This window comes from Meiothermus sp., from assembly GCF_025056915.1.
In the GTDB taxonomy this organism is placed as follows: Bacteria; Deinococcota; Deinococci; order Deinococcales; family Thermaceae; genus Meiothermus.
On record NZ_JANWVH010000012.1, the window covers coordinates 508 to 47,460 of the forward strand.

Consider the following 46,953-nt stretch of genomic DNA (forward strand, 5'->3'; position numbering starts at 1 on the left):
TGCGCCCACTGGCCGAAGTCCAGCGGCTACTGGCCACTGGAGGGGGCGCGGCCTCCGACCTGTGGCTCTCGCTTCTGAGCGGGGCCCTGGGGGTGCCGGTGGTGCGGGTCTCGGGCGACGAGGGGGCCGCCCGGGGGGCCGGAATCCTGGCCCTGGTGGGGGCGGGGGTGTACGGGGGCCTCGAGCAGGCCCTGCAGGCCACCCAGCCGGCAGAGCTAGACGCCCCACCCGCACAAGCGGAAATCCGCGCCCTCCAGCCCGGTTACCGGCAGGCGGTGGAGCTGATGCTCGAGCGCCTCTTGCAACGCTGAAAGTCTCCAGCACCTTGCCTGGCGACTCTGGGCCACCGGCCCCTTGCTCGATTCAAGGGTTTTGCCCTGTTGTACGGAGCGATGCGGCCTATCGTGCCCTTCACAGCGGTGGCCGCCTATCCAGGCCGCTACTGTTCTGTCCAGGACAAAGCTTTCTTATAGTCGAATGGCTCTAAATATGTGAAGAGCGCTCTAAAGCTGCGCGGTATCGCCCCAGTTTTGCAGCAGCTTTTGATAGGCCCGTTCCTGGTAGCGTGAGAGGGTAAAAGCGGGCGCATAACCCGGCAGTGCGGCCCCGGTCACGTGGGCTGCCAGCAGTTCCCCGGCGGCGCAGGCGGCCATCACCCCAAAGCCCGACAAGGCCCCCACCAGATAGGCCCCCTTGACCGGCAGCGGGCCGATGAGCGGGCGGTTTTCCTGGGTTTTGAGGTAGTAGCCCCCGTCCACCCAGGGCTTGGGCGCTCTCTCGAGGTAGCCTTGCAGACCCGGAACCATCACCGACAAAGCGCGCAGGGCAAGCTCGGGGTTGAGAGGGTCGGGGGGCAGGGGGAAAGTGGGGTCAACCGGCTTCGTGTGGTGGTTGTAAAGCACAATCAGGGTGGGGCTATTCCCCGCCCCGTCGGGTCGGCCATGCGCTCCAGAAGGCAGTTTTTGCAGAAGCCAGCCAGCACCCTCCTCGGCCAGCATCTCGCGCTCTTCCGGGCTCCAGGGCAGTTCTATCTCGTCCATCCAGATGAGCAGGGGGGCCTCGCGGGGAACCACCGCCAGGGTCTCGCTAAAGCTCATCTTGAGGTGCTGCTCGGCAAAGACCGGAAGCTCCACCCCCAGCATCTGGCCGACCCGCTTTTGCATGGGCCCGGCAGCGTTGACGAAGACAGAGGTCTCGATGCTCTGGGTAGAGCCGTCGCTTTGTCTTACCTCAACCGAGCGAACCGCACCGCCCAGCGTTTCCACCCCCACCACCTCCCCGCGCACCAGCCGAGCCCCCTGTTCGCGGGCTTTTTCCAGCAGATACATTCCCAGTTGCTGGGCCGAGAGCCAGCCCGCCCGCCGCACGTGCAGCACCGCCCGGGTGCCGGGGTTCAGGTAGGGGAAGTGCTGCCGGATCAGGGCCAGGTCGGTCAGCAAGTCGGCCCCGTCCGGCACGCCCTCAAAGCCCTCGGGCGGGGAGGGGGCGTAGTGGGTGTTGCCGCTGTGAACGCGCAGCGCACCCGCGCCCTGGTGGGCTGCTTGCTGGGCGGTCTCGATGAGCTGAGGAATTTTGGCCGGGTCGGCGGTGGCGTAGAGGTAGCCCCGGCGGTTCAGGCGGATGCGGTTGGAGGATTCGCGGGCGATGGCCTCGAGCAGCTCGATGCTGCGGTTCATGAAGGCAATCATGTGGCCGTCCGGCCCCGGCCACCAGTTGCGGTAGGCCTCGGTGGACTTGTCGGAGGTGAGCGAAAGCGGGTCGCCCTGCTCCACAATCACCACCTGCTTCAGGCCCTTTTTGGTGAGGTGATAGGCCGCCGCCACCCCGGCGATTCCAGCGCCGCAGATGACGGCCTCAGCGTGGGGTGGCATAGGTGTATACAGTATACACTAGACCTCCTGCAAAAGTAGGCAACGTGCTGTAGAGCGCTCTTCACATATTATGAGCCATTTGGGTTCGAGAAAGCCTGGTTCTGAACAGAACAGTGGCCGCCTGGATGGGCCAGATCTGTGAAGAGCGCGATGAGCAGCTTCGGCAAGCACCATTGACATCCTTACACAACAGATTGTATTGTTTCGGGCAGAAACCACAATATGTGGTTTCCCCACTGGTGTCAGGGGAAGCGCGGTGCAATTCCGCCGCTGTCGCGCAACGGTAAAAGCCCGAATGCCTGCCCAGGAGGGTCTCCTAGTCCTCGCGCAAGGGACGGAAAGGTGGCTTACGTGAATCATTCCCATACAACCTAGCGTTGGATAGCGGCCAGTGCAGCAGGCGTGCTGTTTGGGCTTTTGCGCCGTGACCTATTCAAGAACCGCGGCAGAGATGTCTTTTGTGCATCCGGGGTGGTCAAGCTGTGTTGATTGTTTATGCTTCTAAAACCGGCAACGTGCAACGCTTTGTGAAGCGGCTGGCTCTGCCTTCTTTGCGCTTGCAGACAGGCGAGGAGCAGGTTTCGGAAGCCTGCGTGCTCCTGACCTACACCACCGGCTTTGGGCAGGTGCCTCCTGAGGTGGAGCGCTTCGCCGCTAGGAACTGGCCCTTTTTAAGGGGGGTGGCCGCGAGTGGCAACCGCAACTGGGGCCAAAACTTCGCCCGCGCAGCCGACTTGCTTGCCGAGCGCTACGCGCTGCCTGTACTACTCAAGTTTGAACTTGCGGGCACCGAGAGCGACCGCAAGGGGTTTATGGAGGTGGTCGCCCAGTTAGAAGGAGGCAGAGGTGCTTTATTTAGAGCTCAATAGCGCCATCTTACAGAAGAGAAACGGCTTTTTTCAGCTCGAGAAAGACCTCGAGGCGGTGCGGGCCTTTGAGGAGGAAGTAGGCAAAAAGCTGCGGCCCTTCCCCGGCCCCATCGAGCGCCTGAGGGCGCTGGTAGAGGAGGGCTACTACGAGAACTTTTTCGAGCGCTACCGCGAGGAAGACCTGCTCGAGCTCTCCGACCTGGCCTACAGCTATGGCTTCCGCTTCGCCAGCTTCATGGCCATCTCCAAGTTCTACAAAGACTACGCCCTCAAGTCCGACGACAAGAAAGAGTACCTCGAGCGCTACGAGGACCGGGTGCTGGCGGTGGCCCTGCACCTGGCCCAGGGCAGCGTGGAGAAGGCCCGGGCCTACGTGCGGGCCCTGATGGAGCAGCGCTACCAGCCCGCCACTCCCACCTTCCTGAACGCCGGGCGGGCCCGGCGGGGGGAGCTGGTGAGCTGCTTTTTGCTGGAGCTCGACGACTCGCTCAACTCCATCGGCTACAACCTGAACGCGGCCATGCAGCTCTCCAAGATTGGCGGGGGGGTGGCCCTCAACCTCTCCAAGCTGCGGGCCCGGGGGGAGCCCATCAAGGGCGTGGCCCATGCGGCCAAGGGCGTGGTGCCGGTGATGAAGCTGCTCGAGGACGCCTTCAACTACGCCGACCAGATGGGCCAGCGCAAGGGGGCCGGAGCGGTTTACCTGAACATCTTCCACTGGGATGTGGAGGAGTTTTTAGACACCAAGAAGATCAACGCCGACGAGAAAAGCCGCATCCAGACCCTCTCCTTGGGCCTGATCGTGCCGCACAAGTTCTTCGAGCTGGCCGAGCGGGGGGAGGATTTCTACGTTTTCGCCCCCTACTCGGTCTACCAGGCCTTCGGCGAGCACCTAGACGACATGGATCTCGACCGGCGCTACGAGGAGCTCGTGGCCCACCCCGCGGTGAAGAAGCGGCCCCTCCCGGCCCGGGCCATGCTCACCCGCATCGCCCAGACCCAGTTCGAATCGGGCTATCCCTACATCGTCTACAAGAGCAACGCCAACCGGGCCCACCCCCTCAAGGGGCTGGGGCAGATCAAGATGTCGAACCTCTGCACCGAGATTTTCCAGCTCCAGACCCCCTCCCAGATTGGCGACTACGGCGAGCCCGACCAGATTGGCTACGACATCAGCTGCAACCTAGGCTCCTTGAACATCGTGAACGTGATGGCTTCGGGGAACCTGCAGGAAAGTGTGCACACCGCCATGGACATGCTGACCGCGGTGAGCGACCTCTCCAGCATCAAAAACGTTCCCGGGGTGGCGCGGGCCAACCGGGCCTTTCACTCGGTGGGCCTGGGGGCCATGAACCTGCACGGCTTTCTGGCCAAGAACCAGCTCCGCTACGAGTCGGCGGAGGCCCGCGACTTCGCCCGCAGCTTCTTCGCCGCGGTGAACTTTTACTCCCTCGAGCGCTCCATGGCCATCGCCCGCGAGCGCGGGGTTCGCTTCGAGGGCTTCGAGCACTCCGACTACGCCACCGGCGAGTACTTCGCCCGCTACCTAGAGGAAGACTTCCGCCCCCGCACCGAGGCCGTGCGGCGGCTCTTCGCCCACCTGCCCCTGCCCGGCCCCGCGGAGTGGGCCCGGCTCAAAGCCGAGGTGGAGCGCCACGGCCTCTACCACGCCTACCGCCTGGCCATCGCCCCCACCGCCAGCATCAGCTACATCCAAAACGCCACCCCCTCCATCGCGCCCATTGTAGAGGTGGTGGAGACCCGCACCTACGGCAACGCCACCACCTACTACCCGGTGCCCTTCCTCTCCGAGGAGACCTACTGGTACTACAAGTCGGCCTACCACACCAACATGTACCGCCTGATTGACCTGGTGGCCGAGATTCAGCCCCACGTGGACCAGGGCATCAGCACCGTGCTTTACGTCACCAGCGAGACCAGCACCCGCGAGCTGGCCCGGCTTTACGTCTACGCCGAGCGCAAGGGCCTCAAAAGCCTCTACTACACCCGCACCAAGAACCTCTCGGTGGAGGAGTGCCTGAGCTGTGCGGTCTGAAGGAGCCAAGATGGAAGCAACCCAAACCCACCCCGCCTTTGAAGCGGTCAACTGGAACCGGCCCGAGGACGACTACACCAAGATGTTCTGGGACCAGAACGTGCGGCAGTTCTGGGTGGACGAGGAAATCCCCTTAGCCGACGACAAGCTCTCCTGGATGACCCTGAGCAAGGCCGAGCAGCGGGCCTACGAGGCGGTGCTGGCCGGGCTCACGCTCTTAGACACGGTGCAGGGCAGCGTGGGGATGCCCCAGATTGCCCAGCGGGTGCCGGGCCTGCAGGTCAAGGCGGTGCTCGCCTTTATGGGGGCCATGGAGCACATGCACGCCAAGAGCTATAGCTCCATCTTCTCCACCCTCTGCACCTCGGAGCGGATTGGCGAGCTCTTTGACTGGGTCAGGGCCCAGCCCGAGCTGCAGGCCAAGCTGGCCCTAATCCACGGGGCCTACACCAGCATCCAGGACAGGCGGAGCCTCTACCGGGCCATGGCCGCCAGCGTGCTGCTGGAGTCCTACCTCTTCTACTCGGGCTTCTTCTACCCGCTTTACCTGGCCGGGCAGGGGCGGCTGGTGAGCTCGGGGGAGATCATCAGCCTGATTATCCGCGACGAGGCCATCCACGGGGTGTACGTGGGCCTTCTGGCCCAGGAGCTGCTGAGCGGGATGAAGGAGCGGGAGCAGCGGGAGGCCCAAAGCGAGGTGCACCGGCTTTTGGAGGCGCTTTCGCCCCTCGAGGACCGCTACAGCGAGGCCCTCTACGCCCCCATCGGCTTAGAGGAAGCGGTGTGCACCTTCTCCCGCTACAACGCCGACAAGGCCCTGATGAACCTGGGGCTGGAGCCCTACTTCGGGGTGGGGGCCGAGGCAGTCAACCCGGTGGTGCTGGCCGGGCTGCGCACCGAGACCAAAAACCACGACTTCTTCTCCACCAAAGGCAACGGCTACATCAAGGCCACCCGGGTGGAGCCACTTACCGACCTGGACTTCTACTTCCCCGAGGCCGAGGAAGACCTGAAGCCCGTGGTCAAGCGGGATGGGCGCAGCGTGCCCTTCGACGAGCTGCGCATCGTGCGGGCGGTGGAGAAAGCCGCGCGGGCGGTGGGGGTGGATCTGGAGCCTGCCCGCCTGGAACGGCATATTCTTTCGCCTGTCAAGCGCCGGGCCCGGCAGAAAAGCCTGGCGGTGGAAGAGATTCAAGACCGGGTGGAAGAGGGCCTGATGGAGACCTACCCCCAGGTGGCCAAGGCCTACATCCTCTACCGCGAGGAGCGGGCCAAGCTGCGCCGGAGCCGGGCATGAGAAAAACCCGCACCGTGCACCTGGTGCGCCCGGGCGACTGCAACCACTACGGTAGCCTCTTCGGCGGCACGGCCATGGCCTGGATGGACGAGGCCGCCTTTGTGGCCGCCACCCGGCACGCCCGGGCCAAGGTGGTCACGGTGCATGCCGACGCCCTGGACTTTCGCCACCCGGTGCCCCAGGGCGCCATCGTGGAGCTGGTGGCCTGGGTTCGCGAGGTGGGACGGAGCTCCATGCGCCTCGAGGTGGAGATGTGGGTGGAGCGGGTGGACAGCCCCGAGCGCACCCTGGCCTGCCGCGCGGGGTTCGTGATGGTGGCCTTGGGGCCAGATGGACGGGCCATTCCGGTATCGGCCCCGGTAGAAGGCCCCGATGCAGAGCCCTGAATACAGGCCAGAAAGTCGAGAAAATCCGGCCTTGAAATGGGCCGCCACGAAATCGGCCATCTGCTCGAAGAGGTTCTCCGAACGCGGCGGCTGCCCAAAGAGGTGCATTAGAGCGCTCTTCACATATTTAAGAAAGCTTTGTCCTGGACAGAACAGTGGCGGCCCGGATAGGCGGCCATGTCTGTGAAGGGCGCGATAGCACCTCCGGGTTCTCAAAGAGCCCGTGGAGGTAAAGCCCCAGCACGCTTCCCTGCTGCATGTACAGGTGGCCGCTCTCCCCGTGACGAATCTCGTAGCCCTGGATGGCCAGACCCTCCAGGGCCTACCAGTACCCGCCCAGCCCTTCCAGGCAGGCCTGGCTCAGCCGCTGCACCCTGTCGGGGCCAAAGGCTGTGGGCACGCTGGTGAGGGCCTCGAGCGCTTCAGGGCCGGGGAAAAGCAGCCGGGCATCGCCCCGGAACTTGTTCAGCACGTCTGTATGGGTGGGCCAAGGCCCCGGCCAGGGTGGTCATGGGCCAGCCCAAACTGGGCAAGGGGGTCTTGCGGGCCCCGTGCAGGAACTTCCACCACCGGAAGCGGAGGGTCGCCGCCCACAAGAGCAGGGCGGTGAAGCGGGCCGGGAGCAGCTTCAGCAAGTGGTCGGTGCGCGCCGCCCACCTGCCCACCCTTGGAGCAGGCAGCCATTTTTTGCTAACCTGATGCTGTCCTTAAATGGAGGCAGTCTATGAGCAGGGCCATGGGGTTGGTTTTTCTATTGCTTTTGGGTTTTGCAGAGGAAGGACGACAGGGCGGCCTGGTCTACACAGTTCCCTCGGGCTGGCAGCAGGTGCGGCAGGGGGCCTACACCCTGCTTTTGCCACCCGACTTTAGTGAGGAGCGAAAGCTAGCCATTGTAATCACCGAAGGCACGGTGCTCAAGGGCGATTTTCAGACGACCTTCGAGCAAGTCCTGCGTGAGGCCCTGGCCAGCAACGAGGAACTGGTGCGCTCGAGCCCCCTGCAAAAGGAGCGCACGACGGAGGGCCTTGAAGTGCTTATGAAGCTGTTGGAGGTGCGGGAAAAGGGTGGGGGCAACCCTACAGTGCGGCTTTATATGGCCCTCAAGGCCGGCAACCGGATGGAGGTGCTGGTCATCATGGCCAGCCAGGCCCAGTTGTTCCGTGAGTACGAGGGTGCCATTGCTACCTTCACCGACTCCTTGCGGCTTTCTAACCCTTCCTCCGCACCTCAGGCCACCACCCTACCCCCCTCCTCCACCCCCATCGAGGGCCTCTATGTCGCCAACATTCTGCGTATGCGAGCCAACACCTATGGCCCTGGTTACACCTACACAAGCTTCAACGCCTTCTGGCTTTTTCTGTCGGGCGGACGACTCTACTTTGGCTTACCCCCAGGCGACCCGACCCGACTTGACTACGAGAAGGCCCGGCGCGAGGAGCCTGAGAGGGTGGGAAGCTACCGGATGGTGGGCAATCAGGTGCAGTTCACCTTTAGGGGAACTGCGGTGGCCTTCACCCGCGGGGCAGCCACAGTTCGGCTGGGCGCACTGTGGCCCGGCCAGACCGGGCCCACCGTCTTCCGGCGGGTGGAAAGCTGCGATGGCTGCAGGCTCAATGGGGTTTACGTTCGCAGGAGCTTCACCGACCTCACCAGTCCATTAGGCTCAGGAAATGTGAGCGGGGAGGTGCGCTTTCGCTTCGGCCCGGACGGGCGCTTTGAGGTGCAGGGCTTCACTGGATTCGCCGTGGTGGGGGAGGCGGCGGGGGTGGCGGGCAGCCAGCGCACCGGAGGGCAAGGCAGCTACCGCATCCAAAACAACAGGCTCGAGCTGACCTACAGCGACGGTCGCCGCGAACAGGCTTTTTTCTTCCGCTTTCCTGGCGAGGAAGAGGACGTGATCTCCATCAACGGCTTCAATTACCTGCGCCAGCGATAGCCTGCATCCTGCTGTGGCAGCACTCCCATGTGACCGGAGCCCAGTTCTGGCGTACTTCATCAGCGACCTCAGACCCTCCTGCCATCCAAGCCGCACCGATGGCCGGGTTGGTATCGGGCCGGGGGATTGGCGGTGGCAGTGGGTGCAACACCGCTTTAGGGTACAGTACAGCTATATCGCGCCCTTCACAGACGTGGCTGCCCACGAAAACGAGAATGCCTCTGGGCCGAGACGCATGTTTTCGAGTTTCCAGGGGGCCACTGTTCTGTTCAGAACCAGGCTTTCTCGAACTCGAATGGCCCATAATGTGTGAAGAGCGCTCTAACCTGGCCTGTAATTATGATTATAGCGTATACATTCCATCCTGGCCAAAAGCCCTGCTACTGTTGCCCCTTATAGATAAGCCTGCCCTGTACGACCGTCTGCGGGATGCGAAGTGGACTGGTTCGCCCCCTTGAGTAAAAAACCCCCCGTCGCGGGGGGTGTTCGAGGCAGAAGTGGCGCGTTTTTTACTTGACAAACAGCATCTCGCGGTAGGAGGGCAGGGGCCAGTACTTGTCGGCCAAGATGCGCTCCAGCGCGTCGGCGGCCTTGCGCACCTCGGCCATGGCGGGCAGCACATTGTCGCGCATGTGGTGGGCTTTTTCGTGTACCTCGTCCCCGCCCAGTTCGGCGTTTTGCGCTTTGAGCTTCTCGAGGGCATCGGAGAGGGCGTCGGTGGCCTCCACAACCTGCTCGATGGTGCGCTCGGCTGCACGCGACTTAACCTCAATCTCGGAGAGCTCGGCCAGGTAGCTCAAGGCCCCCGGCAGAATCTGGGTCTGGGCGATCCACTCGGTGGTCTCGCCCTCGATGTTGACCTGCTTGAAGTAGATGTCGTACATGATTTCCTGGCGGGCGTGAATCTCGCGTTCGTTGAGCACCCCCAGGCGGCTGAAGAGCTTTACGTTTTTCTCGTCGGTGAAGTGTTCGATGGCATCAATGGCGGTCCGCAGGTTCAGCAGCCCGCGCTTGGCGGCTTCTTTGTGCCAGGCCGCCGAGTAGCCGTCGCCGTTGAAGACGATGCGCTTGTGCTTGGCGTAGGTTTCTTTGATGGTCTCTAGGGCGGCCTGCTCAAAGCCCATCTTCTTCTTCATCTTGGACTCCACCGCGTCCATCAGGGCGTCAATGGCATCGGCCACGATGGTGTTGAGCACGGTGATGGGGAAGGAGATGCTCTGGCTGCTGCCCACCGCACGGAACTCGAACTTGTTGCCGGTGAAAGCGAAGGGCGAGGTGCGGTTGCGGTCGCCGGCGTGTTTGGGTAAAGGGGGCAGCACCGGGGTGCCAAGCTGGAGAATCCCTGCTTTCTTGCCCGAGCCCCCCTTGCCGCTGGCCAGCCGCTCGAAGATGTCGGTAAGCTGGTCGCCCAGGAAGATGGAGATGATGGCCGGCGGGGCTTCGTTGGCCCCCAGGCGGTGGTCGTTGGAGGCCGAGGCCACGCTGATGCGCAGCAGATCCTGGTGCATGTCCACCGCCTTGATGACGGCAGCGCAGAAGAACAGGAATTGCAGGTTGTCGTGGGGGGTGTCGCCGGGCTCGAGCAGGTTGATGCCGGTGTCGGTGCCCATGCTCCAGTTGCAGTGCTTGCCCGAGCCGTTGATGCCCGCAAAGGGCTTCTCGTGCAGGAGCGCCACCATGCCATAGCGCCGCGCGGTGTTTTTGAGTACCTGCATGATGAGCTGCTGGTGATCGGCGGCGATGTTGGAGGGCTCGAAGATGGGGGCAATCTCGTACTGGCCGGGGGCCACCTCGTTGTGGCGGGTCTTGACCGGAATTCCCAACGCATAGAGCTGGTTCTCTACATCGGTCATGAAGGAAAGCACCCGGTCGGGAATGGAACCGAAGTAGTGGTCCTCAAGTTCCTGGCCGCGCGGCGGCTTGGCCCCGAAGAGGGTGCGCCCGGTCATGACCAGGTCGGGGCGGCGGTAGTAGAACTCCTCGTCAATCAGGAAGTACTCCTGCTCGGCTCCCAGGGTCGAGGACACCTTGTTGGCCTCCACGCCAAAGTATTTGAGGGCCCGCTGGGCGCTTTTGTTGAGGGCCTCAATCGAGCGCAGCAGGGGGGTTTTGAGGTCGAGGGCCTCCCCGGTCCAGCTGGCAAAAGCGGTGGGGATGCAAAGCGTGGCCCCGTTGGCATGGCGCATGATGAAGGCGGGTGAGGTGGGGTCCCAGGCGGTGTAGCCCCGTGCCTCGAAGGTGGCCCTGAGCCCACCCGAAGGGAACGAAGAAGCATCTGGCTCGGCCTGGATGAGCTCCTTGCCCGTGAAAGAGGCAATCACCTTGCCTTCGGAGATGGGGGTATAGAAGCTGTCGTGCTTCTCGGCGGTATAGCCGGTCAGGGGGTGGAACCAGTGGGTGTAGTGGGTTGCGCCTTTTTCCAGGGCCCACTTTTTCATGGCCAGGGCGATGGTATCGGCAATGCTGGGGTCGAGCGGGGTGCCCTTTTCGATGGTGGCCTGGAGCGATTTCCAGACCGGCTTGGACACCAGCTCGCGCAGCTCGTCTATGTCGAGCACATCGCTTGCGAAGACCTCTCCAGCGATGTCGCTGGAAACCTTGCGCACGTCCTTGAACCGCCAGTTGCGGGCCGCCGAGATGACATCAAAATCGTGGTTCACATGGCCTCCATAGGGCGGAGCCGGGTCGTCGGATGCCACTTAGATGCATATTGCATCTAATGAAGCTGGCTTTGGACGTTCTTCCGAGCTGCCGCTCGCGCTAACACTTTACCATATGTTGCGAAAAATCAACACTTCATTCCTGAAAAAAATATCAGGTGTTACAGAATTTATGTACATTTTTCACTTCGCATCTCCAGTTGCCGCCATCGAATGGAGGGCCTTGACTTATCGACACTATACATATATGCTTATTGCATATAAGAGGCCGGGTTGAGGAGCAAGCCAGGCATGAACCGACGCAACAGCGAAGAACAGCGCTTCCTGGACAACTACGACGCCACTGCCTTTGAACGACCCTCGGTCACGGTGGATGTGGTTATCCTGACCCTGCGCGAAGGGCATCTGGAGGCCCTGCTGGTCAAGCGCAAGGAGCATCCTTTCCTCAACTACTGGAGCCTGCCGGGCGGTTTTGTGCAACTGCACGAGTCGCTGGACGAGGCCGCGGCGCGGGTGCTGCGACAAAAAGCCGGGTTGGAGGGGGTGGTGGGCCTCGAGCGGGAAGGCGCCCTGCATCCCCCCATCTACCTCGAGCAGCTCTACACCTTTGGCCACCCCCAGCGCGACCCTCGGATGCGCGTGATCAGCGTGGCCTATTACGCCCTGGTCGAGGCCAGCCACATCCGCGAGGTGGGCGAGGAAACCGCCCTTTTCAAGCTGCGGGTGCCCCCCGGCGCCGACAGCGTGGAGATTTTCGACCACAAGCACAAGAAGTACTCGCTGGCCTTCGACCACGCCGAGATTCTGGCGGTGGCCGTGCGGCGCATCCGGGGGAAGCTCGGCTACACCCCCATTGGCTTCGAGCTGCTGCCCGAGCGCTTTACCCTGCGCCAGCTGCAAAACGTCCACGAGACCATCCTGCAAACCAAGCTCAACAAAGACTCCTTCCGGCGCAAGATGCTGGCCTCGGGGATGCTCGAGCCCACCGGCGAACTCGAGCGCGGGGTGGGTTTCAGGCCTGCCGAGCTGTACCGCTTCCGGAGAGAAGCATGAAAACGGCTGTATTTATCGGGCGCTTTCAGCCGCCGCACCAGGCCCACCTGCAGACCATCACCCGCGCCCTGGCCCGCTTTGAACGGCTGGTGGTGGTGCTGGGCAGCGCGCGCTGCTACCCCACCCCCAAAAACCCCTTCAGCGCGGAGGAGCGCGAGGCCATGATCCGGGCCAGTCTGGGAGACGGGGCGGCGCGGCTTCACTTTGTAGCCATTCCAGACGACTTCTACGACGACCCCCGCTGGTTCCGCACGGTGCGGGCGGCGGTGCAGGCCATCACCGGCCCAGAGGCCCACATCTGCATCACCGGCCACGACAAGGACGAGAGCAGCTACTACCTGCATGGCTTTGGCGACTGGCCCTTTGAGCCGAGCGGGGTGGTCAGCCCCCTCAACGCCACCGATGTGCGCAACAGCTATTTTGCTGGGAAGCCCGACTGGAGGCCCCTGGTGCCCGAGGCCGTGCGGCAGTTCATGGAACAGTTTGCCACCACCGCCCTGTTTGCCCGCTTGCAGGCCGAGTGGAAAACCCTTCAGTACTACCGCTCGCTCGAGCGACGCTACCCTTACCCCATCATCCACGTTGCCACCGATGCCATGGTGCTGGCCCAGGCCCACGTACTTCTGGTCGAGCGGGCTGGGGCGCTCAGCAAGGGGGCCTGGGCCCTGCCGGGGGGCTATGTGGAGCCCCAGGAGACCCTGCTCGAGGCCGCCCTGCGCGAGCTTTTCGAAGAGACCGGCCTGAGGCTAGAGCCCAGTCAGCTGACAGCCAGCAAAGCCTTCGACTACCCAGGCCGCAGCCTGCGCGGCAGGGTCATCAGCCACGGCCACTTTTTCGACCTGGGCAACGCCCCACCCCCCCCAGTGCAGGGCCAGGACGATGCAGCCCGGGCCTTCTGGCTGCCCCTGGACGAACTGCCCAACCACCAAGCCTGCTTCTTCGAGGATCACTACCTGGAAATTCGCTGGTTCCTGGAGCACCATCGCCAAGAGCTTGCAGCCAAGACCTACAGCGCCCTATAAGCCTGTCCAAAGGAGAGGTAAAGATGAAACCCCTCAACCCCCATAACCTGATTCTCAACACCGACAGCTACAAGGCCAGCCACTTTGCCCAGTTTCCCAAGGGCATGACCTTCGCAAGCTGGTACATCGAGAGCCGGGGCGGCGACTCCAACTTCGTTCGCTTCTTTGGCCTGCAAGCCTTCCTGATAGAGTATCTTTCCAAAGGGGTCAGCCTGGCCGATGTGGAGGAGGCCCAGGCCGTCTTTAGCGCCCACGGGTTGCCCTTTCCCTACGAGGGCTGGCGCTACGTTGCCCAGGAGCTGGGGGGGCGGTTGCCGGTGCGCATCCGGGCCGTGCCGGAGGGGATGGTGGTGCCCGTTCACAACCCTTTGGTCATCATCGAGAGCACCGACCCCAAGGTGCCCTGGCTGCCCGGCTGGCTCGAGACCGCCCTGCTGCGGGCAGTCTGGTACCCCACCACGGTCTGCACCATCTCCTGGGAAATCCGGCAGATTATCCGGGCCGCGCTGGAAAAAACCGCCGACGACCCCGAAGCCGAGCTGCCCTTCAAGCTGCACGATTTCGGTGCACGGGGGGTGAGCAGCCTGGAGAGCGCCGGCCTGGGCGGGATGGCCCACCTGGTCAACTTCCAGGGCACCGACACCGTGACTGCTTTGGTGTATGCCCGCAACTACTACGGGGCCGAGATGGCTGGCTACTCGATTCCGGCCATGGAACACTCCACCGTGACCAGCTTTGGGCCTGCCGGCGAGGCCCAGGCCTACCGGCAGATGATCGAGACCTTCGGCCAGCCGGGGGCCCTTTTTGCCATGGTGATTGACTCCTACAACCGCGAGCACGCCGTGAGCCAGATTATTGGTGAGGAGCTCAGAGACCTGATTGTGGCCTCGGGCGCGACCCCGGTGATTCGCCCCGACTCCGGCGACCCGCCCTTCGTGGTGCTGCGGACGGTGCAGACCCTGGAAGCCAGGTTCGGCGCGACGACCAACAAGAAGGGCTACAAGGTGCTGAACGGGGTGCGGGTCATCCAGGGCGACGGCATCAACGCTGCCAGCATCCGCAAGATTCTCTTCCTGCTCGAGCAGTGGGGTTACAGCGCCTCCAATGTGGCTTTTGGCATGGGCGGGGCTCTCTTGCAACACCCCCACCGCGACACCCAGAAGTTCGCCCAGAAGCTGCACTTGGTCACGGTGGAGGGCCAGACCTACGGGGTGAGCAAGAGCCCGGTGGACGACCCCAGCAAGCTCTCCAAGAAGGGGCGGCTCGAGGTGATTCGCGACGAGCGGGGCATCCGCACCATCGAACTACCGGCAGAAGCGCCGGCGGCACACCCACAGAGCATCCTGCACACCGTTTTCGAGAACGGCCAGATTACCCGGCGCTACACCTTCGAAGAGGTGCGGCGCAACGCCTAGAGGAAGGGGCTGCCGGGGCCTTCCCAGCCAAGCCCGAAGGCGCGGGCCCAGCTCGCCGCCAGGTCGGCGAAGGTCGCGCGGGTGCCCAGGTCTTTACCGGCCATCCCCGGCCCCACCACCAGGAGCATCCCGTACTCGCGGGTGTGGTCGGTGCCCCGGTAGGTGGGGTCGTTGCCGTGGTCGGAAACGATAAAGAGGTAGTCCTCGGGGCCCAGGGCTTCCACAAAATCGGGCAGCCGGGCATCGAAGGCGGCCAGGGCCTCGGCGTAGCCTGCGGGGTCGCGGCGGTGTCCGTACCTGGCGTCGAAGTCCACCAGGTTGGTGAAGACCAGGCCGGCGAAGGGCTCGCGCATCAGCTCCAGGGTGCGCTCCATGCCCAGGGCATTGCTGCCGGCCTTGACCTCGCGGGTGAAGCCCCGGTGGGCGTAGATGTCGGGAATCTTACCCACCCCCACCACCTCCAGGCCGCTGGCCTTTAGGGCGTCCAGAACGTTGGGCGGAGGTTCTAAGGCAAAGTCCCGGCGCAGGTCCTCGCGGCGGTAGAAGTGCCCCGGCTCGCCCTCAAAGGGGCGGGCAATCACCCGGGCGCAGGCCAGCGGCCCCACCAGCAGCTCGCGGGCGGTTCGACACCAGTCGTAGAGGGTTTCCAGCGGCACCTTTCCGATGTGCGCCGCCACCTGAAAAACCGAGTCCGCCGAGGTGTAGACGATGGGAAAACCGGTGCGCAGGTGTTCGTCGCCAAAGTCGCGGATGGCCTCGGTGCCGGAGTAGGGCTGGTTGAGCAGGTAGCCCTCGACCCCTATGCGCTGGCAGAAGGCGGCCAGGAAATCCGCCGGAAAACCCTGGGGAAAAACCTGGAAGGGGTGCTCGAGGCGAATCCCCACAAACTCCCAGTGGCCGGTGGAGGTGTCCTTGCCGGGGTTGACCTCAACCATGCGGCCAAAGCCCCCCAAAGGCGCTGTGACCTTGGGCAGGGTGTGTACCCCTGGCACGTGGCCCAGCCCCAGCGAGGCCAGGTGGGGCAGCTTCAGGCCGGTCTTGAGCACGGTATGGTCGAGGGTATCGGCCCCCTCATCGCCAAACCGGGCAGCGTCGGGCAGGTAACCCAGCCCCACCGAGTCCAGCACGATGGTGGTGATCTTCATGCCCCAAGCATACTGGAGCCCAGGAGAAACGCGAGCTGCGAGCGTACTGGCTGGGTTGAAGTCGGCACGCTTCAGTCCTAGGCCCCGCAACATCAAGAAGCCTCCACAGACCTTTCATCTCCCTCAGGGTGTGCTCTGTTTTGCTGGAAGCATGACCAGATGGTGGGGCTTGGGCCTCATGCTGGCCGCCTTGGCGCTGGCCCAAACCGGGCTTACCCCGGCCACCGGCGGCAGCTTCCGGCTTGAGGTGCGTGGACTGAACCTGGGCCGGTTGCCCGCCAAGCCTCAGATTCGGGTAATGGGGGAGGTGTTCAAAGACTCGGCTCGCGTGAGCCTGCACTTTTTTGCCGACCCCAACTCCAATCCACCCCCCTATGCGCCGCGCATTCTTTCGCTTGATCTCAAAGGGCCTCTGAAACAAGGGCAGACCTACCGGATTGGCGACCCTTTGCACGCCCAGGTGCAGGGCACCCTGAGCTATGTGGACGACCGCAACCCCAACAACCGCCAAAGCTGGGGCGGCAGCGGGAACGTGACCATCACCGCCCTGACCCCCACCCGCCTGACCCTAGAGGGGAAGAACATCCAGATGACCAGCCCCCAACATGGCAGCTTCGTGATGAGCTTTCTGATTACGGTGGATCGCCTGCTTCGCTGAAACCGGCATTCCTCGGGCGAGCGAAGGAAGCAAGCGCAGATGCCTCCAATGGCGAATCCACCTCGTGGATTGGGCGATAAGCTCTACGGCGCAAAACTTGCACATCCAATCGACAAATGACCCGCTAAGATAGGTAGCTTGAGGTGGCCCATGGCGGCAACATCACCGGTGCGCGTTCGCAAAGGTTCGATTCGACATCAACTGGTGCAGCTTTTTGGCACTCTGCTCAAGCCGCTTTACTGGTGGTATGAGAAACGGGTCGAGGCCGAGGTTCGCCAGGGCCACGCGCCCAGGCACCTGGGCCTGATTCTGGATGGCAACCGCCGTTTTGCCCGAGAGCTGGGCCTCGAGGGCCACCAGGGCCACGAATTCGGGGTACAGAAAGCCTACGAGGTGCTGGAGTGGTGCCTGGAGCTGAAAATTCCCACCGTGACCATCTGGGTCTTTTCCACCGATAACTTCAATCGCAGCCAGACCGAGGTGGAAACCCTGATGCGCCTCTTTGTTCAGGAGGCCAAACGCATGGCCCAAGACCCCCGCATCCACGCCAACGAGGTGCGGGTCAAGGTGATTGGGCGGCACGACCGCTTTCCACCCAAGGTACTCGAGGCCCTGGAGGAGCTGGAAAAAGCCACCGAGCACCATAGCGGGATGCTCCTCAACATTGCCATGGGCTATGGCGGGCGGGAAGAGATTGTGGATGCGGTTAAGCAGCTCTTGCTCGAGGCCGCCAAAACCGGCAAGTCGCCGGAGGAGCTGGCCGCCGAGCTGGACATGGAACACATCTCCGAGCGGCTCTACACCGCTGGCGTCCCCGACCCCGACTTCATCATTCGTACCTCGGGCGAGATCCGGCTCTCGGGCTTTTTGCTCTGGCAGGCTGCCTACAGCGAGTATTACTTCTTCGATGCCTTCTGGCCTGCCTTCCGCAAGGTGGACTTCCTGAGGGCGGTGCGCGACTACCAGAAGCGCGAGCGGCGCTTTGGGAAGTGACCAGCCGTCCCCAGCCCTCAACGGGCCAGCACCACCAGCAAAGCCAGCAACCCACCCGGCAGTAGCCCCAGCGCCACGTAAAGGCCCAGTCCCCTGGCTCCAAACGACAGCGCGGTTTTGAACACGGTGTTGCTCAGAGCGGCGGTCAGGATGGCAATGGACGCCACCTGCAAGAGCAGCTCTCCATTGCCCGCAAGTCGCGCCAGCGAGAGCGAGATGGCGTCCACATCGGCCACGCCCGAAAGGGCGCTGACCACATAAACCCCCGCATTCCCGAAGACCTCGAGGCCCCCTCGGGTCAAGAGCTTGACCAGCGCATAGACCCCGGCAAAGAGCAGAGCGCTCTGGAGCTGTAGGGGGTTTTGCACCGGCACGCTTTCCGACACCCCCCGATCCCGCCGGGCCAGCCAGGCCGCCATCAGCAATCCCCAGAGCAGCCACACCAGCATGGGGAGCCAGAGCACCTGCAAGAGGGCCGGGGCGGTGGCGCTCCACACCAGAATCCGGCCCAGCATCATCTGCGAAGACAACACGGCCCCACCGGCCCAGAGCAGGTTCTGGCTGGGGTTGGCTCGGCTTTGGGCCACCATCGAAAGGGTGACGGCGGTAGAAGAGACCAGGCCGCCCAGCAAGGCCGCTGCCCACAAGCCTTTGGAACCCAGCAAGCGCAAGGCCAGGTAACCCACGAAGTTGACCCCCGCCACCAGCAGAACCACCTGCCAGATTTCGCGGGGGTTCCAGACCCCATAGGGGCCGTAGTTGGCATCGGGCAGCAGCGGGTAGACCACCCCCAGCAGCAAGGCCAGCAAAACCGCCGCCTCGACCTCACTCCGCTGGATGCCCCCTGCAAAAGCGTGCAGCTCGTCGTGAAAGGCCAGAAACCCCAGCAACAAGGCCCCTGCAAACAGGGCCGGCAGCACCGTGCCCAGCCCGCACAGCACCCCCAGCACATACACGGTCAGGGCGGCCACCTGGCTGGTGGCATCGCGGCTGTTTTTGAGGGAGTACACCGCCAGCCCGGCCACCGCCAACAGCCCCGCCGCCGGCAGCCACAGGTTTGGCCCCAGGGCGCTGACCCCCCCCAGCAAGCCCAGCAGGGTGAAGGTACGCACCCCCCCGATGGCCGAGCCCTGGCGCTCCACTTTGGCCCGCTCGCGCTCGAGGCCCACCGCAAACCCAATCAGGGTGGCGGCCAGCAAATGCCACAGCAACACCTGCACTTTTTTACACTACTACTTTTGCCGGAGGACAAGGCCCCCCAGCGGTGGCTTGCATCAAGCAGCTGGATTCTCCAGAGGAAGCACCGCCCGCACCGTAGTGCCTGCTCCGGGGCAGCTTTCGATCCAGCAGCGACCCCCCAAGCGCTCGAGGCGCTCCCGCATGGAAACCAGGCCCAGATGGCCCGGATACGCCCGCTGGCTATCAAAACCCACCCCATCGTCGCGAACCTCGAGCCGCACCGTACCGTTTTCCTGATGCAAGCCCAGGTGCACCTTGCGGGCTTTGGCATGTTTGACGATGTTGTGGAGGGCTTCCTGGGCCACGCGGTAGAGGGCTTCCTTGGCTTCCAGGCCCAAAGCGGGCTCGGGGCCGAGGTCGGCCTCGAGGGAGAGGCCGTGCCGCGCCCGCAGGGCCGCCGCTTGCTTGGAGAGGGCCGCGACCAGCCCTTCTTGCCGTAAGGACTCCGGGCGCAATTCAAAAATCAGGGCCCGCATCTCGGCCATGGCCCCCTCGGCCAGGTTCAGCACAAAGTCCAGAGCAGCCGGGGCCTGTTCGGGGTTGCGGGCCAGCTGGGTTTTGGCGGTGCGTACCCCCAGCACGATGCCGTAGATGGCCTGTGAAACCGAGTCGTGGAGGTTGCGGGCCAGCTTCTGCCGCTCCTCGAGGGCCGCCTGGCCCTGGGCCTGGGCGTAGAGGCGGGCGTTGCGAATGGCCACGGCGGCCCGCCGGGCCAGCGAGGTAAAGGCCCGCTGCTCGTCGGGGCCCAGGCTGTGGGGGCGTAAGTTATTCACGCTGAAAACCCCAAACACCTCGCCATCGAGGCGTATTGGGATGTGCATAAAGGCCCGGATGCCCTCGGGGTCGGTCACGTGGCGGGCTACCCGTTCATCCTGATGGGTGTCCTGAACCACCACCGTCTCGCCACTCTGGGCCGCGTAGGCCAGCAGGCCGTGCCCGGCATACTCGTTCATGACCCGCACAAAGGGCGAGGTAAACCCCCGCTGGGCGCGGGTGATGAGGTGCTGGTGGGTCTCGTCCCAGATCAGGATGCAGCTCTTGTCGGCCCCCAGCAGATCCACACACACATCTGCCAGCGCCTGCAAGACCTCATCGAGCTCGAGCGAGGCATAAAGCTTTTCGTCGGCCTGGTAGAGCGCTTCCAGGCGACGCAGGGTCTGGCGGGTCTCGGTGAGGTCGTGGGCAATGGCCGCTCCGTACATCTGGCCCTCAATCTCCAGGTACAAGAAGGAGTAGCGCACGTACCGCCAGCTTCCATCCTTTCGAACCAGGGCTATCTCGAAGATGCCGGGCGGGTCAATGCGGTTCTGCCGGATGCGCTCGGCCACCCACTCGCGGTAGGGCGGCGCAATCCAGTCCAGGATGTCCCTGGCTTGCAGCTCCTCGAGGCTATATCCCAGCAAGTCCTGGGCCGCCCGGTTGGCGTACTCCAGCCTGCCTTGTACCGAGGCGATCAGGATGGCGTCGCGGGTGGCCTCCAGAAACCCCGCCAGGGCCTTGGAGTCGAGCCGGTGCAAAAAGTCACTCAAGCCCGATCAGCCCCTCCCGCATGGCGAACAGGGCGGCCTGGGTGCGCGAGGACAGCCCCAGTTTGGAGAGCAGGTTGGAAACGTGGGTCTTGACGGTCAGCTCGGACAAGTTGAGTTGCTGGGCGATGCGCTTGTTGGACAGCCCGCGCGCTACCAACCGCAGGATTTCGGTCTCCCTGGGGGTCAGGGCTTCGCGCATTTCAGCGGTGCGCACCTCTTTAGCCAGCCGTTTGGCCGCCTCCGGGTGCAGCCGCACCTCACCCCGGCCTGCCGCATGAATGGCCTCCACCAGCTCCTCGGGGTGGGCATCTTTGAGCAGATAGCCACTGGCGCCCGCGTGAATGGCCTCGGTCACCAGGCGTTCGTCCAGCGCGCTGGTCAGGGCAATCACCTCCACTTCGGGAAAGCGTGCTTTAATCTGGCGGGTTGCACTCAACCCGTCCATCACCGGCATCAGCAAGTCCATCAGCACCACGTCGGGGTGCAGTGCGGCCACCTTCTCCAGGGCTTCCTGGCCGTTTTCGGCCTCGCCCACCACATGAAGCCCCTCATCGGTGGCCAGAAACATCCGCAACCCCTGGCGCACCACCCTGTGGTCATCCACCAGCAAAACCCCCAGGCTTTCCCTCGAGCCGGGATGAGGCATGATTTCAGGGTACAACGAGGCTGTCAGGCTCACCAGAGAGCTGGGCTTTTTGTGGAAGGAGCCCCGTCATGCCCCGCCTGCTCGCCTGTTTGAAGTCTCGCGGCAAGGGCCTTGGGGCTGTTCTGCTTCCTTGGGCAAAGGAGCGTGGCGATCGCAGGCGGTTGGGGGCGAGGGGGTTGACTGGATTAAGGGCTTAAAGCGCACTTCAGAGCCGTGGTCGCCCATACAGGCCACTGCCCTGTTCGGCACGAACTCGAACGGCTCCCCCTGTCTGAAAAGCGCTTTGGCCGCAAAAGCCTGCGATGGCTTTAGACCCTTGCCCAAGAACCCCAGCCGACGGATAAGATGGCCACTGTGCAAGGCGGCATGCTCAACACTCAGATTTCCATCCTGGGCCCAGCTCGCCATCCGAACCCCCTGCAAAGCCAGCGGGATGTGTTCGTGGAGGATGGGAGCCGGGTGCTGCTGGCTTCCATGCTGGACGAGCTGCAAAGCCCCCCCGCCACGTTCGAGCTGGCCGGCCCCCGCCGCCAGATTTTCTTCAACCCTACCGAAATTGCCTGCGGCATCGTGACCTGTGGCGGGCTTTGCCCCGGCCTGAACGATGTGATTCGTTCGGTGGTGATGACCCTCAGCTACAGCTACGGGGTGAAGCGCATCTATGGGTTCCGCTATGGCTATGCCGGGCTGGCCGCCAGCCAGGGCATCGAGCCCCTGCTCCTGACCCCCGAGCTGGTACAGGACATCCACGACGACGGCGGCACCCTGCTGGGTTCCTCCAGAGGCCCCCAGGAACCCGCCGACATGATCGAGCGCTTGCAGCAACTGGGGGTGCACATCCTGTTTGCGGTGGGCGGCGATGGAACCCTGCGCGGGGCCTCGGCCCTGGTTCAGGAGATCCAGAAGCGAAACCTGGCCATCAGCGTGATTGGCATCCCCAAAACCATAGACAACGACATCGAGTGGATTGAGCGCAGCTTTGGCGTGGCCACTGCCGTCGAGGAGGCCACCAGGGCCTTGGAGGCCGCCCACGCCGAGGCCCGGGGAGCCTACAACGGCATTGGGCTGGTCAAGCTGATGGGTCGCCACAGCGGCTTTATCACCGCCCACGCCACCCTGGCCAACGCCGACGTGAATTTCTGTCTGGTGCCCGAGGTGCCCTTTAGCCTGGAGGGCTTCCTGGCGGCTTTGGAAGAGCGCCTCCTGACCCGCCACCACGCGGTCATCGCCCTGGCCGAAGGGGCCGGTCAGGACTTGATCGAAGGCGAAGTGACCAGGGACGCTTCGGGCAACGTCAAACTCAAGGACATCGGGCTTTTCCTGAAGGAGGCCATCGGGCGTCACTTTGACCGGAAGGGCCTGGAAACCACCATCAAATACATTGACCCCAGCTACATCATTCGCAGCGTACCGGCCAACGCGGTGGACTCGGAGTACTGTCTGGCCCTGGGACAACACGCGGTTCACGCGGGCATGAGCGGGCGCACCGACATGATGGTCGGTTACTGGAACCAGCACTTCACCCATGTGCCCATCGCCCTGGCCACGCAAAAGCGCAAGCAGATTGACCCCCAGAGCGAACTCTGGCAGCAGGTGCTGGGGGCGACCGGGCAGCCCAGAGGGATGTGATTGGAAGCAAGGTGGGGGCTGGGGATCAGGGCCTCGAGGCCAGGTTCAAAATCACCACCCCCACAATAATCAGCGCTATGCCCAGGGCAATGGCGCTGTTCATGGGCTCCTTGAGCATCAACCAGCCCAGCACCGCAATCAGGGCCGTGCCCAGCCCCGACCAGACCGCATAGGCGGTGTTGAGGGGAAGGGTCTTGAGGGTCAGGCTGAGAAAATAGAAGGCCAGCCCGTAGCCCAGCACCACCACCACCGAGGGCAGCAGCCTGGTAAAGCCCTGCGAGGCTTTGAGGGCGGTTGAGCCAATCACCTCCGAGATAATCGCCAGCAAAAGCAGCCACCAGCCGTTCATCCACTTCCTCCCCAGGGGCCAGCCTATGGGCCCAGCCACAGCCTATCCGATGCGGGTCAGGGCTTGTCGGCCCGCTACCGGCGCCGCAACCTTGCAACAGCCGGTGTCAGCCTTCTGTGTACAATACACTCTAATGATTCGCATCCTGCTCGCCGACGACCACGCCCTCTTTCGACAGGGTCTCAAGAGCCTTCTGGAGGCCGAGCCCGACTTCAAGGTGATGGGCGAGGCCAAGGATGGGCGCGAGGCCCTGCGCCATGCCCTCGAGGCCCACCCCGACATCATCCTGATGGACATTCAGATGCCCGGCCTCGACGGGGTGCAGGCCACCCAGGAAATCCTCAAGGAGTGGCCCCAGGCCAAAGTGATTATGCTGACCATGTACCGCCAGGACGGCTACGTGTTCGAGGCGGTCAAGGCCGGAGCGCGGGGCTATATGCTCAAAGATGCCGACGCCAAGGAACTGCTGGAGGCCATCCGGCGGGTGTACCAGGGCGAGGTTCTGCTCGATGCCGAGATGGCCGAGCAGATCATCCAGGACTTCAAGGCCAAGCAGGAGACCACGCCCAAAGCGCACACCGAGCTCTCGGAGCGGGAGGTGCAAATTTTACGCCTGGTGGCCCAGGGCTATACCAACCTCGAGATTGCCACCGAACTTTCGCTCTCCGAAAAAACCGTGCGCAACCGCCTGTCCGACATCTTCCAGAAACTGCACCTGAACAACCGCACCCAAGCCGCCCTGTACGCCCTGCGCGAGGGTCTGGCGGAAAAGGGCGATGAGCAGGTGTAGCCGAAATCCCTAGCCCGGTGGTTGGAGGCTGCCGGAGGCCCGGCGCTGCCCACGACACCGGCTTCCTAGCCTGCGGCATCGGACCTTCGATGGCCCCCTTGCATCTGGTGCGTTGAGGGTAACGCTCCCACTGCACCCCGAGCACCAAGCCTGTATCATCAAAACCCGATGAGCGAACCTGCGACCAAGGCCACCCTCGACCCTGTGCTGCTGCTGGGGGAGATTGCCGAAATTGGCGGCGACCAAGCCCGCGGGGCCTGGGTCGCCCGACGGCTACGCGCCCAGGGGCTGGAGCCCCAGACCGACGAACAAGGCAATGTGTGGGCCGGGCAGGGTTCCACGCTGGTGGTGGCCCATCTGGACACCGTGCTGACCCCAACCACCCTGCGACGGGAGCAAAACCGCTGGTATGGCCCGGCGGTGGGCGACAACTCGTCGGGGGTGGCGGTCTTGATGGCCCTGGCCGATGAACTGGTGGCCCTGGGCTGTACGGTGGCGTTTAGTGTGGGCGAGGAGGGGCTGGGCAACCTGCGGGGGGCCCGGCAGCTGGTCAAGCACCGGCGGCCCCAGCAGATGATTGCGGTGGACGGCTACCTGCCCGGCGTGGTGAGCCGCTCGGCGGGTTCCTACCGGATGCGGGCCCGCCTGAGCGGGCCGGGCGGCCATGCCTGGGGCGACCGCGAGGCCCCCTCGCCGGTGCCCGCCCTGGGGCAAGCCCTGGCCCAGATGTATGCCCTCGAGCGCCCCAGCCAGACCAGCCTGAACGTGGGCCGGCTGTGGGGCGGCGAGGCCATCAACGCCATTCCGCAGGAGGTGGGCTTCGAACTCGACCTGCGGGCCCTGGATGCCTCGGTGTTGACCCAGAAATCCGCCCAGGTCAAGGAAATTTTGATGGAGGCGGCCCGACGCTTCAATGTCCGGCTGGAGTTGGAGGTGCTGGGCGAGCGTCCGGCGGGCAGCACGGCCACCCCGGCCATGCTGGAGGCGGCCCGAAACGCCCTGGCCGAGGTGGGCCTCGAGGCCCAGTTCACCGCTGGCTCCACCGATGCCTCGGCGGGGGTGGAGGCGGGCATCCCGGCCATCACCCTGAGCGTTTACCGGGGCGGCGGGGCCCACACCCCCGAGGAATGGGTCGAGCCCGAGTCGCTGCGCCTGGGCGTCCGCGCCCTGCGTAGCTTCGTGCGGCAGCTCGCCAAAACATAACGGTTTTGTAACGACGGCCCTGCTACCCTTGGGCCCATACGGGGGTGGCTATGCCGAGAACCAAAACCTATCTGTTGCAACTCTGGCACGACTCGTCCGGCCTGTGGGCGGTACTCAAGGACGAGGCGCTGGGACAGCTCTACCAGTTTGAGAGCCTCGAGGCTCTCACCGAGTTCCTGTCGAAGCTCGAGGACGGGCCGCCCCCCGAGCCGCCCGAAGAAGCCAGGCACCTTGTGCCGGGCCTGGAGTAGCCAGACCACCCTTTATCGCGCCCTTCACAGACGTGGCCGCCTGGATAGGCGGCCACTGTTCTGTCCAGGACAACGCTTTCTCGAAGTCGAAGGGCTCGCAGGGAGGAAGGAAAAAGGACATAAGCCCGGCTTTCCGGCAAACAGAGGGGCCGGCGGCCCAATCTGCGATAGGATGGTGCGGTGCGTGTAGGTGTTATAGATGGCTGGCTTTCCGAACGCTACCTGCCCTTCTGGGAGCCTTACCTGCGGGCGCTGGAGGTAGAGGTTGTTCATCCAGCCGAGACCTTGCTCGAACTGCCCTTTCCGGAGCCGATTGGCCGCTTGCTGAGCCAGGTTTACAGCCTTAAAAACCAGGGCGTAGACTACCTGCTGCTGCCCGATGTGCAACTGGGCCAGGAGGCCCAAAAGGGCAATCCCTCGCCCTGGCTGGTGAGTCTGGATGCAACCCTCGAAGAGCTGGTGCCGGGGCGGCCCCCGGCGCTGGTGGTTCCTGCCGAGTGCTCGCCGGAGGTGGCCGGTCTGGCGGCCCAGATTGGCCAGAACCTGACCCGCAACCCCATGCTGGCCCGGCGGGCCCTGGAGCGCACCAAGCGCCTGCTCAGCCCCTCGTTTACCGCTCCAAAACAGGCCGGAACCCGCCTGGTTGGGCTGGTGGCCCAGCCCATGCTGCTTTCCGATGCAGCCTGGCTTCAAAAGCTTCGGGCCGGGCTGGCCGAGCACGGGTTGAGCCTCTTCCTGGCCGACAAAGCCCCGGCTGAGCTGCGGCAGGAAGGGGCCTACCTGGAGCTTGGCCTGGAGCTTCCCACCGACCTCGAGGTCGCCGGTATGCACCGCTACCTCTCGAGGCTGGGGAAGGTCAGGGGGCTGTTGTACGTGCATCATGCCGACTACCTGCCCCTGCCCGCCCCGCTCCGCCGGCTGCTCCGGAAAGCCCCGCCCCCCAAACCCTGGCGCAGCACAGGTCTGGAGGCTTCTTGGGGGCAGGTCGCCGCTCTGCTTGCGCAAGACCTCTGACCTCGAGCCCCCTCCAAACTTGTAAAAGCTCACGCTTCCAAACCCTCGGGAGGAATAGAGTGGTGCAGATGGACTCCAGTCAAACAGTTGAGCCCCCCCTCAGAACTGACCAGTCAGTTTTTGGCCCCCTCAAAGCCCTGATGCCCTACCTGCGGCGCTACGGCCCGCAGTACCTCTGGGGCATGCTGGCCGGTATTGCCTCGGTGGGGGTGGCGGCCCTGTCGCCTTACTTCCTGCGCCATGCCATAGACGCCATCCGGGCTGGCGAGGCCTACCTGGTCTGGGTCTGGGCCATTGTGGGCGCGGCGGTGGCCTCGGCCATTTTTTCCTGGGCCAACCGGCAGCTCCTGGTGGTGGCCAGTCGCTACATCGAGCACGACCTGCGCATGGATTTGTTCTGGAAAGCCCTGTCGCTGGACCACTATTTTTACAGCAAGAATCGCATCGGCGACCTGATGAACAAGTTCACCACCGACCTGGGGGCGGTGCGCGAGATGCTGGGGGGCGGGATCAACATGGGCAGCCGCCTGCTGATGTTTGTGGTGTTTGCGGTGGTGTCCATGTATCTGGTCAGCGTGCCGCTGGCCCTGGCTTTGTCGGTGGTCTTCCCGGTCATTTTTGTCATCATGTACTACGTTCTGCGCCTGATTGACCTGCGCTACCGCGAAAGCCAGGAATCCTTCGACCGGATTTCCACCCGCGCCCAGGAAAACTTTTCCGGCATTCGGGTCGTCAAGGGTTTTGCCCTGGAGGAGCGCGAGCTGAAAGCTTTTCAGGCCCTCAATAAAGACTACATCGCCAAGAGCCTGGCCCTGACCCGGGTAGACGGCCCGGTGCGGGCCCTGATGGGGCTTTTGATGGGCTTCGCGGCCCTGATTGTGCTGTGGATGGGTGGTGGAATGGTCATCCGGGGTGAGATGACCGCCGGGCAGTTTGTGCAGTTCAACGCCTACCTGATGATGCTGGGCTGGCCCATCGTGGGTTTGGGCTGGACCCTGACCATCTTTCAGCGGGGTTCTACCAGCTACAAGCGCCTCGAGGAGTTCTGGCACGAGCCTGCCCGGATTACCGACCCGCCCCTCCAAGGGGAGAAACGGGTCGCCGATGGTTTCGTCCTGGGGGGGGAGGTCAAGTTTGAGGCGGTGGGCCTCGAGCTTGGGGGGCGCAAGGTGCTGGATGGCATCACCCTGACCATCCCCGAGGGCACCACCCTGGGCATCACCGGGCGCACCGGCAGTGGCAAAAGCCTTCTGGTAAGCCTGATTCCCCGCCTGCTGGACCCCACCGAAGGCGGGGTGCGCGTTGGGGGCTACGACGTGAAGGACCTGCCCCTGGCCACCCTGCGGCAGGCTGTCGGTATGGTGCCGCAGGAGCCATTTCTCTTCTCCGATACGCTGGCCGAGAACATCTGCTTTGGGCTGCCGGAGGTGAACCTCGAGCGGGCCGAGTGGGCCGCCCGCCTGGCCGGGGTGCACGACGACATCATGAGCTTTCCCAAAGGCTACCAGACCTCGCTGGGCGAACGCGGCGTCACCCTTTCGGGGGGGCAGCGCCAGCGGGTCGCCCTGGCCCGGGCCCTGGCGCTCAGGCCGCCCATCCTCATTCTCGACGACGCCATGAGCGCTGTGGACACCGAAACCGAGTCACGGATTCTTTCCGGCCTGAAAAGCGTGCTGGGCCAGCAGACCACCCTCCTGATCGGCCACCGCACCTCGACCCTGCAGTACGCCGACTGGATTGTGGTGCTGGAGCATGGCAGGATTGCCGAAGAGGGCACCCACGAGATGCTGCTGGCCACGGGAGGTATTTATGCCGAGCTGGATCGCATTCAACGCTTGCAAGCCGAGGTGGATTAGCGCTCCACAAAGCCATCAGCCGTAAGCAACCATCCATCCGCAGCGGAGCCTTATGCACGAAGAAGAAGCCTTCAAGAAGAGTTTTGATGCCCGGCTGGCCCGGCGCATTCTGGTCTATGTGCGGCCCTACTGGAAGCAGGTGGGGCTGGCCTTGCTGGCCCTGGTGGTCAGTACCCTCACCGCCGCCTCGACCCCGCTTTTCCTCAAGTACGCCATTGACAACGCCATCGTGCCGCGCGAGGCGCTCCCCCTGGCCCAGCGCTACGAGACCCTGCTCCTCATCTGCGCGCTGTTTCTGGCGGTGCGCGCGGTGGACTTCATTGCCAACTACGCCCAGACCTACTTGATTAGCTGGGTGGGGCAGCACATCCTCTACGACCTGCGCTCGGAAATCTTCGCCAAGCTCCAGCGCCTGCACCTCGGCTACTACGACCGCAACCCGGTGGGGCGCCTGATGACCCGCATCACTTCCGACGTGGATGCCATCAACCAGTTCATCACCGGCGGGCTGGTGGGCCTCATCGCCGACTTTGCCCTGATTTTGGGCCTGATGACCTTCATGCTGGTGCTGGACTGGCGGCTGGCCCTGGTGGCTTTTGCCATCATGCCGGTTTTTCTGGCCGTGACCACCTGGATTCGCAACGGAATGCGCGAGGCCTACCGGGCCATGCGCCTGCGGCTGGCCAAGGTGAATGCCTCGCTTCAGGAAAACCTGGCCGGGGTTCAGACCACCCAGCTTTTCGTGCGAGAACCCAAAAACCAGGCCCAGTTCAACCTGCTCTCGAGCGACCTGCGCCGGGCCTGGGTGGACATCATCAAGTGGTTTGCCCTGTTTTTCCCCTTAGTGGGCTTTATGGGCGAAATCACGGTGGCCCTGGTGCTGTGGTACGGGGGTGGGCAGGTGATTCAACAAGCCCTGACCCTGGGCCTGCTGGTGGCCTTCACCGATTACGTGCGCCAGCTTTTTCAGCCCCTGCAAGACCTCTCCGACAAGTTCAACATCTTCCAGGCGGCCATGGCCTCGGCGGAGCGCATTTTTGGCCTCCTGGACACCGAAGAGGAAGTGGCCGACCAGCCCGGCGCCCTGCCGGTCAAGCGCTTCCAGGGCCAGATTGACTTTGAAAACGTCTGGTTCGCCTACGGCAAGCGTGGGGAGGCCAAACCCGATGGAACGGCAGGCGTGAAAGCAGAGGGGAAGGGGCCCGGCGTGGCGGGTTCTGGCCCCTCGGAGCCTGAAGGCGACTGGGACTGGGTGCTGCGGGGGGTAAGCTTCAGGGTACGGCCTGGCGAGAAGATTGCCCTGGTGGGGGCCACCGGCGCGGGCAAGACCAGCGTGATTAGCCTGATTGCCCGTTTCTACGACGTGCAGCAGGGGGCCGTCCGGATAGATGGGGTGGATGTGCGCGACTACGCCCAGCGCGATTTGCGCCGGGCCATTGGCATCGTGCTGCAAGACCCGTTCCTGTTTAGCGGCACCATTGAGTCGAATCTGCGGCTGGGAGACGATGGCATCCCCTCCGAACGCATCCGCGAGGTCTGCGCCTTCGTGGGCGCCGATGCGTTTATCGAGCGGCTGCCCCAGGGCTACCAGACCGTGTTGCACGAGCGGGGGGGCGGCCTTTCTACCGGGCAGAAGCAACTGCTGGCCCTGGCCCGGGCCATCCTGCACAACCCCGACATTTTGCTGATTCTGGACGAGGCCACCGCCAATGTGGACTCCGAGACCGAGCAGAAGATTCAGGCGGCCCTGGAGCGGGTGATGGAGGGGCGCACCTCCATCGTGATTGCCCACCGCCTCTCCACCATTCGCCACGTGGACCGAATTCTGGTCTTCCGCAAGGGCAAGCTGCTGGAGCAGGGCAGCCACGAGGAGCTTTTGCAAAAGGGCGGCTACTACGCCAAGCTGTACGAGCTTCAATACGTGCACGGAAGCGGCGACTGAGGGCTACAAATCCCCGCTGACAAGCGCACAACGCTTTAGCGCGCGAGGCGAGTTGGTTCACTTGTACAAATGGTGGAGCGCCAGAGCGGCTCTCCGGCGGCATCAGAGGTGCCACGACCAGGGTATCCTGTTTTCATGCGCTTCGGCGCGCGGGGCGAGTGGTATGTGGTGGGGCAGTTTGGCCTGCTGGGCCTGCTGGGGCTGGCCCTGTGGCTTACGCCTGCCTCGAGCCCGCCCTGGCTGGGGGGGCTGGGGCGGGGGCTGGCCTGGGTGGGCCTGGGCCTTTTGCTGCTGGCGGCCTGGCAGCTCGGGCGCAACCTGACCGCAATGCCCCAGCCCAGGCCGGGGGGGTATCTGGTACGGGAGGGGCTTTACCGACTGGTGCGCCATCCCATCTACTGCGGGCTGCTGCTGTGGGCCATCGGGAGCAGCTTAGCCCACCTCAACCCCTGGACGCTGTTCCTGAGCGGGTTGCTCTTTGCCTTGCTGGACCGCAAGGCCGCGCTCGAGGAGCGTTTCTTGGCCAGCCGTTACCCCGAGTACAAAGACTACCAGCGCCGGGTCAAAAAGCTGATTCCCTGGGTTTATTAGGGCCCGGCTGGGTCGTGGCCCTCGAGCCAGGCCCACAGGTGCTCGTCGGTAAAGTCGGCGATGTGCAGGAAGGCCCCGGCCAGGGCTTCGGGCCGGTGCCCGGTGGTAAGGGCCACCGTGCGGAGGCCGGCCCCCACCGCGGCCCGCACCCCCGAGGGGGAGTCCTCGAAGGCCAGGGCCGCCTCCGGGCCGAGGCCCAGTTGGGCCAGCGCCGTGCGGTAGGGCAGCGGGTCGGGCTTCCCGGCGGGCAGTTCCTCGGAGAGCACCACCAGGTCGAACTCCAGCCCAAGCCGCTCGAGCATGAAGCGGGCATTCGCCCTCGGCGCATTGCTGACCAGCGCCCTTCGCAAACCCCGGCTTTGAGCCCAGACCCACAGCTTTCGCAGCCCCGGCAACGGCTTTACCCCGGCGGCCAGCTCGCGGAAACGGGCCTCTTTTTGCGCTAAAAACAGCTCGCCCTCGGCCTCGGAGAGCCAGGGCAGCACCCGCCGCACAATCTCGGGGTTGAGGCCCCCGCTGATCTGGGTCTGGTAGAAATGGTGGTCGGCCCGGAGGCCATGCTGCGCCAGGCCCTCGAGCCAGGCCTGTTCGTGCAGGCGGTCGGTGTCGGCCAGGGTGCCGTCCAGGTCAAATAGAAGGGCTTTGAGCCTCACTTTTTCTCCAAAGCAGGTAGGTCGTGCCGGCCATCCAGCCCGCCACCAGAAGCATACCCAGGGCCAGGGCCTCCCGGGGCACCAGGGCAAAGGCCGCCGGAATCAGGTTGCCCCCTACCGCCGCCGCGTAGAACAAAAAGGCCAGTCCGGCGTAGCCGATGTGCCGTTCGGTGAAAGCGTAGAGGGTGGGAAAGGTGGGGGCCACCAGGAAGCCCACCAGCGGAAAGAGCCAGGCCAGCGGCGGCGCCAGGTAGCACAGCGCGACCAGCGACGCTCCCAGGTGCAGCCCGGCCAGCCGGGCCAGCGGATGGGCTGCAATGAAGTCGGCCAAGAGCCAGCGCCCCAGCGTGAGCCCCACCCAGTACAAGGAGAGCAGCAGCCCCACCAGACGGGCATCGTAGCCCAGGTGGCGCAAGTACAGGCCGGAGAAGCTCGAGACCACCAGCTCCACCGCCACATACGCCACCACCGCCAGAAGCACAAAGGGAAGCAGTCGGGAAGGCCCCTTTGTCCGGCGGGCCCGCGAGCGGGCGGGAGGGGCCGGCGCTTCCCACAGAAGCACCGCCGCCCCCAGGGCCACCACCGCCAGCACCGCGTAGCCCGCACGCCAGGGCAACCAGACCATGAGCAAAGGGGCCAGCACCGCCCCCACCCCAAACGCCGCATTGATGCGGTTGAGCAGGGCCATCTGGCCCTGGGGATACAGTTCCAGCGGCAGGGCGTTGCAGTGGAAGTTGACCACCGCAACCCCCAGCCCCAGCCACAAAGCGGCCACAAACACCCCGCCCACCTGAGGGGTGGTGGCAATCAGCAGCAGCCCCAGCCCCTCTGCGGCCAGGGCCAACGAGAGCCAGGGGTGGCGAAAGCGCATCCGGCTGCTCAGGAAGATGCCCAGCAAGGCTCCCACAAAAAACAGGTTGAAATACCAGGCCAGCTCGCGGCTCACCCCAAACTCGGCCTGCCACTGGGGGATGACCGCCCCCACGCCCGCGCCAATGGCTCCGGTCATAAACAGGCCCAGCGCACTCCCCAGGGTCAGGCGAGAACGTTCCGATGGATGTAGAGGTTGACTCATAAAAAGGGTGAAACCCCCCAGGCTGCTGGCCATGCACCTTCGCGATTAGCGCCCTCAAAGACAAAACCCCCGGCCCAGACCGGGGGCTTGCTGGTGACCCCAAGGGGATTCGAACCCCTGCCGCCGCCTTGAAAGGGCGGTGACCTAACCGCTAGTCGATGGGGCCGGATTGGGTTTACCTCGAGGTGCTGCCAAAGCAGACCTTCGAGATAAATCTGGCTGGGGCACGTGGATTCGAACCACGATTGACGGAGCCAGAATCCGTAGTCCTGCCGTTAGACGATGCCCCAAAGGACGAAGCCTGATCAAGCAGGCAACGGGTATGGTACTAGATGACCCTGGTTTTGACAAGGGCTTCACTATAATCTTCCTCAGGCCAAATGGGGTTCGGCCCCCCAAAACCCCCTGGAGGGCATAGTTGAACGACATAGAGCGGAAAATAATCGAGGCCCTGTCGCAGGTGGTCTCGCCTATGGCTGCCCACAACCTGCTCAAGCGGGCCCTGCGGGGCCAGTCGCCCGACTTGCTGGGGCCCCGCAGCTGGGTAGAGCTGATTGAGGGGTCTTTGCAACGGGAGCTGATGGGCGTTCTTCCGGTGAGCGGCCTGACGCCCGGCCTGCAAAAGCTGGTTCGACAGCTCAGGGCCCAGACCCCTCCCACCGAGGGGGTGCGCGACCCCACCCGGCCCACCCTCGAGACCACCGACCTGACCGAGTACGTGGCTCTGGAACGCAAGCAAGACCGCGAGGCCCTGGTGCTGGAGCTGGCCCGGGGGGAGGGGGTGCTGGCGGTGGTGCTGGATTCTGCCCATGGTCGAGAAGCGCGGCTGGGCGCGTATGCTGACGGCCTGGTGGATCTGCTGAACACCGTGCATCGGTTACTTGACCGCAAGGGGAGCTACCGGGTGTTTTACACTGTGTTCAGCGAAGCTCAGCTGGTGCTGCGCCCACTGGACCGAGGCTACCTGGCTGTGCTCACCCGCAACGAGACCAATCTGGGGCAACTGCTGTACCGAATGAGCAAGATTGAGGCCATCCAGGTGGTGGAGCGTTAGGAGGTTATAGACGATGAAGCGTTGGTTTGCCATAGCCGCTCTGTGGAGCGTGGCCTGGGCCGCCCCGGCCATCACCTTGTACGACCAGCTCGCGCCCACGCTGGATCAGGTGCGTTCGCTGCAAAGCAGCAACCCCGCACGGGCTCTGGAGCTACTAACCAAAGCCGAAGACGATTTCCGCAAGGGGGCGGGCGATCTAGCCCCGGTGCTGCGCGATGGGGTGCAGCAGTCGCTGGCCGATGCCCGTCAGGCCCTGGCCCGCCGCAGCAACGCCGACCTCGAGGCCCGCATCCAGATCATCAAGGCCATTATGGGCAAGGCCCTCTACGACAACTATTTCAGCGCCCTGGCGGCAGGCAACAGCGCCGACGCCAGCCGTCTGTTGCCCAAGGTGCTCTCGGCCAGCGGGCTGCCCAGCAGCCTGCAGGCCCAGGCCCAGACCCTGGCCGCCGCCAACAACCTGGACGGCCTGCGGCGCCTGTTTGAGCGCACCTACGCCCAGGGCATCACCAACGCCCTCCAGCGGGCCCAGGCCCAGACCAGCGCGGTGCAGGCCTACCTCGAGGCCACCCGGGCCTATGCCCTCTACCTGATCGTCCAGGACTCGCCCCGGGCCCGGGGCCTCACCGCCAAGGGGTTCGTGGATGCGCTGGGCAAGCTCTCCAGCGGCAACCTGAACGGCTTCAAAACCGATGTGCAGGGGCTGGTGGCCCAGGCCCAGAACTTTCTTAAAGCGGCCTCGGCTCCCCAAAGCCAGCGGCGAAGTACCCCTCCCACCACTGCCCAGAACCCCCCCGCCTCTGGGGGGGTTCGCCTACAGGCCCCCCGCACCCCTCCGGCCCCCAAGGAGGCAGCCCCGGCCAGAGCCGCCGCAGCCCAGCCTGCGGCCCGCCCCGTTGCTCCGGCTGTGCCCAGACCGGCCCCTGCGGCCCGCCCTGTTCAGACCGCAGCCCCCCAGCCCCCCAACGACGCCTACCAGCAGTTGCTGGGCGACCTGCGCTTCTTGATCAAGGATAGCCGCAAGGTTGAACAGGTCGCCGACAGCCTCTCGGGGGCGGGCATCTACAGCATTGACGACTGGAAGCGGGCCTTGCTCGAGGTGCGGGGGCGCTTGCTGGAGGCCCAGGCCCAGGCCGAAACCGGCCAGAGCGACGCAGCCCGCCGCACCCTGGCCCAGGTCAACGCCCGCTACAAGGTGGCCGTCCAACCTGTTGTGGAAGCCCTGCGGCCCGAGCTGGCGCGCCGCACCAGTCGGGTGCTGGCCCAGGCCGAGAACGCAGTGGGCCTGCGCACCAGCGACTTTACGGTGCTCTCGGGGGAGCTGCTCGAGAACGGACTGGCCCTGGAGGGCCAAAGCCTGGGCACCTTCCACGACGTACAGGTCTGGCTGCTGCAAACCATCCTGGGCATCCCCAGGGCCTTTTTGTTCATCCTGGCGGGGATGCTGGCCTTCTTTCCGCTTTACCTGCTGACCCTCACCTTCGGGGGGCGCAATATATACTGGCGCTTCCTGGGGCTGGCCTTCTTTTTCCTGCTGCTGCCAGCCATGATGGAAGGGCTCTCCTACATTGGTTCGATTCTGTCCGACTCGCGCTACGGGCGGCTGCCTTTCCTGGGCGTCCTCACCAACCTCTCCATTCAGCAAAACCTGGTGGCCCAGTTGTTCTGGGGGCTCACAGTCTTTCTGGTGATTATTTTCGCCACCATTGGCCTGCGCGGCATTGCGGCGCAGTTTGGACTGCTGCAAAACCAGCGCATCCCCCTGCGGCGCACCCGCAACCCCACCCTGCCCCAGAGCGCAGCCGCGGCCACTGCCGGTGCAAGCGCCGCGGCCAAACCCAACCCTGGCCTGACCAGCGAGACCATTGTGGAGTGGGACGAGGAGTTCTGAAATCCGGGTCACACGCCCTCAACCAGCAACCGCCTGTCGTGCATCCACCCCCACCCCTCACCGGTTCTGTGCCATATGAGGGCGGCTCATAAGTCAGGCTATTGATGGCATTTTCCCTGCTCGACTGTCCAGAATGTTTTTGTGGTGGGCGTTTCGGGCGCATTTTTCTGCCGGGTTCCAGGGCGAATGGGGTGTTCATCTTCAGGTGAGGCGGGGCGCAGGGGTTGGGGGCGGGTGTAGACCCACCACCGGCCTCAGGCCCTCACCCTAACCTTGTGTACAAAGTTGTTTGTATGCCTACTTGCACAGAAGCGCACCCAGCAGGCTGGCCATCGGTCTATGCCCCAATCCCAGGAAGCGATTTAGTGCCCAAGGATTCAAACGGGCTTCCCTCAACCCGGGGGGCTCTCTGGATGGGCGGCCACGTCTGTGAAGAGCGCAATATGCAGGTTTGAACCGCCGACCCAAACCAGCGAATGTCCAACATCCTTTGTGAGGCACCGTCCATCACTGGCCACGTAACGCGCCCTCTTCGACTTTTGCGCGGTATAATCCACCCACTTTTTTATGAAACTTGGCTTCAGTCCCCTGACCGCCGGCCTGGACTACCGCCGGTCCTTTGACCTGGCCGCAGAGCTAGGGCTTTTTCTGGAAATTGCCTACGACCAGCACGAGATGGATCCCCGGCTGCCGGGACCCCGGGCGCTGGCCGAGATGGGCCGGGCCGCCGGGGTCGGCTTCAGCCTGCATCTGCCTTTTGTAGACTGGAACATTGCCTCGCTGGTGCCGCCGGTGCAGCGGCTCTCCCTCGAGCGCACCCAGCGGGCCATTCAGTTCGGGGCCGAAATCGGAGCGGAATGTGGGGTGCTGCACACCGGCCTGATTCCGCTGCGGTGGCCCGAGGCAGTGGCCCATGCCCATCAGCAAGTGCAAGAGGCGCTGGGGCAACTGGAGCTGGCCATCCCGGTAGCCCTGGAAAACCTTGGCCTGAGCAGATCCGATTTGCTGGAAACGCCAGCCGAGCTGGTGAGTCTGCTCGAGGCCCATCCCCAGTACGGGTTCTGCCTGGACGTGGGCCACGCCCTGATTCAGCGCGGCCCCGGTGGCGCACAGGAATACCACCGTCTGCTGGGCAGCCGCCTGATTCACCTTCACCTGCACGATAACCAGGGCAGCCGGGACGAGCACCTGCCCTGTGGCCTGGGGAAGGTGGACTGGGCCTGGGTGCGGGCGGTGCTAAAGGGGTTCACGGGAACGGTGGCCCTCGAGGTCACGGGTGGGGCAGAGGGTGTGCGCCAGAGCGTAGCCCTGCTGCGCGGAGAAGCGTAAAGCCGGTTGCCAGCAGCGGCTTTTCTAAAATAAATCCAGGCAATCGCCGATCCACACAATCTTTTTACTGTTGCAATCGAGGCCAGGGACATTTGCCCTTATTGAAAATTTCTACTATTCACCCAGAGGGGCACGGCGCCCCTATTTTCTGGTAGTCTTGGGGACAGTGCCCAGACCCCCCAAGCAGGTCTGGCGAGGAGGAATCGAGCAATGCCGATTGAGCGTATCGAAGTCTATCTGGATGGTGGCACCGAGCCTGTGCAGGTGCTCACCCAACCCCCTTTCAAAGTTACCTACGACACCCGTTCGTTGAGCGACGGGGAGCATCAGCTACGGATTGTCACCCATTACACCAACGGGGCTAAAGAGGTAAAAGAAGTACCCTTCAAGGTTGCCAATACCCCAGGCGTGCTGTTGCAGGGCCTCGAGGAGGGCAAGGAGGTCTCGGGCACCCTGGACGTGACCCTGCGGGTGGCCGACCCCGAGATTAAGCCCACGCGGGAGCGTTTCCCTGGGTTGGGAGCCGCCATTGCCACTGCGGCCATCCTGGGTGGGGTCTGGCTGTTCTTTGCCGCTACCGGCGTGACCAACAAGGCCCTCGAGGAGGTCGCCAAGCCCCCCGCAACCAAGGAAGCCGGGGCCCACGGAGGCGACCACGGGGGCCCGGTGGCCGCGGTAGATGCGGCCCTCAAAGCCAAGGGAGAAACCATCTATGCGGCCAGTTGTGCAGGCTGCCATCAGCCTACCGGCAAGGGTTTGCCGGGGGTCTTCCCGGCCCTGGACGGCAGCAAGAATGTGGCCGATAAGGCTTACACCATCAACATCCTGCTCAAGGGCAAGGGAGGGATGCCTGCTTTTGCCCAGCTCTCCGACGAAGAGCTGGCCGCCGTGGCGACCTACGTCAAGAACAGCTGGAGCAACAAATTCGGCGGCGTGACACCCGACGAGTTCAAAGCGGCTCGCTAAACCCCGGGGGTTATATGTACCGGAATGACACTGTAGTGCCCTACTTCGCCCTGGTTTTTTCGGCGGCGCTGTTCTTGATGGCCTACCTCAACAACCAGATGCGGGTCGTGCACGAGGCCGGGGCCGTACCCCATCTTACGGTGGGCAACATCGGGCTGATTGCGTTTGCGGTTGTTCTGTTCACCTACGGGTTCATTGGGCTCCTGAGCAACTGGCTCGAGGGCTCCGAACTGCACCCGGGCAAGCACCAACCCGAGCCCAGCAGCCTGCCCATGGTGGCGGGGGTGGTTCTTTCTATATTGCTGGTGGTGCTCTCGGGCTTCTTCGTGCGGTCGCTGGTTTTTGCCAACAACCCCGAAATCGGTTACTACAACGCCTCCACCCTGCAAGCTGGGGTTTTTGGTGCGATGATGCTGATTCTGGCAGTCTTGATCGCCATCTACAAAAAATTCTTCATGGAAGAGGAGATTCTGGCTGAGGACGAGAAGGGCGACTTTCCCTGGTAGCGTTCTCAGCCCTTAGGAGCTAGACCATGGCAGAACACGAAGCCACCGCTCATCACCACGAGCACCACCCCGAAGACCCACAGGTTCATGCCACCCGCCGGGCCGTGTTGCAGGCCGCCATCGGTGTAAGTGCGGGTGCAGCCGTGCTTTCCACGCTGTGGGTGGGGGCAGGCCTGGTGCCGCGTGAGGAAAAGATCCCCAGCAAAGAACCTGTGGCCGCGGGCGACACCCTGGTCTTTGCGACCGGCCCCAAGGCCGATCAAGAGATCACCCTGGAAGACCTGAAGGCCGCCCAGGGCGAGCGAATCCCGTTCATCATCGCTTTCCCCAAGAGCCCTGAAAACGTAGTCAAGAAAGACCTGATCACCAACACCCTTATGGTCATCCTGGCCGACCCGGCCAAAATGAGCCCCGAAACCAAACAGCACGCCTCACCGGAAGGGGTGCTGGCCTACTCGGCGGTGTGCAAGCACCTCGGCTGCACCGTGAGCCAGTGGCAAAATGATACCTGGCTGTGCCCCTGCCACGGTGGCCGGTACGACATCTACAACCAGGCCAAGGTAGTCGGTGGCCCCGTACCCGCGCCCGTTCCTCAGCTCCCCGTGAAGGTCGAGGGCGGCAAAGTGGTGGTGGCGGGCGAGTTCCTGGGCAAGCCTGGGGCCGATGTCTAGGGAGGATTTATGTATCAGTGGTTGGACGACCGATTGGCTATTGGAAAGCTTTACGCCAAGGCTTTCCGCAAGGCCTTCCCGGTGCATCACTCGTTCTTTTTGGGCGAGATTACCCTCTTCTCCTTTGTCACCCTGGTGCTCACCGGCATTTTCCTGACCCTCAACTACGAGCCTTCCATCCGCCCGGTTTCGGGTTCGCTCTCCGGTGGACAGGAAGTGCCGGCTGCTTACTACTCGATTCTGTACATTGACTCGCTTCCCTTCGGCGCAGTTATACGCTCGCTGCACCACTGGGCCGCCCACATCATGATTGCCGCGGCCTTCTTGCACATGCTGCGCATTCACCTGACCGGGGCCTACAAAAACCCCCGCGAGCTGAACTGGATTGTGGGGGTCTTTTTGCTGGTGCTCTCCATCGTTACAGCTTTCACCGGCTATGCCCTGCCCTTCGACAACTATGCCCTCACCGCCACCAAAATTGGCTACGAGATTGGGGCCGCAGCCCCCTGGGTGGGCAAGCTTTTGTCCGACATTCTCTTTGCCGGTGAGCTTTCCCCCACCAATACCCAGACCATCCCCCGGCTTTTCCCCATCCACGTGCTGTGGCTGCCCCTGGCCCTGATTGGGCTGATCGGGGCCCACCTGGCCATCATGATCAAGCAGAAGCACACCCAGCCCAAGTACGCCGAAAAGGTTGCGCCGGGCAAAATTGTGGGGGTGCCGCTCTTTCCCCAGCAAGCGGCCATGATGGGCATTCTGTTCCTGGTTTACATCGCCGTAACCACCTTCATCGCCGGCGCTTTCCTGGCCCACCCGGTGCAGGCCTTTGGCCCGCCCACCGCCAACACCCCGCCGGTCAAGCCCGACTGGTACTTCATGTGGATTTACGGGATTTTGCAGATTATCCCGGCCAACTGGCGTTTTGAGTTCCTGGGGGCCACCTTTGGCCCGCAGTTCTGGGGGGGTATTCTGGTGCCCACCATCATCATTCTGGGGGCACTGGCGATTCCCTTCCTGGACTACTCCAAGGAGAAGCAGCGCTACCTCGAGCTCCCCAGCCAGCACCCCTTCCGTACCAGCTTTGTGATCGGGATGCTGATGTTTTACATCATGAGCACCCTGGCCGGATACAAGGTAGACCTGGGCCTCTCCAATGCCCTCTTGTGGGTCCTGGTCTTCATTGTGCCCGTCATCACCGGGGTGGTTGCCTTCGTCATCCTGAAAGCGGTCTACGGCAAGGACTGGAACCAGGAGGTCGAGGTCAAGTTCATTGGCAAAGGCTCTGCCGCCGACGATTGAGAAACCCCATCTCGACCCAAGCACCCCCACCGGGGGTGCTTTTTTTGTGCGACCGGTTGGCCCTCTGCTTGAATACCGTGCAGGCTACAGAAGATTGAGCGCTCTTCACATGTTTAGAGCCACTCGATATAAGAAAGCGTTGCCCTGGACAGAACAGTGGCCGGATAGGCGGCCACGTCTGTGAAGGGCGCGATAAGGCAGCACAAGGGCTTGGAGGTAGGGGACAGGCGTTTGGAAACCCGCCCGACCAACCACTCCCACCCTATTTGAGCCTGTATGCCTGTTTGCTGTTCTCGGCTTGGCCACAAACCCAGGGTGGGGAAGAGGCGGGCGCCCCCGGCAAATCTAGGCCGACAGAAGGGCCTGCACCGCTTCTTCGAAGACCTCGGTGTGCCGCCGAACCTGCTCGGGGGTGGTTTCGGGCGAGATGAGGGTCATGTTGTGGAAGGGGGTGAGCAGGATGCCCCGGTTCAGCATAAACAGGTGAATGAAGGGGTCGAGGTCGGGGTCCTGGCCGGCCAGGGCCTCGGAGCCGTTTTGGGCCGGGTTGGGGCGGAAGAGGTACTCCACCCGGCAGCCGACCCGGGTCACATGCCAGGGCAGGCGGTACTGTTCCATCACGCCCCGCACCTCGGCCTCGAGCTGCTCCCCCAGGGCAATCATGCGGGCATAGGCTTCCTCGGTCAGGACGTGCTCGAGGGTGGCCCGCATGGCCGCCAGCGAGAGGGCGTTGGCGGCCAGGGTGCCCCCGATGCCCCCGGTATCGGCGTAGGGGGGCTGGATTACGCTTTGCGCCTTCCGCCCCACCTCCTCGGTAAAGCCGTAGGCCGCGCTGGGAATGCCGCTGCCCAGAGGCTTGCCCACCGTCAAGAGGTCGGGCTCCAGACCGTGCGCCTTGGTGTAGCCCCCCGGCCCCGCCGAGAGGGTGTGGGTTTCGTCCAAAATCAGCAGGGTGCCATAGCGGCGGGTCAGTTCGCGCAGGGCGGTGTGGTAGCCCGGCTGAGGCTGCACGATGCCCACGTTGGTCATCACCGGCTCGGCCAGCACCGCGGCCACATCGCCGGGGCGCAGGGCTTCCTCCAGGGCCTCCACATCGTTCCACTCCACCACCTTGGTGGTCAGGGTGGGGTCTACCTGGGGCCCGATGTTGCCGGGGCGGCTGGCGGGCTTTCCATCCACCAGCCAGGCGTAGGCCTCGTCCACCGTGCCGTGGTAGCAGCCGTGGAAGACCAGCACCTTGGGCCTGCCGGTGATGGCCCGCGCCAGCCGGAGCGAAAAGCGGTTGGCGTCGGTGGCCGAGAGGGCAAACTGCCAGTATTTGAGGCCAAAGCGCCGCTGGAGTTCTTCAGCCACCCAGAAGGCGTTTTCCGAGGGCAGCATGGTGGTGATGCCCCTGTGGAGCTGCTTGATGATGCCCGGCAGGGCCGCCTCGGGCGAGTGGCCGGTCATGGCCCCGGTGTCGCCCAGGCACAGGTCTATGTACTCGAGCCCGTCCACATCGCGGAAGGTGGCACCTTTGGCCTCGGCCACAAACAGGGGGAAGCCCCCCGGCCAGCGGGTCATCCAGTGCATGGGCACCCCGGCCAGAAGCGAGTTCTGGGCGCGGTGGTAGAGCGCCAGCGACCGGGGGTGGCGCTCGGCGAACAGCTGCTGCTCCGAGCGCATCAGGGCTTTGACTTTGCTGCGGTCAATGGCCGTAGAGGTCATGGTTTCTCTCCCAACTTGTCAGAATTATAGGGTTGGCCTTTCCGGCAGCCCGGGGATGGCTTTGGCTAGCGCATTCTGGCCGCCTGCTCACGGGGCGGGAGGGACTCGGTTCGAGGGCGAGTCCGCGAGACCCCCGAGTAGCGTGCTGTGAACCGATAGGCTGTAGGGCTCGCTCAAATCCCCCTGCAAAACCACGAAGTCGGCCCACCGGCCCACCTCCAGACTGCCCCGGTTGTCCTCGTCGCCCTGGGCGATGGCCCCGCCCACCGTGTAGGCCCAGAGGGCCTGCGCCAGATTGACCTGGTTGCCTGGGCACAAAGGCTCCAGGAGCGCCGCCTGCAAGCCGTCTAAGGGCGCCACCTGCCGCACCACCGGCCCGTCCGAGGAGAAGGCCACCGTAAGGCCCGCCTCGAATAGGGCCCGCAGGTTGAAGCAGCGGCAGAGCCACTCCTCGGGCACGTAGCGCTCGTAGTTGGCCCGCAACTCGCGCAAAAACACCGGCTGGGGCACCGCGATAATGCCAAGCTCGCGGGCCTTGGCCAGGTGTTCGGGGCCGGCCAGCCCGAAGTGCTCGAGGCGGTGCCGGGGGCCGGGCGCAGCCTGGTATAGCCGCTCGTAGACCCGCAGAACCTGATCCAAAGCCCGGTCGCCGATGGCGTGGGTGCCGATGCGGAAGCCGGCCCGGTGGGCCTCCAGGGCCAGGGAGAAAAGCTCCTCCTCCTCGAAGCGCAGGAGGCCGTACTGGGGGGGCTTTAGGGTTCTGTACGGCCTGGAAATGGCGGCGGTGGCCCCCGAGAGCCCCCCATCGGCAAAGAACTTCACCGAGTCGCAGCGCAGGTGGGCTGAAAGGTGTTTCTCGGGTAGGGGGAAGGTCTCGGTGCCCCCGTCCGGGCGGCGGATGTAGAGCAGGTTGACCCGGATGGGCAGTTCGCCGCGCTCGTCCAGGGCTTTGTAGGCCGCGTACAGCGGGGGGTCTACGGCGGGGTCGGTGGCGCTGGTGAGGCCCAGCGAGCGCAGGTACTCGCAGCCCGCTTTCACCCAGGCCTCGTACTGGGCCTGGCTGGGCTCGCCCATGGCCTTGAAGGCCAGTCCGTAGGCGCTCTCGTAGAGGAGGCCCTTCTCAAAGTCAATCTCGCCCCCGGCCACCCGGGTTTCCGGGGTGATGCCGGCAAGCTTGAGGGCCTGCGAGTTCACCGCGTGGATGTGGGCGCAGGTGCGGGTGAGGAGCACCGGGTTCTGGGGGGCCAGCGTATCCAGCGCGGCCTTGGAGGGCATGGCCTTCTCGGCCAGCAGGGCCTCGTTCCAGCCGCGCCCCCACAGCCACTCACCGGGCTTCAAGGCCCTGGCCCGCGCCTGTACCTGGCGGTAGAGTTCGGCCAGGCTCTCCACCCCGCGCAGGTCGAGCAGGGAGGTGCGGAGCTGCCCCACCTTCCAGATGTGAATGTGGGCGTCGTTGAAGCCGGGGAGCAGGAGGCGCCCTTCCAGATTAACCCGTTGGGTGCCCGGCGGGGCCAGCGGCTCGAGGTCAGAGAGTCGGCCCACCGCGGCAATGCGGCCCTCCCGGACGAGGAGGGCCTCGAGGCGCTCGAGGCGGTAGGCCCCCGCCTGCCGCTTGGGGTTCAGGATCGAACCGCCGTAGAAGAGTAGGTTGCTCATGGGTTATTTTCCTTCAGTTCCGGGTTGCGCCAGACGATAAACACCCCGTAGTTGCCACAGCTGGGGTCGTCGAGGTAGTCGGGGATAATCCCCCAGACGCAGTAGCCCCGCCTGAGCTGGATGGACAGCACCGGGTCGAACATCTCCCCCCGCACCACCCGCGCCACGTACTGCTCAATGTAAAGGTCGCGCTGGTAGGGGGCGTAGCCCTTGGGCATGGCCCCGGCCACGTGCCCTTTCAGGCCCAGGCGCTTTACCAGCTCCTGCCTGGTGGTGTAGAGCAGGGTGGAAAGCCCCAGGCCCCGGTACTCGGGGTGTACGCCGATGTCGGCCCCGTAAAGCCAGTCGCCCTGGGGGTCGTGGGTGGAGAGCCAGTTGTGGCCCACCGCCTCCATGTAGCGGTGCTGGAAGTGATGGAGGTTCAGGCGGGTGCGGAAGTCGGTGGAGCAGGCCACCACCCGGCCCGTCCCGCGCTCCACCACCGCGTGCTGGCCCTGCGGGAACACCCGCATATGGGCCCGGTAATGCTCGGCGGTGATGAGCTCTTCCCTCGAGAGCGAGGGAAAGGAGGCCCGCTGGATGGCCTCCAAAGCCTCGGCCATCCAGGGCTCGGACTGCACCACCGCAAAGCGCCGGTCGCTGCTCAGCAAAAGTTCGCGCATAGAAAGCTCTAGCGGCTCTTGACCTGGGTCCAGGCCTCGTCCAGGATGCGGTTGTTGCGGCCCTGGTCGAGGATGAACTCGAGCACCCGCATCTGCGTCTCGCTGGGCCAGATGGCCGGGTTTTTGAGCAGGGCGGGCTTGAGGAGCTTTTTGGCCGCCGCGTTGGGGGTGGCCGACTGCTGGTACTCGGCCAGGCGGGCCCCGATGCGGGCGTCCAGGATAAAGTTGATGAACCGGTGGGCGGCCTCGGGGTTGGGGGCGCGGGCCGGAATGGCCATGCTGTCTATGAAGAGCGTGCTCCCCTCCTTAGGGATGGTGAAGCCATAGCGGGGGTTGCCCTCGGCCACCCGCAGGGCGTCCTGGTTGTAGACCACCACCGCCACGGCCTGGTTGGCCAGCAGCAGCTTGGTGGCCGAGACCCCGCCCTGGAAGCCCTTGAAGTTGCGGCTCCGCTTGGCGGTTAGCATCGCATCTATAACCTTTTTGACCTGGGCCGGGTCGGTGCTGTTCACCGAGAAGCCCAGATAGCGCAGGCCGATGCCCAGCATCTCGCGGGGGGAATCCATAAAGGTAAAAGCCCCTTTCTGCGCCCTGGGGTCGAAGAGCACGCTCCAGGAGGCGGGCGGCGTCTGGAACACGTCGGTGCGGTACATGAGGCCCACCGTGCCCCAGAGGTAGCCCGCGGTGTAGCGGTTGCCGGGGTCGTAGGGGGGGTTGGTGAACTTGGGGTCCAGGTTTTTAAGGTTGGGGAGCTTGCTTTTGTCCAAAGGTTGCAGGAGGTTCAGCTTGATCAGCACCGGCACGATGAAGTCGGAGGGCACCACCAGGTCGAACTGGCTCACCCCTCCGGCCTGGAGCTTGGCCTGCATCTCCTCGTTGGACTCGTAGTAGGTGATGCGCACCTTGAGGCCGGTCTCCTTTTCAAAGTCGCGGACGATGCTGGGGTCTATGTAATCGGTCCAGGTGTAGAGGTTTAGGGTGCCCTGGGCCCAGGCCAGCCCCAAAGCCGCCGCCAGTATCAGAAGGATTCGCATGGTTGGCTCCTTTTTGCCGTCAAGATAACCTTACAAACCGCCCTACGGCAAGATTTTTCGCAGGGTCTGCAGGCTTATGTTGGCCCCGCAGATCACCACCCCGACGCTTTGCCCCCGGTAACGCTCGGCCTGCTGCAAGAAGCCGGCCAGCGCAACCCCCGCAGCCCCTTCCAGAAGCTGGTGCTGCACCTCCAAAAAAAGCTGCATGGCACGCCGGATTTCCGCCTCGCTGACCGTAACCCAGTGGTCCACCCAGCGCCGGCAAAGCTCAAAGGTGATGGCGCCCGGCTCCACCCCGCCCGCGCTCCCGTCGGAAAGGGTGGGCTTGGCCCGGATGGACACAATGCGTCCGGCCTGAATGGAGGCCCACATGGCCGCATCGTTTTCGGGCTGGCAGCCCACCACCCTGGTCTGCGGGCTGACCGACTTGAGGTACGAGGCGATGCCCGCAATCATCCCCCCGCCCCCCACCGTCACGAAGAGCGCGTCCAGGGGCTCCGGCCCCTGCCGGGCGATTTCCAGCCCGATGGTGCCCTGGCCGGCAATCACCTCCGGGTCGTTGTAGGGCGAGATGTAGGGCAGGCCGTGGGCATCGGCGTACTGACGTGCGTAAAGCTCGGTATCGTCGCCACTTTTCCCGAACACCCGCACCTCGGCTCCGTGGCGCCGGATGGCCTCGAGCTTGGTGCTGCTGGCCCCCTCCGGCACGAAGACCAGGCCCCTGCCGCCCAGCTTCTGAAGCCCGTAGGCCACCGCAGCCCCGTGGTTGCCGCTGCTGGCCGCCACCACCCCTCTTTGTAACTGTTTGGACGGGAGCAAGAGCAGCCTGTTTAGGGCCCCGCGCACCTTGAAGGAGCCGGTCGGCTGAAGGTTCTCGAGCTTCAGCCAGACCCGGGCCCCCGTGATCTGCGAAAGGGCCACCGAATCGTCCAGCGGGGTCTCGCGCAGGTGGGGTTGCAGGCGTGCGTGGGCCTGCCGGATGGCCCCGGGTAGGTCATCGAGGGGGTTCATGGGTGAGGGGCGCGCTTGATTAAGGCCTTCGGGCATCGCCCGGAATCCCGGCCCGGCTAGGCCCCGACCGCCAGGGCCCGGTAGGTCTCGCGGATGGCCCCCGCCACCACCAGAAGCGCCTCGCGGAGCATGTCTTCGGGGATGTCCAGGGCCGGCAGAAAGCGGATGCAGTTGGTGTAGAGCCCGGCCCGAATCAGAATCACGCCCCGCCTCGAGGCCAGCTTGATGGTCTCCATGGCGAACTCCTGCCAGGGTTCTTTGGTCTTGGGGTCTTTGACGAACTCGAGCACCATCATGGCCCCCACCCCGCGCACGTCGCCCAGCACCGGAATCTCGGCTTTCAGGGGCTCAAAGGTCTCGCGCACCATGCGCTCGATGTGCTGGGCCTTATCCAGAAAACCGGGCGACGTCAGTATCTTCAGGGCCTCCAGGGCCGCCACGCAGGCCAAAGGGTTGCCGCCGTAGGTGCTGCCCACCCCACCCACATGCGGGGCGTCCAGAATCTCGGCCCGGCCCGTCACGGCGCTGATGGGCATCCCGGCCCCCAGGCTCTTGGCGCTGATAATCAGGTCGGGCACCACCCCGCTGTGCTCGATGGCCCAGAGCCTGCCGGTGCGACCCGAGCCACTCTGGATTTCGTCGGCAATCATCACCGCGCCAGCCGCGTCGCAGACCTCGCGGATTTTACGCAGGAACTTGTGCGGCACGGGTATAAAGCCCCCCTCGCCGATCACCGGCTCAATCACGATGGCGGCCAGCGCCGAGGGGTCTATGTGCGCGGTGAGGGCGTTCTCGAGGTTCCAGCCGCACCAGTCCACCCACTCCTCCTCGGTCATGCCCTCGGGGGTGCGGTAAAGGTTGGGCACCGGCAGGCGGTAGACCTCGGGGGCAAAGGGGCCAAAGCCCTTCTTGAAGAGGCCCCACTTGCTGGTCATGGCCATGGTCAGGTTGGTGCGCCCGTGGTAGGCCCCCTCAAAGACGATGATTCCGGGGCGTCCGGTGTAGCGGCGGGCAAACTTGACCGCGTTTTCCACCGCCT

43 protein-coding genes, 2 tRNA genes and 1 riboswitch are annotated in these 46,953 nt (G+C 64.2%); of the genes, 26 read left to right on the plus strand and 19 right to left on the minus strand.

What is annotated here, in order from left to right:
• Window positions 1-311: FGGY-family carbohydrate kinase (locus NZN28_RS03405; RefSeq protein WP_295395369.1), on the plus strand; the 311-nt coding region annotated here is incomplete at its 5' end.
• A gap of 192 nt (window positions 312-503) precedes the next feature.
• On the opposite strand, the gene NZN28_RS03410 is transcribed toward NZN28_RS03405, so the two are convergent.
• Entirely contained in the window at window positions 504-1,871 is a 1,368-nt protein-coding gene (locus NZN28_RS03410; RefSeq protein ID WP_295395370.1) for an FAD-binding oxidoreductase, read from the minus strand.
• A 208-nt stretch (window positions 1,872-2,079) separates the two neighbouring features.
• Window positions 2,080-2,193: riboswitch (cobalamin riboswitch) on the plus strand.
• Window positions 2,194-2,353: 160 nt separating this feature from the next.
• On the opposite strand from NZN28_RS03410, the gene nrdI reads away from it, so the two are divergent.
• Genes nrdI through NZN28_RS03430 form a run of 4 tightly spaced genes read left to right on the plus strand, consistent with a single transcriptional unit; the run spans window position 2,354 to window position 6,479 of the window.
• Entirely contained in the window at window positions 2,354-2,740 is a 387-nt protein-coding gene (nrdI, locus tag NZN28_RS03415) for a class Ib ribonucleoside-diphosphate reductase assembly flavoprotein NrdI (protein WP_295395371.1), read from the plus strand.
• A complete protein-coding gene (gene nrdE, locus NZN28_RS03420) occupies window positions 2,718-4,796 on the plus strand; it encodes a class 1b ribonucleoside-diphosphate reductase subunit alpha (protein ID WP_295395372.1) in 2,079 nt (692 codons plus the stop codon). The genes nrdI and nrdE overlap by 23 nt, the downstream gene beginning before the upstream one ends.
• 10 nt (window positions 4,797-4,806) lie before the next feature.
• Window positions 4,807-6,093 carry a class 1b ribonucleoside-diphosphate reductase subunit beta gene (nrdF, locus tag NZN28_RS03425; protein ID WP_295395373.1) on the plus strand — a complete coding sequence of 429 codons (1,287 nt, stop codon included), beginning with the start codon at window positions 4,807-4,809 and terminating at the stop codon, window positions 6,091-6,093.
• A complete protein-coding gene (locus tag NZN28_RS03430) occupies window positions 6,090-6,479 on the plus strand; it encodes an acyl-CoA thioesterase (RefSeq protein ID WP_295395374.1) in 390 nt (129 codons plus the stop codon). Before nrdF ends, NZN28_RS03430 begins: the two co-directional genes overlap by 4 nt.
• Window positions 6,480-6,801: 322 nt before the next feature.
• Here NZN28_RS03430 and NZN28_RS03435 read toward each other — a convergent pair whose 3' ends face one another.
• Together NZN28_RS03435 and NZN28_RS14625 are read right to left on the minus strand one after the other, a co-directional pair.
• Window positions 6,802-6,951: a hypothetical protein gene (locus NZN28_RS03435; RefSeq protein WP_295395375.1), complete on the minus strand. Its 150-nt coding sequence runs from the start codon at window positions 6,949-6,951 to the stop codon at window positions 6,802-6,804.
• Window positions 6,902-7,144 (minus strand): cobalamin biosynthesis protein, encoded by a 243-nt coding sequence (locus tag NZN28_RS14625; RefSeq protein ID WP_367275817.1) that lies wholly within the window; start codon window positions 7,142-7,144, stop codon window positions 6,902-6,904. Before NZN28_RS14625 ends, NZN28_RS03435 begins: the two co-directional genes overlap by 50 nt.
• A gap of 59 nt (window positions 7,145-7,203) precedes the next feature.
• Between NZN28_RS14625 and NZN28_RS03440 the strand changes: the two genes are divergently transcribed.
• On the plus strand, window positions 7,204-8,415 hold the full coding sequence (locus tag NZN28_RS03440; protein ID WP_295395376.1) for a hypothetical protein: 1,212 nt from the start codon (window positions 7,204-7,206) through the stop codon (window positions 8,413-8,415).
• Between the two features lie 509 nt (window positions 8,416-8,924).
• Here the strand turns inward: NZN28_RS03440 and NZN28_RS03445 are convergent.
• The gene (locus NZN28_RS03445) at window positions 8,925-11,075 is read right to left on the minus strand and encodes a glutamine synthetase III (RefSeq protein ID WP_295395377.1); all 2,151 of its coding nucleotides are present in this window, start codon (window positions 11,073-11,075) and stop codon (window positions 8,925-8,927) included.
• 291 nt (window positions 11,076-11,366) lie between these two features.
• Between NZN28_RS03445 and NZN28_RS03450 the strand changes: the two genes are divergently transcribed.
• From NZN28_RS03450 to NZN28_RS03460, 3 genes are read left to right on the plus strand one after another with little or no spacing between them, the layout of a single operon-like run.
• Complete coding sequence (locus NZN28_RS03450; RefSeq protein WP_295395378.1) at window positions 11,367-12,128, plus strand: NUDIX domain-containing protein; 762 nt, start codon at window positions 11,367-11,369, stop codon at window positions 12,126-12,128.
• The gene (locus NZN28_RS03455) at window positions 12,125-13,150 is read left to right on the plus strand and encodes a bifunctional nicotinamide-nucleotide adenylyltransferase/Nudix hydroxylase (RefSeq protein WP_295395379.1); all 1,026 of its coding nucleotides are present in this window, start codon (window positions 12,125-12,127) and stop codon (window positions 13,148-13,150) included. Before NZN28_RS03450 ends, NZN28_RS03455 begins: the two co-directional genes overlap by 4 nt.
• A 23-nt stretch (window positions 13,151-13,173) precedes the next feature.
• Window positions 13,174-14,565, plus strand: a complete 1,392-nt coding sequence (locus NZN28_RS03460) for a nicotinate phosphoribosyltransferase (protein WP_295395380.1) — start codon at window positions 13,174-13,176, stop codon at window positions 14,563-14,565.
• On the opposite strand, the gene NZN28_RS03465 is transcribed toward NZN28_RS03460, so the two are convergent.
• On the minus strand, window positions 14,562-15,710 hold the full coding sequence (locus tag NZN28_RS03465) for a phosphopentomutase (RefSeq protein WP_295395381.1): 1,149 nt from the start codon (window positions 15,708-15,710) through the stop codon (window positions 14,562-14,564). The two genes, NZN28_RS03460 and NZN28_RS03465, sit on opposite strands and share 4 nt — an antisense overlap.
• Window positions 15,711-15,861: 151 nt before the next feature.
• Here NZN28_RS03465 and NZN28_RS03470 point away from each other — a divergent pair, with 151 nt between their 5' ends.
• Together NZN28_RS03470 and NZN28_RS03475 are read left to right on the plus strand one after the other, a co-directional pair.
• Complete coding sequence (locus NZN28_RS03470; protein ID WP_295395382.1) at window positions 15,862-16,368, plus strand: hypothetical protein; 507 nt, start codon at window positions 15,862-15,864, stop codon at window positions 16,366-16,368.
• A gap of 150 nt (window positions 16,369-16,518) precedes the next feature.
• On the plus strand, window positions 16,519-17,361 hold the full coding sequence (locus NZN28_RS03475) for an isoprenyl transferase (RefSeq protein WP_295395383.1): 843 nt from the start codon (window positions 16,519-16,521) through the stop codon (window positions 17,359-17,361).
• Window positions 17,362-17,378: 17 nt separating this feature from the next.
• Here the strand turns inward: NZN28_RS03475 and NZN28_RS03480 are convergent, their stop codons facing one another.
• Genes NZN28_RS03480 through NZN28_RS03490 form a run of 3 tightly spaced genes read right to left on the minus strand, consistent with a single transcriptional unit; the run spans window position 17,379 to window position 20,775 of the window.
• Window positions 17,379-18,581, minus strand: coding sequence for an MgtC/SapB family protein (locus tag NZN28_RS03480; RefSeq protein WP_295395384.1), 1,203 nt, complete (start codon window positions 18,579-18,581; stop codon window positions 17,379-17,381).
• 54 nt (window positions 18,582-18,635) lie between these two features.
• Complete coding sequence (locus NZN28_RS03485) at window positions 18,636-20,129, minus strand: GAF domain-containing protein (RefSeq protein WP_295395385.1); 1,494 nt, start codon at window positions 20,127-20,129, stop codon at window positions 18,636-18,638.
• Complete coding sequence (locus tag NZN28_RS03490) at window positions 20,122-20,775, minus strand: response regulator transcription factor (RefSeq protein WP_295395386.1); 654 nt, start codon at window positions 20,773-20,775, stop codon at window positions 20,122-20,124. Before NZN28_RS03490 ends, NZN28_RS03485 begins: the two co-directional genes overlap by 8 nt.
• Before the next feature lie 345 nt (window positions 20,776-21,120).
• On the opposite strand from NZN28_RS03490, the gene NZN28_RS03495 reads away from it, so the two are divergent.
• Window positions 21,121-22,404 (plus strand): ATP-dependent 6-phosphofructokinase, encoded by a 1,284-nt coding sequence (locus NZN28_RS03495; RefSeq protein ID WP_295395387.1) that lies wholly within the window; start codon window positions 21,121-21,123, stop codon window positions 22,402-22,404.
• A 25-nt stretch (window positions 22,405-22,429) separates the two neighbouring features.
• Here NZN28_RS03495 and NZN28_RS03500 read toward each other — a convergent pair whose 3' ends face one another.
• On the minus strand, window positions 22,430-22,753 hold the full coding sequence (locus tag NZN28_RS03500) for a multidrug efflux SMR transporter (RefSeq protein WP_295395388.1): 324 nt from the start codon (window positions 22,751-22,753) through the stop codon (window positions 22,430-22,432).
• Window positions 22,754-22,886: 133 nt separating this feature from the next.
• Between NZN28_RS03500 and NZN28_RS03505 the strand changes: the two genes are divergently transcribed.
• From NZN28_RS03505 to NZN28_RS03535, 7 genes are all read left to right on the plus strand, one after another.
• Window positions 22,887-23,543, plus strand: a complete 657-nt coding sequence (locus NZN28_RS03505) for a response regulator transcription factor (protein WP_295395389.1) — start codon at window positions 22,887-22,889, stop codon at window positions 23,541-23,543.
• Between the two features lie 168 nt (window positions 23,544-23,711).
• Window positions 23,712-24,746, plus strand: a complete 1,035-nt coding sequence (locus NZN28_RS03510; RefSeq protein WP_295395390.1) for a M20/M25/M40 family metallo-hydrolase — start codon at window positions 23,712-23,714, stop codon at window positions 24,744-24,746.
• Window positions 24,747-24,796: 50 nt separating this feature from the next.
• On the plus strand, window positions 24,797-24,997 hold the full coding sequence (locus NZN28_RS03515; protein ID WP_295395391.1) for a hypothetical protein: 201 nt from the start codon (window positions 24,797-24,799) through the stop codon (window positions 24,995-24,997).
• Window positions 24,998-25,177: 180 nt separating this feature from the next.
• Window positions 25,178-26,011, plus strand: a complete 834-nt coding sequence (locus NZN28_RS03520; RefSeq protein ID WP_295395392.1) for a hypothetical protein — start codon at window positions 25,178-25,180, stop codon at window positions 26,009-26,011.
• A gap of 140 nt (window positions 26,012-26,151) precedes the next feature.
• On the plus strand, window positions 26,152-27,867 hold the full coding sequence (locus NZN28_RS03525) for an ABC transporter ATP-binding protein (RefSeq protein ID WP_295395393.1): 1,716 nt from the start codon (window positions 26,152-26,154) through the stop codon (window positions 27,865-27,867).
• Between the two features lie 52 nt (window positions 27,868-27,919).
• On the plus strand, window positions 27,920-29,809 hold the full coding sequence (locus NZN28_RS03530) for an ABC transporter ATP-binding protein (RefSeq protein ID WP_295395394.1): 1,890 nt from the start codon (window positions 27,920-27,922) through the stop codon (window positions 29,807-29,809).
• A gap of 135 nt (window positions 29,810-29,944) precedes the next feature.
• Window positions 29,945-30,400: an isoprenylcysteine carboxylmethyltransferase family protein gene (locus tag NZN28_RS03535; protein ID WP_295395395.1), complete on the plus strand. Its 456-nt coding sequence runs from the start codon at window positions 29,945-29,947 to the stop codon at window positions 30,398-30,400.
• Here the strand turns inward: NZN28_RS03535 and NZN28_RS03540 are convergent.
• From NZN28_RS03540 to NZN28_RS03555, 4 genes are all read right to left on the minus strand, one after another.
• Window positions 30,397-31,053 (minus strand): HAD family phosphatase, encoded by a 657-nt coding sequence (locus NZN28_RS03540; protein ID WP_295395396.1) that lies wholly within the window; start codon window positions 31,051-31,053, stop codon window positions 30,397-30,399. The two genes, NZN28_RS03535 and NZN28_RS03540, sit on opposite strands and share 4 nt — an antisense overlap.
• Window positions 31,028-32,128, minus strand: coding sequence for a sugar MFS transporter (locus NZN28_RS03545; protein WP_295395397.1), 1,101 nt, complete (start codon window positions 32,126-32,128; stop codon window positions 31,028-31,030). Before NZN28_RS03545 ends, NZN28_RS03540 begins: the two co-directional genes overlap by 26 nt.
• Before the next feature lie 91 nt (window positions 32,129-32,219).
• Window positions 32,220-32,294 (minus strand) — tRNA-Glu (locus NZN28_RS03550).
• A gap of 50 nt (window positions 32,295-32,344) precedes the next feature.
• Window positions 32,345-32,418, minus strand: a tRNA-Gln gene (locus tag NZN28_RS03555).
• A gap of 128 nt (window positions 32,419-32,546) precedes the next feature.
• Between NZN28_RS03555 and NZN28_RS03560 the strand changes: the two genes are divergently transcribed.
• The 7 genes from NZN28_RS03560 to NZN28_RS03590 all read left to right on the plus strand — a co-directional run bounded on the left by NZN28_RS03560 (window position 32,547) and on the right by NZN28_RS03590 (window position 39,844).
• Window positions 32,547-33,182 (plus strand): hypothetical protein, encoded by a 636-nt coding sequence (locus NZN28_RS03560; RefSeq protein ID WP_295395398.1) that lies wholly within the window; start codon window positions 32,547-32,549, stop codon window positions 33,180-33,182.
• Window positions 33,183-33,195: 13 nt separating this feature from the next.
• Window positions 33,196-35,073, plus strand: coding sequence for a hypothetical protein (locus NZN28_RS03565; protein WP_295395399.1), 1,878 nt, complete (start codon window positions 33,196-33,198; stop codon window positions 35,071-35,073).
• Between the two features lie 567 nt (window positions 35,074-35,640).
• Window positions 35,641-36,402 (plus strand): sugar phosphate isomerase/epimerase, encoded by a 762-nt coding sequence (locus NZN28_RS03570; protein ID WP_295395400.1) that lies wholly within the window; start codon window positions 35,641-35,643, stop codon window positions 36,400-36,402.
• Window positions 36,403-36,612: 210 nt separating this feature from the next.
• Window positions 36,613-37,368 carry a cytochrome c gene (locus tag NZN28_RS03575; protein ID WP_295395401.1) on the plus strand — a complete coding sequence of 252 codons (756 nt, stop codon included), beginning with the start codon at window positions 36,613-36,615 and terminating at the stop codon, window positions 37,366-37,368.
• Window positions 37,369-37,382: 14 nt separating this feature from the next.
• Window positions 37,383-37,874, plus strand: a complete 492-nt coding sequence (locus NZN28_RS03580) for a cytochrome C (RefSeq protein ID WP_295395402.1) — start codon at window positions 37,383-37,385, stop codon at window positions 37,872-37,874.
• A 26-nt stretch (window positions 37,875-37,900) separates the two neighbouring features.
• Window positions 37,901-38,545 carry a Rieske 2Fe-2S domain-containing protein gene (locus tag NZN28_RS03585; RefSeq protein WP_295395403.1) on the plus strand — a complete coding sequence of 215 codons (645 nt, stop codon included), beginning with the start codon at window positions 37,901-37,903 and terminating at the stop codon, window positions 38,543-38,545.
• A gap of 9 nt (window positions 38,546-38,554) precedes the next feature.
• Window positions 38,555-39,844, plus strand: a complete 1,290-nt coding sequence (locus NZN28_RS03590) for a cytochrome bc complex cytochrome b subunit (protein ID WP_295395404.1) — start codon at window positions 38,555-38,557, stop codon at window positions 39,842-39,844.
• A gap of 345 nt (window positions 39,845-40,189) precedes the next feature.
• Here the strand turns inward: NZN28_RS03590 and NZN28_RS03595 are convergent, their stop codons facing one another.
• The 6 genes from NZN28_RS03595 to NZN28_RS03620 all read right to left on the minus strand — a co-directional run.
• Window positions 40,190-41,551, minus strand: a complete 1,362-nt coding sequence (locus NZN28_RS03595) for an aspartate aminotransferase family protein (protein WP_295395405.1) — start codon at window positions 41,549-41,551, stop codon at window positions 40,190-40,192.
• A gap of 87 nt (window positions 41,552-41,638) precedes the next feature.
• A complete protein-coding gene (locus tag NZN28_RS03600; RefSeq protein WP_295395406.1) occupies window positions 41,639-43,207 on the minus strand; it encodes an amidohydrolase in 1,569 nt (522 codons plus the stop codon).
• Complete coding sequence (locus NZN28_RS03605) at window positions 43,204-43,869, minus strand: GNAT family N-acetyltransferase (RefSeq protein ID WP_295395407.1); 666 nt, start codon at window positions 43,867-43,869, stop codon at window positions 43,204-43,206. Before NZN28_RS03605 ends, NZN28_RS03600 begins: the two co-directional genes overlap by 4 nt.
• Before the next feature lie 8 nt (window positions 43,870-43,877).
• Entirely contained in the window at window positions 43,878-44,903 is a 1,026-nt protein-coding gene (locus NZN28_RS03610) for a spermidine/putrescine ABC transporter substrate-binding protein (RefSeq protein WP_295395408.1), read from the minus strand.
• Between the two features lie 42 nt (window positions 44,904-44,945).
• Window positions 44,946-45,914 carry a threonine/serine dehydratase gene (locus NZN28_RS03615; protein ID WP_295395409.1) on the minus strand — a complete coding sequence of 323 codons (969 nt, stop codon included), beginning with the start codon at window positions 45,912-45,914 and terminating at the stop codon, window positions 44,946-44,948.
• A 56-nt stretch (window positions 45,915-45,970) separates the two neighbouring features.
• The coding region (locus NZN28_RS03620; protein ID WP_295395410.1) for an aminotransferase class III-fold pyridoxal phosphate-dependent enzyme at window positions 45,971-46,953 on the minus strand (983 nt) is incomplete at its 5' end.

What these genes read in the sequence shown, in the direction of transcription:
- NZN28_RS03410 (WP_295395370.1), bottom strand. Translation starts at nt 1,871, where the DNA reads ATGCCACCCCACGCTGAGGCCGTCATCTGCGGCGCTGGAATCGCCGGG.
- nrdF (WP_295395373.1), top strand. Translation starts at nt 4,807, where the DNA reads ATGGAAGCAACCCAAACCCACCCCGCCTTTGAAGCGGTCAACTGGAAC.
- NZN28_RS03430 (WP_295395374.1), top strand. Translation starts at nt 6,090, where the DNA reads ATGAGAAAAACCCGCACCGTGCACCTGGTGCGCCCGGGCGACTGCAAC.
- NZN28_RS03440 (WP_295395376.1), top strand. Translation starts at nt 7,204, where the DNA reads ATGAGCAGGGCCATGGGGTTGGTTTTTCTATTGCTTTTGGGTTTTGCA.
- NZN28_RS03450 (WP_295395378.1), top strand. Translation starts at nt 11,367, where the DNA reads ATGAACCGACGCAACAGCGAAGAACAGCGCTTCCTGGACAACTACGAC.
- NZN28_RS03455 (WP_295395379.1), top strand. Translation starts at nt 12,125, where the DNA reads ATGAAAACGGCTGTATTTATCGGGCGCTTTCAGCCGCCGCACCAGGCC.
- NZN28_RS03460 (WP_295395380.1), top strand. Translation starts at nt 13,174, where the DNA reads ATGAAACCCCTCAACCCCCATAACCTGATTCTCAACACCGACAGCTAC.
- NZN28_RS03465 (WP_295395381.1), bottom strand. Translation starts at nt 15,710, where the DNA reads ATGAAGATCACCACCATCGTGCTGGACTCGGTGGGGCTGGGTTACCTG.
- NZN28_RS03470 (WP_295395382.1), top strand. Translation starts at nt 15,862, where the DNA reads ATGACCAGATGGTGGGGCTTGGGCCTCATGCTGGCCGCCTTGGCGCTG.
- NZN28_RS03475 (WP_295395383.1), top strand. Translation starts at nt 16,519, where the DNA reads ATGGCGGCAACATCACCGGTGCGCGTTCGCAAAGGTTCGATTCGACAT.
- NZN28_RS03490 (WP_295395386.1), bottom strand. Translation starts at nt 20,775, where the DNA reads ATGCCTCATCCCGGCTCGAGGGAAAGCCTGGGGGTTTTGCTGGTGGAT.
- NZN28_RS03495 (WP_295395387.1), top strand. Translation starts at nt 21,121, where the DNA reads ATGGCCACTGTGCAAGGCGGCATGCTCAACACTCAGATTTCCATCCTG.
- NZN28_RS03500 (WP_295395388.1), bottom strand. Translation starts at nt 22,753, where the DNA reads ATGAACGGCTGGTGGCTGCTTTTGCTGGCGATTATCTCGGAGGTGATT.
- NZN28_RS03505 (WP_295395389.1), top strand. Translation starts at nt 22,887, where the DNA reads ATGATTCGCATCCTGCTCGCCGACGACCACGCCCTCTTTCGACAGGGT.
- NZN28_RS03510 (WP_295395390.1), top strand. Translation starts at nt 23,712, where the DNA reads ATGAGCGAACCTGCGACCAAGGCCACCCTCGACCCTGTGCTGCTGCTG.
- NZN28_RS03515 (WP_295395391.1), top strand. Translation starts at nt 24,797, where the DNA reads ATGCCGAGAACCAAAACCTATCTGTTGCAACTCTGGCACGACTCGTCC.
- NZN28_RS03525 (WP_295395393.1), top strand. Translation starts at nt 26,152, where the DNA reads ATGCCCTACCTGCGGCGCTACGGCCCGCAGTACCTCTGGGGCATGCTG.
- NZN28_RS03530 (WP_295395394.1), top strand. Translation starts at nt 27,920, where the DNA reads ATGCACGAAGAAGAAGCCTTCAAGAAGAGTTTTGATGCCCGGCTGGCC.
- NZN28_RS03535 (WP_295395395.1), top strand. Translation starts at nt 29,945, where the DNA reads ATGCGCTTCGGCGCGCGGGGCGAGTGGTATGTGGTGGGGCAGTTTGGC.
- NZN28_RS03545 (WP_295395397.1), bottom strand. Translation starts at nt 32,128, where the DNA reads ATGAGTCAACCTCTACATCCATCGGAACGTTCTCGCCTGACCCTGGGG.
- NZN28_RS03565 (WP_295395399.1), top strand. Translation starts at nt 33,196, where the DNA reads ATGAAGCGTTGGTTTGCCATAGCCGCTCTGTGGAGCGTGGCCTGGGCC.
- NZN28_RS03570 (WP_295395400.1), top strand. Translation starts at nt 35,641, where the DNA reads ATGAAACTTGGCTTCAGTCCCCTGACCGCCGGCCTGGACTACCGCCGG.
- NZN28_RS03575 (WP_295395401.1), top strand. Translation starts at nt 36,613, where the DNA reads ATGCCGATTGAGCGTATCGAAGTCTATCTGGATGGTGGCACCGAGCCT.
- NZN28_RS03580 (WP_295395402.1), top strand. Translation starts at nt 37,383, where the DNA reads ATGTACCGGAATGACACTGTAGTGCCCTACTTCGCCCTGGTTTTTTCG.
- NZN28_RS03585 (WP_295395403.1), top strand. Translation starts at nt 37,901, where the DNA reads ATGGCAGAACACGAAGCCACCGCTCATCACCACGAGCACCACCCCGAA.
- NZN28_RS03590 (WP_295395404.1), top strand. Translation starts at nt 38,555, where the DNA reads ATGTATCAGTGGTTGGACGACCGATTGGCTATTGGAAAGCTTTACGCC.
- NZN28_RS03595 (WP_295395405.1), bottom strand. Translation starts at nt 41,551, where the DNA reads ATGACCTCTACGGCCATTGACCGCAGCAAAGTCAAAGCCCTGATGCGC.
- NZN28_RS03600 (WP_295395406.1), bottom strand. Translation starts at nt 43,207, where the DNA reads ATGAGCAACCTACTCTTCTACGGCGGTTCGATCCTGAACCCCAAGCGG.
- NZN28_RS03605 (WP_295395407.1), bottom strand. Translation starts at nt 43,869, where the DNA reads ATGCGCGAACTTTTGCTGAGCAGCGACCGGCGCTTTGCGGTGGTGCAG.
- NZN28_RS03610 (WP_295395408.1), bottom strand. Translation starts at nt 44,903, where the DNA reads ATGCGAATCCTTCTGATACTGGCGGCGGCTTTGGGGCTGGCCTGGGCC.
- NZN28_RS03615 (WP_295395409.1), bottom strand. Translation starts at nt 45,914, where the DNA reads ATGAACCCCCTCGATGACCTACCCGGGGCCATCCGGCAGGCCCACGCA.